Origin of the sequence: Paralcaligenes ureilyticus (assembly GCF_004346225.1) — a bacterium.
GTDB lineage: Bacteria > Pseudomonadota > Gammaproteobacteria > Burkholderiales > Burkholderiaceae_B > Paralcaligenes > Paralcaligenes ureilyticus.
Genome location: NZ_SMAJ01000003.1, coordinates 286,508 through 344,178, shown reverse-complemented (window position 1 = coordinate 344,178; position 57,671 = coordinate 286,508). Strand labels below are relative to the sequence as shown.

Here is a 57,671-nt window from a genome sequence, read left to right as displayed (position 1 = left end):
AACCCACGCTCCGCAAGGCGGCAAGCCCGATACGGCCGATTTGCCTGTCCCCGCGCTGCCCGCCATACACGGCACCTACGGCATCCTGGTGACCGGCATAGGCGGCACAGGCGTCGTCACCATAGGCGGGCTGCTGGGCATGGCCGCACACCTTGAAAACAAGGGAGTGACAATCCTCGACATGACCGGCCTGGCGCAAAAAGGCGGAGCCGTATTAAGCCACGTACAGATAGCCGCTACGCCCGACGACATTCACGCGACCCGGATCGCCACCGGCGAGGCCGAACTCATCATCGGGTGCGACTCTATCGTGTCGACCTCGGCCGAAGTGCTGGCGAGCGTTCAAAAAGGGGTGACACAAGCCGCCATCAATAGCGCCAATACGCCCACCGCCGAATTCATCAAAGACCCGAAATGGCAGTTCCCGGAAGCTTCGGCCGAACACAATCTGAAAGAAGCCATAGGCCAGGATTGCGAGTTCATCGACGCCCGGGCGCTCGCTGTCCAGTTATTGGGCGATGCCATCTACACGAACCCGTTGATGCTGGGTTATGTCTGGCAAAAAGGCTGGGTACCGCTTTCGCATGAAAGCCTCGTGCGCGCCATTGAGCTCAACGACGTCATGGTGGAAAAAAACCTGGCCGCCTTCGAGTGGGGCCGTGCCATTGCCAAACGCGGGCCAGAGGCGATTGCGCCGGAGTTGAAAGAATCCGAAACCCACGGGATGCCGGAAACCATGGCGCAGGTTATCGCCATGCCCGAAACGCTGGCCGCGCTCATTGAACGAAATGCTCAAATGCTTACGGCATATCAGAACGCCGCCTACGCGAAACGCTATGTCGACGCGGTGAAATCGATCCAGACAAGCCGGAACTCAATAAGCGATGGCCAGGCGCAAGAATTGACGCGCGCTATTGCACAGAACCTGGCCAAACTCATGGCCTACAAGGACGAGTACGAGGTGGCGCGGCTTTATGCCGACCCGGCCTTTACCGATAAACTGCGTGCGCAGTTTGAAGGAGAGCCGGGCAAGGACTACCAACTGAAGTTCTATCTGGCGCCCCCGCTGCTGGCCAAAAAAGATGACAAAGGCCATTTGATTAAAAAACAGTACGGCCCATGGATGATGCACGCGTTCAAACTGCTGGCGAAATTCAAGGGCTTGCGCGGCACGGCGCTGGATGTCTTTGGCAAAACCGCCGAGCGCCAGCAGGAACGCCAGTTGGTGGACGATTATCTGGCACTGGTGCGGGAATTGGCGCAAAGCGTCAACACACACAATATAGGGTTTGCCATCGACCTGGCCAAACTGCCTGACGATATACGGGGCTTTGGGCATATCAAGGACGCGAATCTGGCGGCCGCGCAAAAACGCAGGGAGATGTTGTTGCAGCGTTATCGTGGTGAGGCGGAGTTAAGCCGGGTGGCGTAGGGGTGGTCGGACGAGATGGCAGCCACGAGGGCTGCCGCCACATCACGTTCCGATCCGTTTTTAAATATCGTCAATACGTGCCCGTCGAATCCGTTTTTAAATATAGCCAATACATGCCCGTCGATCATGTAGCGGCAGCCCTTGTGGCTGCCATCCGTGCCTCAACCTGCCATCCCGCCAAAACCGCAGTCCCTCATATCGCCAGATAGCTCCGAATGACTTCGGGGCTTTGCCGCATCTCCTGCATCGTGCCGCTATATTGCACAACGCCTTTTTCCAGCACATACGTCCGGCCGGCGACGAGTTGCGCAAAATGGATGTTTTGCTCCGACAGCAAAACGCCGGTTCCTTGCTGCTTCAAGGCCAGAATCATGGCGGCCATTTGTTCCACAACCAGCGGGGCCACGCCTTCGGACGGTTCATCGAGCAGCAAGACACAAGGGTTTCCCATCAAGGTTCTGGCCACCGCCAGCATCTGCTGCTCACCGCCGCTCAAGGTACCCGCCTGCCGGTTTTCCAACGGCCGCAAAATCGGGAACAAATCGAACAGCGCCTCGATGGTCCAGGCCGAAACCGGCCGGCCATCAGGCCAATGCCGCGCCGGCTGATGCCCTAAATCCAGATTTTGACGGACACTGAGGTCGGTGAACAGGCGGCGGTCTTCAGGTACATAGCCCAAGCCCAGGCGGGCAATCTGGAAGGGCTTGCTCGCCGTAATCGAGTTTCCCATAAAGCGTATCTGCCCGGAACGCCTCAAACCCAGGTTCATGATCGCTTTGAGCGTCGTCGACTTACCGGCTCCGTTGCGCCCCATCAAGGCGACGACTTCGCCGCGCCTTACTTCCAGATCAATTCCGTACAGGACGCGCGCCGCGCCGTACCAGGCATCCAGGCCATGCACCGCCAGCACAACTGCCGCAGCAACACTCACGATGCCGCTCCCAAAACCGGCGCTTCGAAGGTCTTGCCACTGCCAAAGTAAACCTCCTGAACCTTCGGATGATTGCGCACATCCTGGGCACTGCCTTGCGCAATCAGCGTGCCGCGTGCAAGAACGATGATCCGGTCGGCGTAGGCAAACACCACGTCCATGCTGTGTTCCGTAAACAGCACCGCCATCCGGCGCTTTTCTGCCAGGCTTTTTATCAGGGAAAACAAAGCGTGGCGCTCCGCAGACGCCATGCCGGCCGTGGGCTCGTCCATTAACAATAACTTCGGATCATTGGCCAGCCCCATCGCCAGTTCAACGCGCTTTACATCGCCATAAGCCAGCTCGCGGCAAGGCTTGAAAGCGTGTTCCTGCATGCCAACCTGGGCCAGCAGCGCGAGCGCATCCGAACGATAGATTTCGTGCGCGGGATGCCAGAACGAATAGACCCTCCCGTGCCGCGCCACCAAAGCCGTCTGGACATTTTCCAGCACCGTCATCGACGAGAAGGTGGCCGCAATCTGAAACGTTCGCCCGACCCCCAGACGGGCGATCTTGCGCGAAGACAAGCCCCTCAACGCCATGTCACCCAGCATGATCGACCCCGAATCAGCGGCCAGCTGTCCGCCGATCATATTGAATATGGTTGATTTTCCGGCCCCATTGGGGCCGATCAGCGCAAGCAACTCTCCGGCCGCCAATTCGAAGCCGACGCCATCGACCGCGACGTTGCCCCCAAAGCTTTTCTTAAGGTCGGTGACCGCGAGCAAGCTCATGCTGAACCTCGCCGATCTTGAACCGGCCCGGGCGATTGCGTCTTGTACGAAGCCAGCAGCCGCTTGCAAGAACCTGCAATCCCTTGCGGAAACGCCAGAACCAGCAGCAGAATTACACCGCCCAACAAAGCGTGCCAATACTGCGTGAAGCCCGAAAAGTAATCTTGCAGCATTTTGAATGCGGCCGCACCGACTAGCGGCCCAGCCAGCGTCTGCACGCCCCCGAGCATCACCATAATCAGTCCGTCTACCGATTTTCCTATGGAAATGACATCGGGCGAGGCACTGCCTTTGGAAAACACATACAAGGCGCCCGCCAGCCCGGCCCATGCGCCGGCCACGACAAAGGCAGCCCATTGCACACCCTTGACATTGACCCCCAGCGCATCGGCGCGCAGGGCTGAATCGCGGCTTGCCCTGAGGGTCAGGCCAAAGGGAGAAAAGACGGCTCGCCGCAAGGCCAGCAAAGCAAGCACCACTACGGCAAGCACAAAATAATAATAGTTGCCGCCCGATAGCCAGTCAGGCGGCCAGATACCGATAATGCCGTTGGAGCCTCCGGTGAAAGCATCCCACTGATACGCCACCGACCATACAATTTGCGCAAAGGCCAATGTGAGCATGGCCAGATACACACCCGAGAGGCGCACGCAAAACCAGCCGAAAATCACGGCTCCGGCACCAGCCACAAGTGGGGCGCCGACCAAGGCGGCAACCATGTGCCAGCCGGCCATTTTCAAAAGCAGGGCCGCTGCGTAGGCACCCAAACCAAAATACGCCGCGTGCCCGAAAGAAGGCATGCCGCCCGGCCCCATCATGAAATGCAAACTGGCCGCAAACAAAACGGCCACGATAATATCCAGCGCCAACACCGGCGCATAAGGAAAGGCGTGGGCCAGCAGAGGCAAAGCCATCAAGGCCAGTACCAGCGCCAGCATGGCCATCTTGAACCCGCCTCGCGATCGCTCCAGAGGCGTTTCAGGCGCTTCGGTATTGCGTATGGCCGCCAAGGGCTTGCCCAGCAAGCCCCAGGGGCGAAACACCAGCACCAGCGCCATGAATATGAACTCGGCCACCAAAGTAAGTTTAGGAAAAGCAAACTCAAAGCCGCCGAAAGACACCACACCCAGCGCAATACAAAGCGCTTTGACCTGCGCAATGATCAACGCAGCCAGATAGGCGCCGGGAATCGACCCCATGCCCCCGACCACCACCACCACAAACGCATCGCCAATGACGCTCATGTCCAGGCCCAGACTCGCCGGCTGTCGCGGTATCTGCACGGCCCCGCCAAAGGCGGCGAGAAAAGCCCCCAGGGCAAACACGCCCGTAAACAGCCAGGCCTGATTAACTCCCAGGGCACCCAGCATTTCACGGTCCTGAGTCGCCGCGCGTATCAGCGTCCCCCAGCGCGTGCGGGTCAACAGCAGCCAAAGGCATGCCAGCACCGCCGGGCCAAGGGCAATCAGCGCCAGATCGTAAACGGGCAGATAGCGATCGAACACGGGAATCGCACCGCTCAGGCCCGGGGCCAACGGTCCCAGCAAATCCTCGGGGCCCCACAGCCAAAGCGTGGCATCGTTAATGACCAATACCAGCGCGAAGGTCGCCAGCAACTGGAACATTTCCGGCGCCCGGTAAATGCGCCGCAGCAACCCGATTTCCAGCGCAGCGCCCAGCGCTCCCACACACAGCGCGGCCGCCATCAGGCATAGCCAAAAACCCAACGGCCCCTGCCCCCAATGCTGCGTGAACGTATATGCAATGTATATGCCCAGCATGTACAGCGAGCCATGCGCGAAGTTGACAATACGCGTGACGCCGAAAATAAGCGACAAGCCCGCCGCCACTAAGAAGAGCGAGGACGCCTCTGCCAGGCCATTCAGAAACTGAACGAGAAAGCCGCTAAGATGCATGGGGTCGAGCGCTACCGCTACCGGTAGCGCGCTTTCTGAGAATCAATCGGCGCTGGCCGGCCGCCACTTCCTGACTTGCGCGTCGCTGGGCTGCACCTGGGCGCCATCCACATACGTGAAATTTTCCATGACCCCCTTGCCATCTTTGATCGCCAGGGTTCCGACATAAGCGCCCATCGTCGACTGATGGTCGATGCCGCGGTACACGATGGGACCAAACGGCGTATTGACTGGCAGGTTTTTGAAGGCCTTCACCAGTGCCTCGGTGTCCGTCGACCCAGCGCGGCCGATGCCGGCGGCCAACGACAGAATCGTGTTGTAGCCCACCACCGACCCCAAACGCGGGTAGTCATGAAACTTGGCCTGATACGCATCCAGAAATTTTTTGTGCTCGGGCGTGTCGATGGCGTACCAGGGATAGCCGGTGACCACCCAGCCCACCGGAGTCTCCTTGCCCAGCGGATCCAGGTACTCCGGCTCGCCGGTCAACATACTGACCACGGACAGGTTTTTGAAGAAGTTACGCTGTGTGCCGGCACGCACGAATTTGGCCAGATCGCCCGCAAACAAGACATTGAACATCGCCTCGGGCTTGGCATCCGATAGCGCCTGCACCACATTCCCCGCATCGATCTTGCCTAACGGGGTGGCCTGCTCGGCCACGAATTCGACGTCGGGTTGCGCGGCCTTGAGCAGCTTCTTGAACGTGGCAACGGCCGACTGCCCATACTCGTAATTGGGGTACACCACGGCCCAGCGCTTCTTGTTCATTTTGACTGCGGCCGGAATCAGCATGGCCACCTGCATATAGGTGGAATTTCTGAGGCGATAAGTGTAATGGTTACCATCGGCCCATACGATTTTATCGGTGAGCGGTTCGCTGGCAAGGAAGAAAACTTTTTTGTGCCTGGCAAAATCCGTGACCGCCAAACCGATATTGGACAGGAACGTGCCGCACAACACGTCGGCCTTGTCGCGGGTAAGCAGCTCTTCCGCGGCGCGGACCGCATCACCCGGATTGGAGTTATCGTCACGCGTGACCAGCGCAAGCTTCTTGCCATTAACGCCGCCGGCCGCATTGACCTGCTCGATTGCCAGCTCCATGCCGTGCTTGTACGGGCCCAAAAACGCCGGCTGGGTCTTATAGCTATTAAGCTCGCCGATGGTGATGGTCCCCTGGGCGGACGAAGAAAACGCAACAACGCTCAAGGTGAAGGCGCCAAGGAATCTGGCGTAATATCCTGTTCGGTACATTATGGGGGTTTCCTGTTTTTAGCGACTTAAGTTGGCTAACGTGAATAAATTGTACGCAATATAAACATATAAGACTCAACTGGCTAAATATATACATATACACTAAGGTAGTTAAACACCTTTTGCCCACACCATGCGCGCACAGATCTGGATTTTTATCGTCTCAAGCTTTTGTCTGCTGACGCTTAGCCGCTGCCTGCTGGCGGCATGGCAATGGCCGCGAGTGCGCCAGGCGGGCGGCCTGCTTCCCATATTGAAGGGAGGTTTGCGCATCGATGCCAACCAAATCGCCATTATCGCGGGCATCCCGGCTTTACTTGGCCCCTGGGTGGGCCACTGGCCGGCGGCCGTCGCGATCACCGGCATCTGGTTTCAGTTCGCCTGGCTTATGCTGGTGCTGCTGGAAGTCTCGACGCCGCAATTCATCTATGAATACGATACACGGCCGAACCGCCTGTATGTCGAGTATCTGAAGCACCCCCAGGAAGTATTCGGCATGCTCTGGAAAGGCTACAAGGCCGTGATCATCGGCGGCCTGCTGACCCTGGCGGTATTCTTGTGGATGGGCCATCGACTATTTGGTCTTGCACACCCGGACGCGGCCATGACGTGGTGGCTGCGCCCCCTATGGACTCTGGCCGCGGGCGCGATCACGTTTCTGGCCATACGCGGCACGCTGGGCCATCGCCCCATCAACCCCTCGACGGTTGCCTATTGCGGCGACAGCATGCTCAATACCCTGCCGCTCAATTCGCTGTACAACGTGGCCTACGCGATATACAGCATGAAGAACGAACGCTCGGCGGCCGACGTGTACGGCGACATGCCGCCCGCAGAGATGCACGGCATCGTCAATGCCTGCGCCGGGCTGGACACTGCCTCCGCCGACATCCCATCGCTCCACATGCAAACGCCCAGCGCCTCGCGCGACCGGCCGCTTAACCTGGTGATGATCGTGGAAGAAAGCCTGGGAGCGCAATACATCCGCAATCTGGGCGGCGCCGGCCTCACTCCCGAACTCGACAAACTGGCCGCGCAGGCCTGGAACTTCAGCCAGGCCTACGCCACGGGAACCCGCTCGGTGCGCGGGCTCGAAGCCGTCGTTGCCGGCTTCCCGCCCACCGTGTCCGATGCCGCCCTACGTTTATCGGGGGCGCAAAGCAATTTCTTCACCCTGGCCCAGGTACTTAAACAACAAGGCTACCGGTCACGCTTCATCTACGGCGGCGAAGCGCATTTCGACAACATGAAAAGCTTCTTTTTCGGCAATGGCTTCGACGACCTATACGATCGCCCCACATTCAAGAACCCGGCCTTTGTAGGCACCTGGGGCGCCAGCGACGAAGACATGTTCACGCAACTGGATCATCTGCTCTCCAACCCGCCCGGGCAACCTACTTTTACGCTGGCGTTTTCGGTTACGAACCATTCGCCCTGGGAATATCCCAGCGGGCGCATCGAAACCGATGGCGACCCGGCCACCGTTGAAAACAGTGTGCGCTACGCGGACTGGGCCATAGGCCAGTTCTTCGAAAAAGCCAGACAATCCGCCTATTGGGACAACACGGTTTTTTTGATTGTGGCCGACCACGATTCGCGAGTCTTCGGCGCCAACCTGGTGCCGCTACGGCATTTCCATATCCCGGCCCTGATCCTGGGCGCCGACGTACCGACCCGGCGCGACGACCGCCTGATCAGCCAGATCGACCTGCCGCCCACGCTGCTCTCGATTATGGGCTTGCGCACCGAACATCCCATGATCGGGCACGACTTGACTGTTGCGGGTGGTGGGCGAGCCATGATGCAATACAGCGACAACTACGGCTACCTGAAGGGTGATGCCCTGCTGGTGTTGGAGCCGCACCGGGAGCCCACGCAATACCGCTATACGGCGCCCGAAACCTACACGCCTATGGCCGTCGACCCGACCCTGGCGCGCGAAGCGCTGGCGCATGTGCTGTGGCCAGCGTGGATGTATCAGAACCAGCGTTATACCCTGCCGCATTTGCGAGCGAAGTCGTAGATCAAAAACGGATCGCCAGATGGCCGCGCACGCCGTGATCCTGAACGCCTCGCGCAATCTGCCCGCTGTAGGATACGCCCACGCTTACCTTGTCGGTCAACGCCACATCCACCCCAGCCTCCATCGCCAGCGCATCGCGCGCCATCGGCGTCCCAGCCACCGTAAAAGGCGATCCACCGCTGAACGCTACCGTAGAAAACGGCGTGACCTGGCCAAACGCATGGCGCCAGCCCAGCATGACTCGGGCCGCCACGTCCATGCCGTTGCGGGTCGCAAAATGCGTCGACGCATGCACGCCCAAAGTACTGAAAATGGCCGACATATTTCCAGCGCCGCTCGTCAGGGCCGCAGGGCCGCCCTGTTCGGCAAAGCCATCGGAATGCAGACTCACATAGGCAATACCGGCAAACGGCTCAAACTTGACTGATCCGGCCTTTATGCCATAACCCAACTCGCCAAAAAGCTGCGCCGTGCCGGCGTCACTCTGGCGCCTCACCTGGTCTCCAAACCCTTTAAACGCAATTGACCGCCCTATGTCGAGACGGTGCCAGGTATAGGCCGCCCCCAGCCGCAACGCCGCTGCGCCCCATTGTGCACCCCCATATAGGCCAACGTGATAATCATCGCTGTGCCCGGACGATAAACGATCCGTTTCATCGAAGCTCGTGCGGCTATAACCGGCCATCGCCCCAATACGCCAATGACGCGCAATTCGCGTATCAGCTCCGATAAGAAAGCCCCCTGTTGAACGACCAAGCGCCGCGGCGTTGCCATCGCTCACCGTGTGGCCCCATGAGCCAAACGTCTGGCTCCAGACCGTACGGACCGGATCGACTGGCACATGAATGGCGCCGGCCGAAGCCACTCTGACCGGCGTCCCGTAAGAACCTTCCGCATCGAAGGCCATACGCAAACGATTGTTGGCCGCATCACGCACGAAATGGCTCTCTTCAATCAAGGCTGATTTGGCCTGAGCGTGAATTTCGCCCGACAGCAGATCAAAAGCGGCACGCGCATCGCTCGCTCCAAGCGGCGCCACCGCCCCCCAGATCGGATTGCCCTCTCCCGTACTCTCGGCTCCAGCACCTGTGGCACGCTGATTGGGTGTCGAACCGACAGCCCCAAAGGGCAGATCATTGCGCACCAGCTTGAGCTCAACGGAGTTGGGCGTGTTGTAGATCAGCAGCGGATTGAGAAAAGCAAAGACCGACGCTACCGCGCCAAACCGGCCTTGCACCCCCTGATCGGCCGTCAGAATGGTATAGGTGGAAGACGGCTTATAGGTTCCGGTCAGGCCCGTATGCAAGACGGACCCCCCATTCAGGTAGGCCACGCCCGTCGCGTGAATCAGATCGCTGGTGTTGCCCGACGGATTGGTTTCCACGTCATAGGTCGAGCCCGACGCAAGAGTGATGCTGCCATTGACGGTCAAAGTTCCGATCGAGTTGCCCGGTGCCACCGTTCCACCCGAAGCGACCGTTGTGCTGCCTATCGAGCCCCGGCCCTGCAAACGGCCCCCGGACGCGACTGTCAGCGTGCCACCTAACTGGCCGTTGACCGACAAGGTGCCCGATGAAACGGTGGTCTGGCCGGTGAACCCCAGGCCATTGCCGGTGTACAGCAGCAGCCCTGTCCCTTCCTTGGCGAGCGAGCCCGCGCCCGAGATCGTCCCCGCATAACTGGCATTGGTTGCCTGATTGAAGATCACGCCGGCATTATCGGTAAGATTGCCGCTGATCGAACTGCTGTTGCCGATTAGCGTGCCCGCCTGAACCACCGTATTGCCGTATTGATTGCTGCCGGTCAGGACCAAGGTGCCTGCGCCGGTCTTGATCAGGTTGCCTGTTCCAATCAGGTTCTGGGCCAAGGTAAAACGATTGCCCGCATCAGCGATGTCGAAGCTGCCCCCGGCTGCGCCCCAAACAATCGGCCGACTGTTTGCCGTAAAGCTTGTACCGGTGACCTGCAACGCTCCACCGCCAAAGCTCAAGGTGCTGCCGGCCGTGCCCAGATTGACATCGGACGAGACCGACAGCGTGCCAGCGTCAAGCTGGGTGCCGCCCTGATAGGTATTAACCCCCGAAAGCACCAGCGTCCCCGCTCCCGCCTTGGACAAGGAGCCGGATCCGGAAACGACGCCGGAAGCCGTCAGCGTCGCGGCGCTGTCCGAGTTGAAAGTACTGGCGCCGGTGAGGCCGATAGGGCGGCTCATCGTCACGTTCGACGTCGCCCGCAGCGTAGCGCCGTTCATGGTCAGAGGCCCGCTCGCTGCACCCAGGCTGGCGTCCGACGCTATGGCCAAGGTGCCGGCGTTGAGCGTGGTGCCGCCCGAATAGGAGTTGGCGCCTGAAAGCGTCAACACGCCACCGCCCGTCTTCACCAGCGATCCGGTGCCCGAAATGGCACCCGCAAAACTGCTGTCGGTGGACTGGCTGAGCGTCAACGCAGCCGACCCCAAAGCCAGTTCTCCGCCCGTACCGCTCAGAGCTCCCATGGCAAGATTGTGGCCGTTCAAGTCCAGCACACCCCCATCAATGGTATATGCCATCCCCGCAGGCAAGGCCGTGCCGCTGTCCGCGCGCAACACGCCGGCCGACACCGTCGTGCCGCCCTGGTAGGCATTGATCCCCGAAAGCGCCAGCGTGCCATCGCCGGTTTTAATCAGCGCGCCGGTCCCGGTAATATTGCCCGAAGCGGTCAGTTGCGTAGTCGCGTCGGTTTGGAACGTACCCGAAGTATCCAGGCTTATCGCGCGCGTGGTGGAAAAGCTGCCGGTCGTATGCAAGATGCCCCGCCCAAAGCTCAGCGCCCCGGTCACGTCGCCCAGATTGTTATCCGCCGAGATTTGCAGCGTGCCCCCGCCTATCCGGGTGCCGCCTTGATAGGTGTTGATTCCTGACAGGATCAAGGTCCCTTGCTGGGTTTTATCCAGCCCACCCGTTCCACCGATAGGCGCGCCTATCGTGGCCGTTACACCGTCGAGCACGCGAATTTCAGGGACTACTCCGCTTGAGCTACCCAGTTGCAAAACGCCGGCGACGCCCGCCGCCAGATCAAACCCATCGGACACAAACTGCAGGCCCTTGAAGGACTGTGCGCCATCGATGGTGACCGTGCCCGGTGTCCCCAGAAAAACGCCATAATCACCTGCCCAGAGCGCCGGCGCTACTCCGCCCAGATTATTCCAGTTATGATTCGCACCATCCCAGGTGCCCGAACCCACATTCCATATCTGCAACTGATCTGTCCCATTGGGTAAAACCACCAGATCGACGGCATGGCTGACGCCCGAATATATCGAGAACAAGGTCGAATTGGTTCCTGGCGGCACGGTACCCACCTGTAGGCCCGAACCGCTGAGCGTTCCGCCATAAGTCAGCAGCCGATAGAAACCAATGGGCGCAAAACCGACCGACCCTTCCACGTTCACCGTGCCGCTTAACGCCGCATTGCCGGTCACCCGGATCAAATCAGCCTCGTCTGATCGAGCGAGGCCGGAAGAGGGATCAATCAACTGATAATCGAAGGCCGAACCGCTGGCCAGCGTCAAATTGCCGTCGACCGCGAGCGGGCCCAGTGGTGCGCCCGGAGCCACGCGGGCACCCGACTCGACCACCGTATCGCCTACCGAGCCATTGCCTTGCAGCGTGCCGCCGGCCGCAACATCCACCGTTCCGCCCAGGCTGCCTGTTACCGACAGAGTGCCGCCCGAAATCGTGGTCTGGCCGCCAAAACCCGAACTCGCGCCCGACAGCTGGGTCATGCCCGACAAGACATCTACCGTACCCCAGCCCGACAATACCGGTGCAAAGGTATAGTTACCACCCGTGTGATTGAAAATAAGGTTGGCGCTCGAGCCATAGGCCGGGTCATTGCTGAAATTGACCTGGGACGCGTTCAGCGCGCCAGGCGCTTGCGCACTGGAACCCGCCAAGGCGCCAATCGCCAGTGTTCCGGTACTGGCCCCATTGGATTGGCCCAGAAAAATCCCATTCGATCCCTGCGGAACATTGACCACGCCGCCATTGGCAATCGTCAAGGCGCCCGGCCCACCAGAACCCACAACCAGAGACTTCGAGCTGGACCAGACGGCTCCCGATCCGGACACCACAGCCGAGCCCAGAGAACCCTGAGACATGCCGATAATGTCCGTTCCGCCGGACAACTGCGTATTGCCGGCAACGGCCAAGGTGCCGCCTGCAACATGAATATCTCCAGAAAACGCGGTGGGCGTGCCCGATACCGTCCAGGTGCTTGTACCGCTTTTTTCAAAAAGGCCAAACCCCTGATACTGGTTGCCTATGCCTGACAGATCGAAGCTGCCATCCTGCGCACCACCCAAAATAAGACTGTTCTGCGCAGTGCCTGTTCCGACGCCGGCGGCGTTGACCGTGCCAACGATATTGGACCCCGCCCGCAGTTCCAGGCTATTTGCGCTGCCGCTCATTGATATGGCGGCGGCCATGAGACCATAGCCGTACCCGCCGCCCTGGATGGTGCCAGCGTTAACAATAGTATTGACTGGCCCCGTAGCGACTATGCCCGCGCCGGCCGTGCCCGCCTGCCCATCCTGCCCATAATTGCCTATGGAACCATCGTTGGCACCGTCCCAATGGTTAACGCCGGCGGCACCATAGCTGCCTGCGCTTCCGGGGCTCCCGCCGTTCCCGCCGCTGATGACGGTTCCCGCCCCCAGCGACAACGTCCCGCCCGACAGGACAATGCCTGCTGCTCCATTGCCGCCGTTACCGCCATTGCCACCGTTGCCACCGTTGCCCGCGTTGATAATGGAGTAGGTGTCAGAACCTTTGCCGCCGCTATTGCCGTTGCCGCCATTACCACCGTTGCCGCCCGTAATCGATACGCTCGCAATAACAGCCGAACCGCCTGATCCCAGCACGAGCCCTGCGCCACCGTTTCCGCCACTCCCACCGTTACCGCCATTGCCGCCATTGTAAGAGCCCAGATTGTTAATAGGCACCGAGCCTGCGGCACCCAGCCCTCCATTGTCGCCACCGCCCCCATTACCACCGACGATCAAGCCACTGGGTCCAGTCATCTGCAATTGTGGGGACTGGCCATACAAACCGACAGCGTCGCCGCCATTGCCGCCTGATCCACCTGCACCGGCCGCACCAGGCCATGAAGCCTCCCACGAGTCTCCCAGCACCGAAGCGCCATTCCCGCCCGGGCCTCCCAGGCCTCCGCCCCCTCCCATGACAGTCACGCCCGATCCCAGCATCAGGCTGGCGAGATTATTAGTCATAATCAAACCCGGCCCCCCGTCGCCCGCGGCGCCTCCGGGCGTTCCGGGATTGTAGGCCGCCGGATTGCTCTGATAGTCCCCTCCGGGATTAGCCCCGTCCGAAAAAGACGCCCCGTTGCCGCCACCGCCCCCCGCGCCTGCTCGAATCGTTACCTGCGTGGCAACAATGCTGCCCGCATTGGCAAAAATACCTGCGCCACCGCCTCCGCCGTTGCCCGCATACCCAGGGTAGCTCTGGTTTGCCGCACCATTGCCGCCATCTCCGCCCCGACCGCCTGAACCACCCATAACAGCCAGACCCGGCATAAACATTAGATTGCGATTGACCAGCAGACTAAAACCGGCGCCTCCGCCACCACCTCCGCCACCACCCCCACCATTGCCGCAACCGTTATAACAACTCCCCGCCTGACCGCTATTTCCTCCGCCAGCGCCATCGCCGCCCGCAATCTGCCGCGCCCCGCCCACCGATACCGAACCCGACCCCGCGTTAAGCAGGACGCCATTCGCCCCACCACCCCCGCCACCTCCGCTGCCCGCATCGCCTGTCGTAAAGTAGCCGCCGCCATCGTGTCCGATGGCTCCAGGGCCGCCGCCCTGACCAATGAGATTCCCACTCTGAGGGATATCGCCCCCGATATACCCTACCCCTCCCGGCCCCCCGCCCGGGCCGCCGCCTTTAGCCCTCACCCCACTACCGCCATGGCCTCCAAACCCACCCGCCGCGCTGGTATGATTAGTGCCTCCACCGCCGCCGCCGCCACCGCCGCTGCCATCTGCCAAGCTCGGCCCACTACCCAAACCACCGGAAGAATCCGAAAAACTTCCGTTAGCCCCAGCGTTGCCACCACCGCCTGCACCCATAGACTGCGCCCGCGCCGTCACTGGAAAGAGCAAGCCGCCCATCAAGATGGAGGCCACCGTGAGCGACAAAACCGCCGTCATCGCCCTTAAAGGAAATGGACGTAAGACCGAACATAGGGATATATGGCATCGGAACTTCCACCACTGCAGCATCATATAAACTCGAGTGACAAAATTCTGTGAGTCTTGTGCATGCATCGCGAATAAAAAATCACCGTCGTCCAATCCACAACTGAATGTATTCAGATATTATTTGAAATAAAGTTTCTCATATTCGGCGGTTAATTGCTCGTAAAAATTGCAAATATCAGTCAATTAAGTCTACGTAACGAATAGACACATAAGTGCATGAATGCATTCAAGTCTTGCATGCAAGCCTTGAAGAGCTGGATTTCCATCCGTGCTAGAATCTCGGTCTGCCCAGTTCGCCATAGGTGAACTGGGTCGTCGGGGCGTAGCGCAGCCTGGTAGCGCATCTGGTTTGGGACCAGAGGGTCGAAGGTTCGAATCCTTTCGCCCCGACCAATAAAATCAAAGGGGTTAGCTACTTTTAAGGGCTAACCTCTTTTCCATTCTGGCCCAGCCTTCAATTTTGCCCCACGTTTGCCCCACGCAAAAAAGGGCCTTGAGCATGCAGGTAAGCGCCACCCAGAGGTTCAGGCTGTAGCCGAGCGCCCTCACAGTCACTGAGCTCTTGGGAACGTCAATCGGCTGCGCCGTGGCGTGTTCACCAACATGCCCAAGTCGGTCACCGCCATCGATGAGTACGTCGCCCATCACAATGAAAACCCCAAGCCGTTTATCTGGATAGCGAAGGCCAACAACATCCTTCGAAAAATCGTTCGCGCCAACAATCGTTTAAATTCCAAAAAAACGAAGCACTACGCTAGCAGGTTCGAGGGTTAGCGCAAGCGAAAGTTTCTTGAATGAAACTTCCGCCTACCTCGTGAGGCGTGCGAATCACCCACCTGCCCCCTCGCTTTACGCCTTCCTCCATCGTCTTTTATCAAGGAACCCACCAATTCAACGATATATCTATAACACAATGAGCGTTATAGACAGACAAACCGTGAAAGAGGACTCGGGCCGCGCTACTAAGCTAATCCTCATATAAATCCGGAATTACCTTTTTTTGGGAACACACGGGGCGGCTAAAGCTTCATGTATGAAACCACCCAGACAGCGAGGGCGATATCAAAATCACTTTAAATGTCCTAAAAATGGCGCGGCATCAAGCAGCCCAGGTTTTGAGCGCCAACGGTACCGTCCCCCCACCCACACGGTGGTGCCAGGACGAACGCCCACCGCATACAACAGGCCCAGGACCGTGATGCCATCGCGAAAAGCCGTTTCATCCCCATAATTTGCGGCCGCCTGCACCATGAAGGCTCTGTCTGACCACTCGGACTGGGCGATGAAGTGATGCAGCGCTTGGTGCCGTGCGCTGGTGTGCAGGGGCTCGACGTTTTTGCGTGAAAGAGACAGCATCAAGCCCGTGCAATATCCGCTCAGACCCGCGTGACAGTCGGCCTAATCTCTACCCCAAGAGACCATTAAAAATAGGGGACTACCGTAGGTTCGTAGAGCGGAAATCTGCTACCTCTTTCTTATTCGTATTGACGTTACAAGATGGCCTGATAGATGGTTCACCACCATGGAGAAGGCCGCTATCTCCTGCGGCTTTCAGCACCAATGAACACGTCCTCCGCGAATCCAGAAATGACAACGACAACCCTTCTTTAGCCAGACTGACGGAGTAAGCATGGGCCTGCTCTTGGCATCCACCGACACGTCCCATCGCGGCTTCGCCTCGGCAACGACTAAAAGCTCAATCACATGACCACAACCGCATGGACAACGCATGCCCACACACCAGTTCTCACCATCATCTCGTGCGAGAACAAGATCTCGCCTGGGTAGTTGAGGTGGTAGACTATCACCCGCGATGATGCGCAGTCTCCGGCACGGGCCGAGCCGAGCCCATACGTCACGCCACCACTGTATTATTTTTTTCGATATCGTCATCGCGTAGGCGCCTTAAGTGCCGGCAAGCCCAGCAGTGGTTCGGCATCGCCTCGTGCGAGGAGTCGATTCGGCGCTCGATTGAATACATCCTCGGAGAAATGTTCTTCTTCACAGGCTGCCAGACTGAACTGCGTACGGGCATAGAGACGGTTGGATTCCAAGCGGAAGGGAAAAGCGCGAGATATAAACTCATTCACGCAGGCCGATGCCGCGCGCATATTGAGCGTAATCACCGCTGGTGCTTCTTCGACCAGCCCTTTGAGATAGCCGGCGTCGAGTTCTTGCTGGTGCGCATCAGGAGCCACCTTCCGAAGATATTCACCGCGCAGGCTCTCCGGCGTGTACACGCCGCGGTCCTGCAAGGTTGAGCCACCAGGCTGGACATAGTCGATACGACCGCATACATCGGCGATCGCGAATGCTCCGCCTTTCTTGCGCACGGGAATGACGACACCAACATCAAACAAGGGGAGAAGGAACGCTGCCCCGATCAGGTCTGCGATTTGTCGGGCTTCGAGGGTATCGACACAGCAGAAAACAACATCGGACTGAGCAGCCGCAAGCACTGCATCCCGTGTTGCGATTGATGCCGGCACGGGGATGGCCACGCCTTCGCCGCGATAGGCCGCCACGGCTTCGGCGAAAGCTTCAACCTTTAGCCGATTCGCGTCGGCGTCGGCGCGTTTCGAGTTGAGGATACGGTTGAGATTCTTCCATTCGAGACGGTCGAAATCGGCTACGAAAACACGGCCAAATCCGAGACGGGCGAGTTGCTCGCCCACGACCGAACCCGTCCCGGACGCGCCGATCACCGCAGCCGAAAGTCGGCCGAGTTCGGCAGTCATGCCACTGGTAAAGGCGACGGGCCGATCCTCGGAGCCGGTAAAGCTCGCCTCGTCTTCCCGCCAGTAGCACAGATCATCGCCGGCGACCGTCACAAGATCGACTGCACGCGCCTGGAAGCTCGGATCGTACAGTCGCGCGCGAATTGCACCGTCGGCCGTCATGATGGCCGAACCGTGCAGGCTCCCGAACGCGTGGAACAAGCTGGGGATGACCTTACGGTCGCTTTCGTCGTCTGCGTCGGAGAATCCAAACAGTCCGCCGGGGTGCGAATGAATGAGGATCATGACGGAGGCGGTCGACTCGGCCAAGTCAATAGCCTGTTCGAGGTATTCGCCCGGCCACGTGATGGCGTCGCGCTCCCGGCGCTTGCAAGCGGCATATGGAACACAAATGATTTCTCGAACCAGAAAACGCCGCCTCGGACCTGGTGTACGCGTGCAGATCAAGATCGCCGCCGCCTCCAAGCCGTCTCGCGGAAAAAGGTGCCGCTTCACCTGAGCATGCAGGGTACCGCTAAAGGCCAAAGTAGTTTCGGGGATCATTCGTCAACCTCCTTGGCGAGTGCAGCATCGACCAGCGCGAGCTGAGTCACCACGCTATCGGTATTGGCGTCCCAAGGCGCCGCTGGACCGCGGTTGCGAGACCAGCCGTGGTATTCGGCACCAAGTAGCACACCCCGAAGCTGGGTACTCGCGATCACTCTGCCGGATGACAATGCAAGCGGTGGGTAGGCATAGAAGCCATAGATCTGCGCGCCGGGATAGGTGGGTGGGATTTCCAACGCAACCTTGCTGTGGGAGACGGTGTAGCCGACCGGCAACGGATAGTCATGGAGGAGAAGCCAGCGGCGCTCGGCCTCGACGAGGGTTTCCCACTTCAGGCCAAGGCGGTTGAGATGCGCCTCGTCTATGTCGAGTAGAGCGAACGTGCGACGAGGCACCACCGGTGCCTCGCCGTTGTTAACGTCCTTCGGCGTGAGTCGCAGCTTCTCGATACCCGGCGTGCGCAGGTCAATCACGGTGGTGAGCTCGACTGGCTGTTTTTGCTGGCCGACGACCTTGAGAAAAATATGCCAGCCCTGGTCGGGGTTGAACCCGGCCTCAATCAGCGCTTCTCGCACCACAATGGTCGGTGCGAAAAGCTCCAGCATGACGCCCTGGACATTAAGTTTCCACGCGGGCTTGCGGCTGACAAAAGACTCGACACCAGCAGCGTCGAGGTCGACGAGATCTTGGTCGTCAACTTGGCGATCCAGCTGATCCTGCCGTTCGAAGTAGATCACCTTGTCAGCCGGTACTTGGCCAAGCTTGCGCAGCAATCCTCCAGAAACGATACGGCACGGCCAATCGAAACGCTGGTTGTCAATCGTCAGCCGGTAAGCGGGATCGCTCTCGACGATGACGAAGCGTCCCGCCTCCCTACGCAGATCCACCGTCTCGTTCGGGCGAACGTCTTCCAGATCGCCGGTTGCCAAGACTTGCAGCACGCTGACCCCATCGACCGACTTGAAGCCGGCGGCGATAGCGAGCTGTGCGCCGGTTGGGGTGAGGTCGTCGATACTCACCTGACGATAGGTCAAGGTCTGATCGGCGACGTTGATGGTATGGTGAATTGCCGCACCAACATCTTCGGTAGGAATCCGGTCATCGCCGGTAGAAGTAGTAGTTTGCATGTGATTACCTTTCTGTTGGCCCTGCGGAATTGCAGATTTCTGGCCTTCAGTTAATCAATCGCAGCGCATTTCAGAACCGGAAAGCTGTCTACAACTTTTTTATGATGACGGCACCGTCCGGCAGCTCACCACAGATGAAGAAGCTGGGGCAGCGCGGACAGGCTCGCGCCTCTGCCTTCAACGGGAAATCGCCCGAGCGGACACTCTGCACGATGTCCTGTACTTTCTGGCGTCGGGTCTCAAGCTTCTTTGCCGAGATCGACATCGGCTCTGTCGTCTCGCTGGTCAAATAGGTCACTTCAACCTGCGTCTGCCCGCCGTAGGCTTGCACGGCGGCGAGATGGAGAATCGTATATTCGATATCGTCAAAAGCATTCGATCGCGGCTTGCCGGTCTTGACACGCCCCACCACAACCTGCCCTTGATCACCTCGGGCCACGCTATCCGGCTTGACGAGGATATCGCCCTCGATCCAACCCAGCGAAAGCGGCGCGACCGGAGAGCGGATTCCATTGCTTCGGGTCTCGATAAGGTAGTCGACCAGGCGGCGACCGATGCGGCGGTAGTCTTCTGCATAGCCATGATCCACCGCGCTCTTGGCTTGCCACGCTTCTTCGAAGCGAAAACTAAGTTCGGATTCGCTTGGGGTTGTCGTCTCGTGAACGGTTTTTAGCCAATCGAACACGTCGCTGACTACGTTATGCATCTTCATGAAAGCTGTTTCTGTGCGGCGTCCGCCGAGCTTGAGCACATGCGTGTACAGAAACCGGCGAGGGCATCGCTCGAACAGGTTGACCTGGTTCTCGGTCCAGACCGGCTTTTCCTCCCAAGTAATTCCGACCGTGGTTGCCGGTCTCGCAGTTCCGTTCCGCTGTGCCGGATTGGCGGGACGGACAAGCAGATGATTGATCGCAGGAATAAATTTTGAAGGGTTGCGTACCTTGCCATCGGACTGAACTGAGGATGCATAGAGAAAAAGCCGATCCCGGGCACGTGACAGTGCGACAAAGAACAGGCATTCTTCTTCCTCGTCATGTCCTGCCTTGACCGCTTCCAGTCCGGTTAATCCCTGGGAACCGTGAATCAATCCATCCGGCGGTACGCAGCGTGGTGCCATGTTGTTGCGCGGCAAACCGGAGGTCACCATGCCGGGGATATGCACGATGTCGAATTCGAGACCTTTGCTGCCATGGATGGTCATCAGACGCACCGCATCAATGCCTTCTGCGATTCCCGGCAGTTGTCGAAGGCCGCGATCTTCTGACAGCAAAACAAGACGGCGAATGCGATCGAGCAGACGCACACTGGGAATGCCCGCTCCCGATGGCTGGCGGCGGCAGAAATTGAGGAACTGCCACAACGCCAGGCCCTTCATTCGGCTTTGCGGGTCGCGCGCCAGATGCAGAGTCTTCGCCAGTCCAAGCCCGTCAATCACCCACGTGGCCAGGATCGACCAGGGGTTGCCCATCGGGTTCAGCCCGGTAAAAAGGGCGGCTACGCGCGACAACGCAGCCTGGCTCTCTGTCGCAAGACTCGGCAGCTTCGCGCCAGCCTGCCTCCAGTCGAGGGCAGCAGCTTTGCTTTCCCTGAGATGTCCGATGATTTGCATGACCTCTTGCAACGGCATCTCGTGCGCCGGCATCGTGACGGCCCTCACCAGTCCGACCGCATGCGGGTCCGTCAACATCGAAAGTAAAGCAAGCAGGTTTTTAATCTCCGGACGCTCAAAGAGGCTGCCCAGGTGCAGCACCGGAATGCCTCTGGCCCCCAGGCCTTCGGCGATGTCACTCAAGCGGGCATTGGATGCACAAAGTAGCGCCTGCCTGCGGTATGGAATTCCTGCCTCCTGCTGTGCTTGGATCACGGCCGCAACTGCAGAAATCTCATCCTCGGTTGATCTGACCACCCGAAATTCCGGCCGGGCATTCAAGACACCGCGATCAGCCGTCAGTTGCAGCGGCAAGGCGCCCGTCGACGCCTTCATCGTGCTGGAGAACGCTGTAAAAACCTCGATGACTTCTCGCCCCGAACGATAGTTGACTCCCAACTGGCGCAACTGCGCGCCGGGGAAATCAACGGCGAACTGCGCCATGTTGGTGGCCGATGCCCCACGAAACCGATAGATGGACTGGCGCGCATCGCCCACAACCCAAAGATTCCGGCCATCACCCACGATGGCTCTCAGCAAACGCACCGAAGCGCGGTTGACATCCTGATACTCATCGACGAGAACATGCTGGTGTCGAGCCTTTAACGCCGCTCTCACCTCGGCGTCGGTTTCAACCAGGCGCACCGGTAGCGCAACCAGATCACCAAAATCGATCAAGTGCCCCGCTGCCAGTAGCCGTTCATAGGTTTCGAACAGCAGCGCGACCTCCAGACACTTCTCCGCACGCATGGCCGCTTCTTCATCATGACCGACGTTGTCTGCCATGGCCTGCGCCAACGTTCGATATCCCGCCGCATCGATGACCTCGTCCTTAGCGCGCGATATCGCATGGAGCATGTCACTAAGATCGAGTGCCGGGTCCCACAGGTTGCGATAGTGACGAAGCGGAAGTCGTGGCAGCTCATCTTCGAGCAGTTCGATCGCTTCCGACCGGTCGACTAGGCGTGGATCGGGCGGCAGTCCCAACTTGTCATGAAAGCGGCGAACGATATCCAAACCGAACGCGTGGAACGTGCCGATCCACATCGCTGCGGCAGCCGTGGGGTTGCTCGCGGCCAGCCGCTCGCTCAGCTCATTGGCTGCTTTGTTGGAGAAGGTGAGGACAAGGATGGACATGGGGTCCACACCTTCGGCAAGCAGGCTCTCGATACGACGCACAAGCGTTCGCGTTTTGCCAGTACCGGGTCCAGCTTGCAATTGGAACGCATTATTGCGATGTTCGGCCGCCGCAATCTGAGTTGGATCGGGGGTCAACGTCACGGCAGGAACCATGGATGATTCGATCGAGGAATCCTCTGGCAGCAACAGCGCATCCAGAAGCTGTTGCTGAACCACCTGCAGCGGCGCACCGAGGCGTGTGGCAATGTCCGTCGAAGAACGTCCATCGCTCACATGGAGATGTCGGACCAACGAACGTGGCAGGAGGAGTTCACGGGCAAAGAGATCCATCCGGATTTCCCGCCGCTCCCGCGCGCCATAATCGAGCACTTTTTCAATGCCGACCGGCACGTCCTCGACAGAGCGATCCGGTTCAACTTGCTCTGTAACAATGTCCTGCGTGCCACCCTCCAACACAACATGCCCGAGTTCATGGGCAATGAGAAAAGCACGGTCAAACTCGGACCCCGTGTCTTCGTACAGAATGATCCCGGCCTGACTATCGAAGGCCGCCCGCCCGCCTTTCAGTTGGGAGTCATCGGACGGCAAGGCATACACATCCAACTCTCTTCGAACCGCTTCCCGACGGACAAAATCGAGCAATCTCCACGGATCATCACCCGCTGCGACCGCCGCTCGATGAATGCGCTCTGCTTCTCGGCGAGCGGCCTCGGTCGCGTCCATGACCTAGTCCTGTAGTGCCTTGAGGGCATCCAACTGGGCCGGCGTGAGTTGAGACATCTCAATAGCCTCCGTAAAAGAAATCTGTTCGGTGACCGCCGGCTTCACGGTTGATCGGAAACTGTGGCCGGAAACCATCGCTGGCGGACTTTGCAGATAGTCCGTAATCGCTTCTGCGGTCGCGCCCAATTCGGTCGCGAGCCTCTGAACAAAGCGTCTCGGTATCGTTGCTGCGACAATCGCCCGATCACGTAGACGTATTAGCAGCAGATTAGTGATATCGAGTTTTTTTGCCAGCGACCTGAAAGCGGTTGGATTGAGTGTGGCAAACGGGTTTGTGACCAACACGTTGTCGGGCTGGTCAACGACAGTTTGAAACCGCTGCCAAGCCCGATCGACGGCACCTTCAGAGGTAACTACGGCGTCGTCATTGCGCGTTGCATCCACCATCAATTCAATCGAGCAGGTAACGAGTGCCTTCGCATGCTCTGGATACTCAATTAGGTATTGCTCCAACGTCTTGCGGTCATGCGTCGGCTCGACGGAAAAGGCCAGAAGAATCTCTTCTTCACTGGGCCTTGAGTGCTGTTCGGCAGTCATTGTGCACTCTCCTCTTGAAGAATGGCCTTGAGCGCCTTGCAGGCACGATCGCGGCGGTTGCGAACCGTCCTTTCGTCACACTGCAGAATGCGTGCAATGGTCATAATGTTTTTATCCTTGGAATCAATCTGAAAACCTTGAAGTAGTAGCCCGATGATCTGCTTTTGATCATCGGGCAGACAGTCAATCGCGGCAGTTAGCTCCAACCGGAAAGCCGGATCGTCAAATTTTTCGGGATCGCCACCTAGAAAGTCCGCGGCGGCGGCCTCCACCTCGGCTGAAATCTCCAAGCCATCGTCTTCATCCGTGCCCAAAGGCATCGTGTCCACTACCGTCGGGCCAATCTGGCGCAGAGCGGAGGTGCGAAAAGCCGCAAACGCTTTGTCGAAGCGGATTTCATAGAAGTCCAGCAGACCAGTTCGCCCCTTGCAGTCTTTGGCGATTCGTTCCGCGAATCGATCCATGATCTCTTCCCGGATGCCTCGGGCACCGGTCATGCGTGAATCAGAGATAGCTGAGCACAGCGACTGCTCGATCCGTTTCATAAGAATGCGGAATATTTTTTCAAAATCTCCCTGCATTCCGTCTGCCCAGGCTCTTCGCAGAAAGTAGACCAGTGCCTCCGACGGCACATACCCAATGCTCTTCCTGGACAGCGTCGCAAATTGTCGGAGCCGCTCTGCGACGTCAACCGTCTCCAGTTTCTTGAGCCACGCTTCAATCTCGGGAGGACGCTCATACGAGGTACCGTCCTTCTTTTTTCGTTTAAGGGGTTCCGGCATTCGTTGCCTCCGTTATAGATAGCTCAATCGATAGTGAAGAGTCAACATCGCGCCCACCGCTCTACCGGATACGGATCGGCAGCGACACTTGCGGCTGGATCGGCACCAGCGTTTTCGCATATGCACGCAATATGTCGTTGTAGATATCCGTGTGTTTCGGCGCCTCGATCGTGATGATTAGCGCGTAGCGAATTTTCTCGGCGCCGGTTGCCCGGCCGCCTGCTTCGCGGGCGTTGTAGTGAATATCGAAAACCGGGTTGTTGAGGCTGCTGCCGCGCATGCGCTTAGAGCCGTGCAGCACGGTTTCCCACTTACCCATGTCGGAGCGGCGTTCTTCCTCAGTCGCGTACTTCTTCATATCGAAGAAGCCCTTCGTATCAGCGTTGGCCTTACCGTCCTTGATTTTTTCGTCATTTGGCCTGAACACAGTTTCCAGCCCTGCGCGCGTATAAGCAGCTGCATCCTGCGGATCGGTTGGTGAGGCATAGCAAAACGTCGCCGACAGCCGGATGTTTCCGTTCAGGCCACCGGCGGGAAGCGGCAGCGTGGCACGAAGATATTTGCCGGGTTTCAGCTCGCCTTGGTAGACGACACGCGCCACCCCTACGGGGCAGGTGATGATGCTCATCAGGTCTTCTGGCACCTTGCCCCAACCTACCTCCAGCTTGTCGTGTGTGGAAGGATCAGCGGCATGGACCAGTAACGCCTTGATCGCCAGCGGTGTCAACTCCGCGCCCAGGATGGCTCGAATACCAACTGCGCTGCGCAGCAGGTAGGGGGACGCGAAACTGGTGCCCAACTGCGGCGTGAGCGCAGGCTTCTTACTTGGCGACAGAACATGAAAATACTTGGCGGCATCGCCGCCGAAGGCCATGAGGTCCGGCTTGACAACGCCAGGGCTGCGACCGGGGCCGACTGCGCTGTAAGGTGCTCTCGCCCAGCTTGCTTCGGTATCGTTGGCTGCGCCGACCGCCAGTGCGTTGACGCAATCCGAAGGAACCTGCACCCGAGCATTGCCCGAGAGTCGGTCCATCTCCCCGTTGTTGCCGATCGCCACCGTCATCAAGGTATCGCCGTCGCTCAACAGATCGTCGATGACCGAGGTCCAGGCGTGAACGTCGGCATCCTCAATGGGCAAGTCCGGCCCGAGACTGAGATTGATGAATTGGTACTGGCGCGACAGCAAGACTTCTTCGACAAAACCCAGCGTACGGTACAGCTCCAGCGGGTCCTCGGTATCGGCATCTTTGTCGAGCACACGCAGGTGATCGACGTAGGCAAAAGGGCGGTCAGCAGCACCATTCGGCTGGATCGGGCCGAACAGGAATGCCGAGGTGACAGCCAGACCATGCTCCAGTCCTTCGGGGTCGTCAGCCGCATCTTCGTCAAGCACGCGATACGAACGCAGCCACGGTCCGATCGCATGGTGCTTTGGCAAGCCGCCGTCAAGGATGGCAACCTTGGGTTCAAACGATAGCGGCTGCTCAGTCGGCAAACTGCAACCAACCGAGACTCCACCCGTGCGCGGTCCGGGCCGCATGCCGCGCAGCTTCGGCATCGGTCGGATGACACGCACGAATACGAACTCAGAAAGCCGCTCAATGTTGCTGTGTTTCCCCTCGACCGGCACGAACCACAGATTGCCCGCTGTGAACCCGAGATCGCTGTGGACCTTGAGCTCCAAGCCCTTGGCATATTTCGCAAAGGCCCGCTGAACGAACAAACGGTTTTCATCGGGCAACAGATGGATGCCTACTTCAAAAAACCGATCCTTCTTGCCGCCGTAGGGGGCAACGCGTTGCTCGGGGGCGAATGCTGAAAACCTCTCGATGTGCGCCAAGTCCAGCGCCTCGTCGGATTCGGGTTCGACCTGCTGGGTCCAGTCATTGAGATTACGGAATGCCTGACGCTTGCCGGCGACGAATAATTCGGTAGTCGTGCATTCCTGCGGTGCCCCCTTTTTGGTCCAGCCATCGGGCATCACCTTGACGGTGCGGCTGCCGACCGACTCCAAACCAACGGTGCGCAACATTGCTACCGGGAAGAACGATCGGGCAATATAACTGGGATTCATCGTCAACCGGGCGACGCCGAAGTCGCCAGGGCAGGCATCCGATGGCAATGTGTCGAGCGCTGCGGCCGTCTCCGAGAATTGGGGTGTCAGTCGCCGCGCAGCCTCTTGAAAGGTGTACACCTCGGCCTTGCCCGGTTTGCGTTTTGGCCCCTTGATATCGTTTGTCAGCAGTTCGCCGCGCCCGATCAGAAAATTAGTTTGACTCATGCGTCAGGTTTCCTTTTCGAGTTTTTTTTGCTGCGGACGGTTGCTCGTTTGTGTACTTTCGGATGGTGTCGCGGCTCACTCCGGTGATGTCGGAGATGGTGTGCTGAGACAGCCGGGTCTGCTTGGCCAGCAGCACCGCTAGGTCGATGCGGGCTTGTCGATCCAGAGAGAGCGCACGCGATTTGATGAACTCTTCGATCAGGTCAGCATCCGAGGCAGTACCCAGCGCCACCGCACGACGGAAACGCTGAAGCTCTCGCTCGATGTCGCTGAACGACTCGCCATTGAAGGCTAAGGTAAGGATGTCGATCCAGCGACCGAACAGCGCGTAGTCCGGCCCCAGAAAACGCTTGATCGCTGCCTTGACGGCCGGCATCTCCGGTGCTTTGAAATCGATCACCAGATCGAACCGGCGCCACAACGCCGGATCAATCAGTTCTGGATGGTTGGTAGCGGCAAGCAGCAGGCCGGTGGCTGGCCACTCATCGACTTCTTGCATGATGACGGTCACCAGGCGCTTCAATTCGCCGACATCAGTATCGTCACTGCGACGTTTGGCGATAGCATCGATTTCATCCAGCAGCAGCACGCAGGGAATGCGTTTCGCGAAATCAAGCGCGGTGCGCAGATTGCTGCCGCTGCGACCGAGCAGGCTGCTCATGACCGCCGTCAGGTCAAGCACGTACAACGGCACCCCGAGCTGTGCAGCGAGCCAGCGCGCGGTCAACGTCTTACCAACACCCGGTGGCCCGACGAAGATTGCGGAACGCGTCGGGCTCAGCCCCATCGACGCTAGGCGCTCCGTCTGGCGTCGCTCCTGAATCAATTGGCTCAACGTCTCTTCAAGGTCTACGGATAACAACGGCTGCTCCCTATCCGGCGCATCCTTGAAGACCTTCAGCAGCGAAAGCCGCGACTCGTCATCCACCGGCAATACCTGTTCGGGCATCGCCGGCTGTGCGGCCTTGCGCATAGGCGCGCTCGTTCGATGCATCTTCTTCGCGCGCAAGTAGAGATCCATCTGTTCAGCCAGCTCAGGATCAGTGTTGCGGTACTTGCGCACGAGCCTAGCCACGAACAGCCGAACGTCCTCGGTTTGCTCAGCGAGCGCCAGTCGGATTACCTGGGCTAAATCAGTTTGAAATTCATTCATTTCGTCCAACATACATATAACTCATTGATTTTAATTTACTTTATAAACTATAAAAATGGACGACTCTATTGTCTCATGTTTTCGTTAAATTGTGAAGGTGACAGTTGAGGACACCATGCGCGATGGCCGAAGCAGCAGAACGAGGTTGCTGTTTGCAGGCGGCCGGCTTCGGTGCTTCGTGGACAGATTGGCTTCACCGCGTTCCGGCTGTCGCCGTCGGGCTCGCAGGCGTTGCCCCGCGCCTCGTGCCGAGTCGCGGCCATCCGGATTTGATCCCTGATGCCTCTGGCCTTCTCTTCGTTCCCGGCCTGCGCACTACGTTTGCCCTCCCCAGGGGATCGGCCGGGCATGGGTTCCAGAACCACCAGATCAGTTTGGAAGGCGTCAGCCATATCCTGGATCTGGCACTCCGTGGTTTTGCCCGAGAGAAATTTATCCGCCACGCGCGATTTACCTGCGACACCCTCTTTTCTCAGACGGACGTTGGCCCGCGCCGCAAGGCTTTCGCCTTCGGCAACCATTGCCATCTCTCTGCTCTTTTATTGGGTATTTCAATTTACGGGCCTACCAATTCCTGGAATCCCGGGAATTTCCTAAATCCCCAAAACTACGGCGCGCGTCCAGCCCTATGGTCGCGGCCTGACATCTCCGCAGCTACCGGTTAAGGCCAATCGGCTACACCGCCCTATCAGCCGTCAAACGGCTCCGCTTCTATTAATACGTTCGCGAGTAATTGGGTTAGCTTAATGCCCTGGGTTCTCGAGTAGGCAAGCGCAAGGAGGGTAAGCGGATGAACATCCAATACGTCAGCCAAGGCATCAACCTTGTCGATCGTCGGCGATTTTAGTCCTCGCTCGAGCGTGCTCAGGTACGTTCGGCTCGATACGTTCGAGAAATCTTCCTGTGTTAGCTCTTTCTGTGTTCGAACTTGCCGTAAAGCCAGCCCAAATCCGGTACGTAAATCCATCATCGCCTCCCTGTTGGAGACAACGTGTACTCGAAACGACTACTTTAGAACTACAATCTATAGTATTCATGTAAGCGTCATTCGAAGGCCGTCTTGACGGCCGAATTATTCAGGCCCACTTGGCGCCAGGCTGATTCCACTCATCGACTCGCTCACCGCTGGCCTGTGCGGTGGCAATGGCCGCATCTAAACGTTTTAAGATCGAGGTCAGGGTTTCATCCGTCTGGCAACGCAGCATCGCCACGGCCTGGCGTCCATCATAGGCCACCGCCGCATTGCGAACCGGCTTGATGGCGCCGATCATGATATGGCCATCACCATTGACGAGCGCTTCGATATGAGGGTGATCAGAGACGGTTACGCCGCCTTTGGTAGTGTGTCGTTTTGCAGGTCCAGATGCCATGGCAATAGCTCGTCAATTTGATTGATGGGGTGGTCGGCGATGCGCTCGAACACCGCGCGCAGATAGGCGTAAGGTTCCACGTCATTGAGCCGCGCCGTACCGATCAAGCTATAGATTACCGCCGCGCTACGCCCGCCACCATCAGAGCCGGCAAATAAGTAATTGCGTCGACCAATGACCAAGGGGCGAATCGAGCGCTCGGCCGTATTGTTGTCGATTTCGATACGCCCGTCATCGCAATAACGGGTCAGTGCTGTCCAATGGCCTAATGCGTACTTGATGGCCTTGGCCAGCTCTGACTTGGCCGAGACTTTCATTAATATGCACTCCAGCCAGGCTTTCAGGCTGGTCAGCAACGGCGCCGCCTGCCGCTGGCGCACCGATTGGCGAAGCGGCACCGCACAACCCCGGATATCACGCTCGATGGCGTAGAGTGCGCCGATGCGGGCTAACGCCTCTTGAGCGGTAGGCGATTGCTCCAGCTTAAACAGGTCGTAGAATTTGCGTCGAGCGTGCGCCCAGCAGCCGGCCTCGACGATTTGACCCGCGCGGTACAGCGCACCATAGCCACTATAGGCGTCCGCTTGCAGAATGCCGCTAAAGCCTTGCAGATGTTTTTGTGGCCGCTCGCTTTTGCGATCCGGCGAGTACTGATACCAGACCGCAGGCGGAGCGCGACTGCCTGCCGGTCGATCATCACGCACATAGGTCCACAGCCGCCCCGTGCGAGTTTTGCCCCGCCCCGGATCAAGTACCGGCACGGGCGTATCGTCTGTGTGAATCTTGTCCGCTTGGCGCACATAACGGCCAAGCGCATCGCTCAAGGGCTCAAGCAGGCGGCTGGTTTCACGTACCCAAGCGGCCAGCGTCGCCCGCTCTAACTGAACGCCTGCACGACGATAAATGTGTTCTTGTCGGTACAGCGGCGTGTGATCGGCATACTTGGCCACGACCACCTGGGCAAGTAAGCCGGCATCGGCCATGCCACGTGTGATCGGGCGCGAAGGCGCCGGCGCCTGTGCGATGTGAGAGCAAGCTCGACAGGCCAGCCTGGGCCGTACATGTCGGTGTACCTTGAAGTAGCCCGGCACGTAATCGAGCGTTTCACTGATGTCCTCACCCAGCACGCGCAGCTGACCGCCACAGTGTGGGCACCCGCAGTTTGTGGGCGCATGGACAATCGTTTCTCGCGGCAGGTGCGTGGGGAAGGCACGTGGTGTGCGACGCAGGGCAGTGACATTATCTCTGAGCCGACCCGCGGTGGCGTCTGCGTCAGCCGACGCCACGATGGGAGCCACCTGTTCGTCAGCAACCTTGGGCAGATCACCCAGCGCCAGCTGCAACTGATTCATCAGCTCGCTCATGCGCTCCGAGGAGCGGCCGTATTGCCAGCGCTTCAGACGTGCAATTTCTGCCAGCAACTTCGCGATGGTCTCATCGCGCGAGACCAGCATGCGCTTGAGCGTATCGATGTCGTTAGGTAGGGCGTTGGCGGGCATGCGCGCCAGTATAAAGTAAGGCCGCTATCCTGCAAATAGTTTTTGCTGACCCTCGGTTTACGCCGCGCATGTCGGCTGCCAGGTGCGCTCGGGGCGGCGCCAGTCAATGCCTTCGAGCAGCATCGATAATTGTGCGCCGCTCAGATGCACGCTACCGTCTTGAGCCTGTGGCCAGACGAAGCGACCACGCTCCAAGCGCTTGGCGTATAGGTTCATCCCGTCACCGCTCCACCACAACAGTTTCACCAGATCACCCCGCCGACCACGGAAGATAAAGACATGGCCCGAGAACGGATCGTGCTCCAGCGTTGTTTGAATGAGCGCAGCCAAGCCATTCATGCCGCGACGCATGTCTGTTACCCCGGCGGCCAGCCAGATGCGTGTACCAGAAGGCGGCGCAATCATACCGGCATCAGGCAGCGCAATACCAGACGCAGCTGGATGGGATCGACCTTGCCGTGCAAACGCACACGTGCCCCATTCAGTTCGATCTCGATGCGCCCGCCCATCTCCAACGCTGTGTCGTCGGGTTCCGGCCTGGCCTGATCGGTGCCCGATAGCGCCGCTTGGATCGGTGGTGGCGTTACCGGCATCAGCGCGCAGCCTTCGGTGTCGCCGAACACTCCGGCACGAAGTTCCCGACGCCACTTGAACACCATATTGGTGTTCAGTCCATGGGCCAAGGCCACTTTGGCTACCGAGACATCAGGCGTACACGCAGCCATCGCCACTTCGCGTTTGTAAGCGCGCGGATAATTGGGCCGACCCTTGCGGTTTGAAACCCCCACTTCACTTGTAGACATAGTGATCCCCATTACTTTTGGTGGGCACCACTTTGAACTGTTTCAAACGCCGCGACTAGGCGGCCTTCACATGACGCTTACGTATTCATTTATAAGCTGACCGATCGCCTATCATGTTTACTACTCACGAACTCAATAGAATAAATAGCCACAATCATCCCTTGCTAACATCAGCGCACCAGGGGTGGAGCCTTGTTAGCCTGCACTTAAACTGTCCATATTTTTTGGTGAGTTATCAAGCGACAAATCTCCAGGGTGTGTCGAAACGAACGGATTTGGTCTGGACATTATCGGATTTGATGGAACTTTGCGACTATATAAAACAAGACACACATGGGAAGATCTTTCAAATCGCGATGTTGAAGGATGGTGGATTAAAAGCTGAATTGGGCTGGCAGCTTAGCAACCTTAGAGAAATTTGGACGGCCAACGATCCTGGCCAACAGCATTGTTTCGTGACCTATTTCACTGAAGATGGCACAACGTATTTGGATAAAGCTATCGACGTTGGAAAGGAGCCACTTGAGCCATGGGCCCAAGTCTTTAAAGCCGACCCGGTCTGAACTCACCTCAGAACGCGGTCGCGTTCGGTGTCGATGAGAAAACAACCATTCAGGCACACTGAACCGTTTAGGCCCGTTGCCACGGCTGTCGCCTATGTGTAGATACCGACGGCCGGGCGTGGACGCGCAAGCTCTGACAGCCTCAGTATCAGGCTTTCTGACTCGCTACCGGTGAGCCTCTACAGGATGAAAGGTGAGCTTTTACGGGATGAATAGTCCATCAATTCAAATACTTACACGTGTTTTTATACGACAGTTTCATTTTTTTCTACCGCCTTTGTCGATTTTCGCTTGCGCGCATGCTCCGCTCTTTGATAGGCTATAAGCATGCGTAGAGAAAGTGTTCTCAACGTCGCTTCACCCCTTCATCGAGACCCATCATGAATCGCTACTGGCTCAATCCACCTATCACCATGACGATCACCGCTATCGCGGTGATAGCGTCCGTGCGCGCGGGGATCTGACGCTACTATTTTTGGTAGGCCGTCAAGAAGCCCCGCTCCCAGCGGGGCTTCTTGCATTAGAAGCGTCGTCTCTATTAAAAATAATCGGAGTTTTTATGCGATCCACCTTCACCTCGTTACGTTGGCGAATGCCGCCTCAATAACGCTTTCCCAGGCCGCCTGATCACGGTCGCCTGTTTCTGTCCCTTTTCGTTTTCAAATCGGAGAACATCATGTCCGAGGCCCGTGCTCGTCTGGACGCTTTACCTACCACCTATCCACGCCTCTTTCCCAAGGGCCCTCTGCCCTGGGGCTTTGAGCTTGGCGATGGCTGGAGCCAGATTATCGCCATGCTTTGCGCGCGTCTGGACACGATCCTGCAAGACACTCCAGGCGCGTCGATCGAGGTTCGGCAAGTCAAAGAGAAGTTTGGCGGCTTGCGCTTTTATTACGAACTTCATGGCGCGGACGACGAAACGGCCGCCGAATTGCGAGAAGCGGTCGACTTGGCGGCGGCCACCTGTGCCCACGTCTGCGAACGGTGTGGACGCCGCAGCGCCGTAGAGGACAGCGGCGGTTGGTTAAGCACCCTCTGCTCCGCATGCCGTACCGACCCATAACGAAAGATGAATGGAAAGCATCATCATGAACCACGATGAATTTACGGCCCATTTGGCCCAATTTCTCGACCCCGAAACGTGCGCGCATATTTTGGGCGAAGACGCACCCGCGGCGAACCCGCCCGACGCGCCTTTGAAGAATTTCTTTGGCGATGATTTCTTGACGCTCCTCTACCGCAGCCAGGAGCCGTGCGCACCTCCTTTGATGGAGGTCAAACGGTCCCTCATGGTGGTGGCCGACCGGCACGAGGCGCGCCACGTTCGCGCAGCCGCCGCCGTGGCACTAGGACGGTTCGTGCAGGACCGCTTCCCCACCGCCCAGAGTGTGGCCGGCAGCAGCCAACCGCACGAATGGTTTCGCCTCGCGCGCCAGCTCAACAGCGTGGAGGGTGCCTTGGCGCTGGCTAATATGCTTTTGGCAAGGCAAGGTCAAAGGATCGCGTTCAACTTCAATGAGGATCCGCTCCCCCGGCTGGTGGAACCCGAGGGACCGGCGTCGCGCCTGTTCTGCGGGATCAGCCACGAGGTCGCCCACGCGTGGTACCTGGGCGCACGCGTGACGCTACGCCACGTACAACGCCGCTTTAGTGGCTGGGGACCCGAAACGTTTGGGTGCGCCTTGGCCTGCGTGGTCAATTACCTGACGCTTCTGCCCACCCGGCGTTTGTCCGAGTCCGTCTTGCCTATCGTCCAACGCCGCGAGGCGCTCGCCTGGATCAAACCCCTGTGGAATCGTCTCATCGAGGCCGCGCCCCAGCACGCGCGGGATCCGGAGGCCTATCGCACGGCGTTGGTCGAGCAGCAGCTCGCGGTCTACGTGCGCTTGGACGACCTGGAGCAGAATCGGGTCTCGTTCGGCACGACGCGGACGCCCGTACGCTGCGCCCCCCGGGGCCAGGATCAGGTGGTGATCGTGCCGGGCGTCATCCCCAGCTCCAGCGAACGGGGGGAGTCCGAGTACCTCAAACAGTACGAGGTCTTGCGCAAGCCCATGGCGTTCACCACGTTTCCCGCTCTGGCGAAGCTCTACGACCTGCGAGCGACGCTCACAGACGAATTCCCGTGGGCGGAGGAGGCGATCGCGGTGGTCATGAGCGATCTGATCGCCCGCCGGCGTTACGGCGTGGTACGTCTAGGCATGGCTCCGGTCCTGCTCGTAGGTCCCCCGGGGACGGGTAAGACGCGGTTCGCGCAGCGCTTGAGCGATTTACTCGGAACACCCAACACGGTCATCAACCTGGCGGGTGCGACCGACACCAAGGTCCTGAAAGGCGTGACCCGCGGGTGGGCGAGCAATCGTGCCTCGCGCATGGTCGAGTTTATCCAGCAAACAAAGATCGCCAACCCGCTCTTTATTCTGGATGAGGTGGATAAAGCGCATGCGGCGTACGGCAACGGAGGTGACCCCCAGGAGGCTCTGCTGGATTTGCTCGAACCCGGCAACGCCCGGAGGTATCAGGATATTTACCTGATGACCGAGTGCGATCTGTCGCATTGCCTGTATATCGCGACCAGCAATTCGCTAAGCGCCCTGGCCAAGCCTTTGTTGTCTCGACTGCGACCGGTGTTCTTCCCCGCGCCCGGTCCCGAGCATGCCGAGGGCATCGTGAAGGGCCTGCTGGGCGACCTGGAACGGTCCTGGGCTTTGCCGGCCGGTGTCCTGACCGTCACGCCGCGGCAATTAGGTTTGCTGCGGGGCCTGGCTCCACGCGAGATGCGTCGCGCTCTGCTGGACCTCTTTGGGCGCGACGCGGACGCAGCGCTGTACACGATGCATTAACCCGCACCGGCCTGTCTCGACAGAAGGTCTCTGTGAAGACAGGTCGGTGTACAACTCGAAAGAAGAATGCGTATGCCTACTTTTCACCAACGCCTGCCGGCCAATACGACCGGGCGCGACTTTATCGTCGGGGACCTGCACGGGTGCCTCGATCTGCTGCACGCGGAATTGGCCCGCGTGGGGTTCGACACGGCTAAAGATCGACTGCTTTCCGTGGGGGATCTGGCCGACCGGGGCCCGGACTCCATGGGGTGCCTGCGCCTGTTGCGCGAGCCGTGGTTTTACGCCGTGCGCGGCAACCACGAAGACATGCTGGTCGACTACCTGTATCGGGTCGTGATGCCCTATGCCTCCAATAGCGCCGCGACGCTGTTTTTTCAGAATGGCGGAGGCTGGGTCCATGATCTGGGTGTGGAGGCCGAACGGGAACTCACCCGTGACCTGCTGCCGCGCGTCGTGGCCCTGCCTTATGTGATCACGGTGGGTGAAGGGGAGACTCAATTCCATGTGGCGCATGCGGAGCTCATGACCGGCCGCCTGGACGAATCCAACACCTGGTACAACCGTCGGGTCGGAGGCGACAGTCCAGCGCCTAAGCGGGTTCTGACTGACGATGACCTGACCGACGACGTTCTATCGGCCATGACCGAGGCTCTTATCTGGGGCCGACGGCTGGTGGGGGAGGTCAAGTCGGCACAATCAACGGAACAGGACACCCCCGCGGGCAAGCTGCTGGTGAGCCATCAGCCCACGCATGCGGGGTTGTCCTTGACCTACGTGGGCCACACGCCGCTGAAAAAGTTGGTGCTACATGCCTCGCACCTGTTCATTGACCGTGGAGCTTATGCGCGCAAGCCCACCACCTGCTTGTTGGTGCTCTGCCACGAGGAGGTCCAACAGTGGCTTGAGCCATGGGGGCGTGATGATGAGCCTTGACGATCTGAACTTAAACGGTAACTTGGGTAAAACGACGAAAAGAGCGACGACATGATCTATTTCCTGGGTGATGTGCACGGGCGCATCGGCCATGTGCTGCCCGCTATCAAGCCACGAGGCGATGCGACGGCGACTGTGGTCTTTTTGGGTGACATCGAGGCGCAGCGCCCCTTTGAAGACGAGATTCGTCCGCTCACCGAGGCGGGCATCGGCGTGTGGTTCATCCATGGTAATCATGATACGAATCGTCAGCGCAGTTGGGACCATCTACAGGATTCTTGGCACCGCTGCCTGGACGGACGCGTGGTTCAGATCGAAGGGGTGCGGGTGGCCGGGCTGGGTGGCGTATTCCGAGGCGAGGTCTGGTATCCGGACGGCGTGGCCGCGACCCATCAAAAGCCGGCGGTGCGAAGCTACGGGGACTATCTTGCCAGGTTGAAAGCCTCAACACCGCCCCGGCTTCGCGACTCGGCCAACGTGACGGGGAAAGCCCTGAAGCATTTGTCCACGATCTTCCCCGAGGTCGTCGACCGGCTCGCTGATCAAGAGGCGGATATTCTTGTGGCCCATGAGGCGCCTTCCTGTCATCCTCACGGATTCAAGGCCATTGATTTGCTGGCACAAGTGATGGGGGTGAAAGCGGTATTTCATGGCCATCACCATGACAGTCGAGACTATAGCAACTGGGAGGCGAAAATGAGGTTTCGAACCTATGGCGTTGGTTTTAGAGGGGTCACGAGCATACAAGGAGAGCGGGTAATGGCGGGGGAATTTGATTGCACGCAACGTTATTGAAAACTTTGTTTGCATGAGTTGACGGGGATCGTCCGAGTCGAAAGTAAGGTTGTCAGGTTCATTCGCACCGGGGTCGATAAGAACTGAGTTTGGCGAGTGTATTGGCGTAGGCCGCATTGAGTCCTAATCGGATGATGAATTGATTACGCTCGCGCTGGGGTCTTTTACTGGTTTCGAGAGTGGACAGATAGGTATAGGTACCGATCTTTCCAGCGGCACTCGTGATCTTTCCCCCTAGTTTGGACAGTGTCCTTCGGGTTGAACCGTGGATTCGGAGGTGTTCTAGTGATTCAGATGAGCGAAGATACCTTCGATATTGGAGCGTGCATCAACCTCTCTGGCCCAAGCGATCGAAGACAGAGGCAGGCGAAAACTGTGGCTGACGAGATACCCTCCGCTATCAGAAGACTGGCATGCAGCTCTGCCATAAGGCTGGACGATTGAACCAATAAGGCTCCGAAAGCGGCCATTGCCAATGCACCACCTATTTGACGGCTGGTATTGAAGACGCCACCCGCTGTGCCAACTAGCACAGCCGGTACGCTGCTGAGCAGCACCGTCGTGATGGGGGGAGCAACCAATGGGCCGACCAGCCCCACCAGCAGCATCTGTATGGCGATGAGCCACACCGGCGTATTCGCAGACAGGGTTGTCACTGCGGTTAACCCAAGTGTCATCGAGGCAAGGCCGGTGACGATCAGAGCTCTGGCACCAAATCGTTCAACCAAGCGTGCGCTGAATGGCGTTAGAAAGAGGCCACTCGACATCATTGGCAGAAAAACCGTGCCAATATCCATGTCCGACAGACCGCGCTGCTGCTGCAAATACAAGCTCATGACAAAGGGCAAGCCAAAATAACCAACCATAAGGTGAAGCCCACGACCACGGAGGCGCGAGCGTAATACTGAAACTGGTTAATACGAGAAGGGGCTGCGCTTCTGCTTTTCAATGGGCGACACCAAGGTCAGGCGCGACTTGGCGCGCGTGGCGCCGATATAAAACAAGTTTTCTTCTTCCTTGCGAGGGTTCATGGCGCTCGGGAACTCCTCGTTTCCTAGAAACGGCAAAATCACGTGGTCGAATTCCCTTCCCTTGGAATTGGCGACACATTCCAGTACGACGAAACCTTTGCTTTTCCTCGTGGCGACAAAGGCATCGGCGGCACCTGTCCATTCAGAAAATTCCCGCAAATTCACGCCCGATTGTTTGGCTACGGCAATAAATCCATGCACCGATTTCGTGACAACTGATGCATCGTGGGGGTGGACGTAAATCCGTTTGGCAAGCGCTTCCAAGTCCATTTGTTGGCAAATTTCGCGCAGAACCACATACGCCGGCATTTCAGCATCTACGCTTTGCATATAGGTCGGGGATGCTTATCATTAAGTGGTCTCCAGGACGCAAATCTTACCCGATGGTGGAGCAGCCTCTGAGTTACTAATCGATACGGGCCTCCCATGACCATCTCAGTTTACAGCCACATCGTCATGATGTCGGTATGATGGCCGTGCGGCGAAACGGCACTCTCGTCCTATTTGACCCTGCAAGGCGGGCATCAATAACCATTCCGATCCTGGGTGTAGTGGTTTTTCTGGGCACACAACCCAAGAACGCCTTGACTGATGGCTTACTGGCTGAGGAGGCCTTTGGTGGATGGGGAGGCGGTCCACGGAAATCGTCATGCCTGCCGGAAAGCTACTCGTGAGTCAGCAGCCTATGCGCCAAGGGCTGCCTTTGGATCTACGTCGGCATATACCGATCAAGCATACGGTGCGACACAGCTTGCATCTTTTTATAGATCGCGGGGCGTTCAGGAGGACGACGAATACGTGCTTCCGAATACTTGACTGCATAGCGACCGCCCCGACTATAAGGCTGTAGGCGCCCAGTTGTCATCCGCTATCTTTGAAGTGTAGGTGCCCGGCCGGTTGCGCCGGCTCGCTGGCCGAGGGAGCGCCTTCCGTATTTTGAGATTCTTTTTCAACAGCCGCCTCAATGATCTCGGCTGCCTGCATTGCGGACGCATTGGCTTGCCCCGGAGAGTGTTCCAAAATCACTTTTAACGCCTCCCTTTCGCTAGTCAGAAACCTCTCCGCTTGCATATAAGCGTGCTCCAGATCGCTCCATCTGACATCCCACCAGCGTCCCCTAACCCTCGACAAAGCATCTTTTGCTTTTGCGACAAATCTAGCTACCGACTCGCGAAAATTGTTGCATGCCGCCGACAGAATTTTTTCGCACCGCTGCCTGATTTTCAGGTTCCTCTGGGCCAATTGCACCAGATCCTTTTGCTCAGAAGGCGTCAGCACCTCGTAAACCTCACGAAATCTTGATGACTCCTGTTCGACCCTACGCATCCGCCCTTCCGCATCCGCCAGACGGCGCTGGGCGAGCGTCACCAGGTCGCGAATTTCATCAGCCTTTTTTTTCTGAAACGCCAACACCTTCGCCCTGGCCAAAATCGGCTTGAGGAGTTTGTCTAAGGTCCTATTTAGCCGATCAGCCACCTCATCCGACGTCTCGATGATATCGGGCAACAAAGACCGTTTCTTTTTGATTCTTGGTTGAACAGCAAATGACGGGATTTTGATCGATCGTGTGGCCTGATTAACTAGGCCGTACCACTCTTTGATGCTCGTATGCTTGGCCGTGCTGCGTTCGATGCCTCGCTCCAAATGGTGGCGCTCTCCCACCTTTTTAGCGAAATCGGTCTGCATCTTGGATAGGACCTGGCGCCCGCCCAGAAAAGCCTTGGCATTCAATTTGCCGTCTTTGAGCGGCACCACATACCCGATCAAATGAGGCGTGGTCTCATCAAAATGAACGCTGGCTGCGACCACATTGTCTTTCCCGTGGCGCTCTTTGAGCCACCGCAATGCATCTTCCAAATAAGCCAGATACGCTTTGTCGCCTATTAGCGCGCCTTGGCTGCAGCTGATTAGGTACTCTATGCACAGAACTGCGTCTTTACGCCGCCTTTCGGGCAGGCGGGCTTTGATAGCCGCCATGACCTCATCGGGGCCACGCATCGAATTTTTATTCTTGTACGTGCGATGGGGGTCGGCATTGGGCGTCTCGCGAGCTCTGTAATTGTGTGACAAAGAGCCGCCAATGTTCCCAAAGCTTTTAAGTTTCTCGGCCCGAAGAATTGTATACGACGTCATAAAAAGCTCCCAGAGCTATAACCTATAGTAGATATTGTGCATAAATGTGTACTTACTACACTTTTATTATCGAGCCCTCAAGACATTTGTGCCCGACCACGTGCCGTGGCCTTCTTTGGTTCGCTGGCTACGACCGGCTTGCACACCCACGGGGCAGCCAGACTGATTCTTGGGTCAGATCGCGAGCCTGCGATAACACGACAAGCCCGACAAGTTTTTGTATTACAGTTGCGTTCATTATGTAATGCCATTGGTATCAAGATAGACATTACAAGTGTCAGCCAAAACCGTGATTATTTAAAGTAGTCGCGCACGTAAACTGCCGAGTTTGTCACCGCTATGGATGGGCCGAAAGGTTAAAGAAAGAAACAGTTTTGTGGCACCCTCATCGCCTCGGCATTGACATCTCATGGGGACATTGCCCGCACATAAATATAGCTTGTAACCCTCGCAGGCAAGGGATTTCCAGCGTTCTAGACTTGGCCTATAATTTTTTCAGGCGAATAAGAAGGACACATTCTGACCAAAAGAATGGCCTCCAATCAAATACCAGGAGGCAAAGAAAAAACCACTCAAAGTGGGTGGCCATGTGTTGATTTTTTACTGCTACATGCCGTTCAGGGTGGAAGCGTCCATCCCATTGTTTATGTTCTGTCAGCTTCGAAGAGGGCTAGGGTGGCTCACCTCGGCGTGTCTGGGAAGGAAAGGCACGATAACTTTAGTGTTTCTTAGAGATCCGAGTGGAATCGAACAGCTAACGCATAATGAATGGATTAGCGGGAGCGCTTTGTGCGTACGAGATCCATGTGCTTTTTGTTTCCAGAAACCCCCGAATCGATTCTATACCGCTTTCCCTTCCGATCCCCGAGTGTTTCATTCCACCGAAAGGCATCATATAACTGACGGCGCGATACGTGTTGACCCAGACTGTGCCGGCCTTAAGCGCAGATGACATGCGCATCGCACGGCCAATATCTTCAGTCCAGACGCCTGCCGCAAGGCCATAGGTCGTGTCGTTAGCCAGTTCAATTGCTTCAGTCTCGTCGTCAAAGCCTATAATGGACAGCACCGGGCCAAAAACCTCTTCGCGAGCAATGCGCATCCCGGGAGTGACATCCGTAAAAATCGTGGGTTCCACAAACTGACCACCAGACAGTTCTGGAGAGTTAGCAGACCCGCCGCCTAGGATGCACCGAGCACCTTCTGATTTTGCAATCTCAATATAGTCGAGAATTTTCTTGTATTGCACTGGGGTTGTTACCGGCCCGATATTGGTATCCGGTGACATCGGATTGCCTTTTCGGGCTGATGCGCCAAGTACAGTCACACGCTTGGTGAACTCCTCCTTGATGGAGTTTTGCACCAGCAGGCGAGAGCCGGCGATACAAGTTTGCCCGGTGGCGGCAAAAATGCCTGAGATCACGCCGGATGCGGCTTTATCGAGGTTACAATCCGCGAACACAATGTTCGGGGATTTGCCGCCAAGCTCAAGGGATACGCGCTTCATTGTCCTTGCTGCCTGAGCGTAAATAAGCGCCCCGGTTGCATCAGAACCGGTGAACGTAATTTTGGCGACATCCGGATGATCGACAAGCGCAGAGCCCGCTTCTGCGCCATAGCCTGTGACGACGTTGAACACGCCGTCCGGGAAGCCAGCTTCTTTTGTCAGTTCGGCAAATGCAAGCGTCGAAACAGAGGCATACTCAGACGGTTTGACAACGACAGCGCAGCCCGCAGCGATTGCCGCAGCACACTTCCAAGCGATGAACAGCAGCGGCGAATTCCAGGCCGTCAATGCGCCAACCACACCAATGGGCTCCGATCTAGTAAAAGCAAACATATCTGGCTTGTCGATAGGCATGACCGCCCCTTCAATCTTGTCGGCAAGCCCACCATAATAGCGCCACCATTCAGGGTGGTAATTCAGCTGTCCGCGCATCTCGGTGAGCAGTTTCCCGTTATCCCGTACCTCAAGCTCTGCCAGGCGCTCCGCATTCCGGGCGACCAGATCCGCCAGGCGCACCATGAGTTTCCCGCGTTCGGTAGCGGTCACTCTTGACCAGCGGCCCTGGCGCATTGCTGTCGAGGCGGCCTCAACAGCGCGATTCACGTCCTGCGCGCAGCCCTGCGGAATCTTTGCCCAAGGTTTTCCAAGAAAGGGATCAATGCTCTGAATCCATTTTCCCCCTACAGGTTCGACATATTTGCCACCGATAAAATGATTATAAGTTTTCATAAAAAATACCCATAAGTGTTGTTAGTGAATCGCCAGGAACTCGTCGACACTAAACACGACCGTGTTCTGAGGCGAGTTCAGATACAGCCCAATCACATTAGCGGTCTTGGTCTCAACGCCCCGATTGTTTGAGGTGACGTAACCTTCGAGCAAATGGGGCTTGATGCCATGCTTGACCCAAATCCAGACCATCGTCATATGCGACATACTACCCGCCAAGCCCAGCGGCCAACTTGCACAAGGACCAGTACGTGAAGCCATCGACAGGCTTGTGTTGGATCGTACGAGCCGGCATCTGCGCCTCACAAGGCGGTCCGCCACCTTGTAGCGCTCACGCCCAGCGTCGCGAGAAAACAGTCCAACCAAGCGTTCGCTTTCAAAGCGTTTTCTCCGGAGATCAATGAAGCTGTCGCTGCAGTCCAGTTTGGCTCAGATCTCAGCCCAAGTAGCCCACCAGCCAACAACAGAAACAGTCGAGCATGACGCTGAAGTTCCATGCGTTTTAGAACAGTGAGCAATACGCGACCCTGTCAGATTTTCTGCGTTACGACATAGAGTTTTCGAGCGGATTCCATCACATCCAATACGCCACGAAATCCCTGTGGTATCACACCCGTATCACCCGGTTTGAATTCAACCCGGTGACCATCTTTGGCCACCATTGCGATCTGGCCTTCAAGAATATGAAAGACTTCGACTTTATTCTCAGCCTGATTGATTTCGTAAGCACCTGGCTCGCACGTCCAGATCCCTGAGTACACCCCTAAATCGGAAACATCCAGATATTGCCAGGAACGCTTTAGTGGATTGCCTCGAACCAGCGTATTAGCCGGGGCACGCACCTCGCTGGGCGGAACGGTTTCATCACCGAAACGAATTCCATGTACATCCATCGCTGTATTTTCCATTTTTTAAATCCATTTCATTGGGAGCAAATTAAACAAATAATCTCGTTCCTAGCGCCCGCGTGCTGCGGCGCGATCACGTCTCAACAGCCACCACCCATACGGTTGTGGCCAAGTTTGATAATCGGGATCAAAGCCCAGCTCAACTGCTGCATGCAGCGGCCAATGCGGATTGATCAGTGACTCACGACCAATCGCTACATAATCGGCGCGGTCGGACGCCACAATGTCATTTGCAAAATCTGCTTTGGTGATCAACCCAACAGCCATTGTCGAAAGACCTGTATCTTTACGCACGCGTTCAGCAAATGGCACCTGGAATCCAGGCTCACGTCCAGGTGACAGTGTTCCGCGCTCTGCCAACCCTCTGGACGAGCAATCAATGACATCTATACCACGCGCCCCAAGCTCGCGCGACAGGACAACAGTGTCGTCAAGCGTCCAGCCGCCATCAAGATCGTCTATGCATGAAAGACGATAGAAAATGGGCAAGTTCGAGGGCCACTCGGCACGCACGGCCTCTGCAACTTCCAGGGGAAACCGCATTCTTCCCTGAATGTCACCACCATATTCGTCCGTTCGATGATTGGCCAGGGGTGACAAAAAACTATGTATCAGGTAACCATGAGCGCCATGGACGTTTAGGGCCTGAAAACCTGCCTGTGCTGCGCGTCGTGCCGCAATTCCATAGGCATCGCGAAGACGTCGGATCTCGTCAATCGTCAGGGCCTTGGGGACTTGCCAGCCTGGATTGGCAGGTATGGCCGAGGGCGCAACGGTGGGCCATGGTGCCAAGCCCCTTGCTGCATTTTCTGCATTGAGAGATTGATAGCCGTCCCACGGAACCTGAACACTGGCCTTGCGTCCCGCATGAATAAGCTGCGCGCCGGCCAGCGCGCCATGACGAGATATTGCTTCCGCAATCGGCTTCAGAGCTTCAACCTGTGCGTCGTTCCAGATGCCGAGATCCGCATGGGTCGCTCGGCCCTGCTCTTCAATCGCGAGCGCTTCGGTAAATACTATCCCGGCACCACCAATGGCAAGTTTTTCAAGGTGACTGAGATGCCAGCTTGTAGGTTTTCCATCGTTTCCTGCTGAATACTGCTGCATGGGTGAAATCACAATGCGATTCTTTGCCGTGACTCCACGGGATTTAATCGGTGTAAATAGCGGCACATCTTTCCTGGTGTCTGTCATTTTTTTGCCTGAGAATAGAGTTAAGCATTGATATGTCATTGATATATCTTGGGTAAATCAAGAAATTCGGTCAAGAACGCGGTAGTACGCAATCATCAGCCTTACACCGATCTGGTTGAGTCCGTGAAACCGAATTGGATTGAGTGCGGTCGTGGGGTAAGGCAACGTCTGCTTTCTGTTATCAAGACAGGCTGCAGCAAGGACCCGACCAAGAGTTGTGGCCATCCCAACACCGCGCCCGTTGAACCCGACCAACGCAGTGACCCCTGGGGCCAAATGATGAAGATGCGGCAAGTAGTCAGCAGTCATTGCAACCCGACCAGACCAGAGGAATGGAAAATCAACATTTTTCAGTTGTGGATATATCGTCCGGGCCTTGGCAATAATGTACCGGGCATCGCCTTGATTCAGGATATCTTTGAATGGACCGCGTGCACCGATGACAAATCTTCCCTGTGCGTCCCTTCTGAAATAATGGACAAGGCGCAGCGTATCCGTCATTGTTTGCCCGCCGGGAAGAATTTCTTCCCCGTCATCCAGAGCCAAGGGCTCCGTAGCAACTTGCATAGAATAGACAGGAACAGTGGATTGTTCGAGGCCTGGCCATAAATTCGTTGTGTACCCGTTGGTGGCAAGGACAACTCTATTGGCCAGAATTTCTCCGCCCGGCGTTGAAACACTCCATTTTTTGCCGCTCACCGACATGCGAATGGCAGGGGATTTCACATAGACTGAGCCACCAAGTCGTCGCACCACATCGGCAAGACCACGCGCATATTTCAGGGGCTGCACGCTGCCGCCTCCCTCCAAGAACCAGCCAAAATTGAAATAGCTGCTGCCAGACAACACCTTGATATCTTCAGTATCAAGCCAGCGGGCTGAAGCGCCAGCCCGTGCCCATATATCAGAGCGATTCAGCAGTGTCGTTTTGTTGGCGCTGCTGCGTCCGCCTTGAATCCAACCCGTCTGGACGGCATCACAGTCGATATTGTGACGACGAATCAGATCAAATACCGTATCAGCTGAACGGAGGGTCAGGTCGATGATGCTTCGCCCGACCTCGTCACCAAACATCGCCATCAGTGTTGCTGGATCATGTTTCATGAAGGGGATCACCTGGCCACCGTTGCGGCCCGACGCACCAAAGCCAGGTTCCTGCGCGTCGATCACGGCAACCTCAATGTTGCGCTCTAGTAATTCAATGGCAGCTGTGAGTCCTGTATAGCCGGCACCAATGACCAAGACGTCGATATTTACAGAGCTTTGTAACGATGGGAAGGGCTCAGGTAGAGGTGATGTATGTGACCATAACGAATGATCAAAGCTTCCTCGCAACCCGCTCAGCAGACAAGATGTGTTCGACACCCTAAATCCTCTATCTAAAAGTATTTTGAAACCAGAAATTCATCAGTACACAGCTGGGGTCACGGCCCAGATAATTTCACAATCCTCGCTTCCTGCGCACCAGAACCGAAAAGGCGCTCCGATTGCAAAGGAAAACGAATCGTTGCGATCAAGAAGGTATTTGCATCCGTTCAATTCAAGTCCGAATTGCCCCGCCAGCACCATTCCACCCTTGGCGCCGTTCAACTGCCGAATCGGACTGTCATGTATCTGGCCATCGGCATAAATGACAAAACGCATTAATTGAAAAGACGTGACACTATCAGATGAAAGTATTTCTTTAGTCATGCCCATAAAATCCAGTCTGCGCCTTGCGTCGGCACGAACAATGAATTCCTCCTCTGGGGGCGCAATCTTTCCGTCACGGCCAAAAAGCCAGCCGATCGGCATGTCCAGCGCGGCACAAATACTATCGAGCGTACGCAGAGAGGGAATCGACAGGTTGCGTTCAATCTGACTCAGAAACGCAATCGATACGTTCGCCTTTTCGGCGACGTCCTTGAGCGACATTTGCCTCACTTTACGACGCTGGCGAAGCTTCTGACCAATGCCACTGGACAACTTCTCGGCAATATCCATTTGAGTACTCAAAATCAAACATTCTCCAGGCTAAGGTGACGTGAAATGACATCTTCAGCGTTCGCAAGCGAGTCCGAGTCTCCGGTCCATACAATTTCGCCGCCGTCGATAATGAAATGACGATCTGCAACCGTGAGGCAAATTTCAAAATTGTGCTCCACAAGCACAACGGCAAGCCCTTCTGTCTTGAGATGGCTGAACAGCGAAACAAGTCGCTCCACAATGACTGGAGCCAGGCCCTCCGTGGGTTCATCCAGCAATAAAACCCGCGGGCCCGTCAGCAAAGCACGGGCAATTGTCAGCATCTGCTGCTCGCCGCCAGACAGTTTGCCGGCGGGGGTATTCAGGCGATGCTCCAGTTCCGGAAAAAATTCTCGCACGCGCGCCATTGTCCAAATTGAATGGCGACGTATCGCAATCGACAAATTTTCCTGCACGGTCAGACCGGCAAAAATCCCTCGATTTTCCGGGACAAGCGCAACGCCACTCCGAGCGATTACGTGTGGAGCGAGACCAATCAGTTCCTTGCCACCGTAACGGACGGCACCCTCCACCCGCGGGAGAAGACCAGTAATCGCACGGAGTGTCGTGGTTTTGCCCGCACCATTTCGACCCAGAAGCGTGACAAGTTCTCCCTCGCACACATCAAAATTCACGCCCTGCAGAATATGGCTTTTGCCATACCAGCCCTGCAAGGCTTCCACTGAAAGCAAGGGTTGTCTGGCACTCATCCTCTGCTCCCAAGGTATGCTTTTCGCACAGTTTCCTCGGCGCGGATCTGATCTGGTGTGCCTTCGGCAATCTTGCGGCCCTGTGCCATGACCGTAATGCAGTCCGAGATATCCATCACCACATTCATATTGTGCTCAATCAGGACAACAGTCATGTCGCGCGCGAGCGAGTGAATGAGCTGTTTGCTGCGATGAATGTCATCAATGCTCATGCCAGCAAGTGGCTCATCAAGAAAAACCAGCTTCGGCTTTGAGGCGACCGTCATCGCAATTTCAAGTGTGCGCTGAGCGCCATGCGAGAGATCCCCAGCGCGTTTACCGGCAGCACCCTGCAAGCCCGTCAGATCCAGCAACGCTTCAACACGATCCTGTATTGACGCACGGCTGGAAAGGCCGCGCCAAAAAACTGCCGGTTCGCTTTTTATTACGGCCTGGACAGCCAGCCGGACATTCTCGTGGACAGTGAACGACTGGAAAATATTGGTCACTTGAAATGACCGCGCCATCCCGCGATGTAACCGTTCATGGATCTGAAGCGGCGTAACCGGCTTGCCTTCAAATATCACTTCGCCGCTCGTCGGGCGCATGACACCCGAGAGAATATTGAAATATGTGGTCTTTCCGGCCCCATTGGGACCGATCAAGGCGTGCACGGTGCGCGGTCGCAGAGCAATGGACATATCCGAAAGGGCACGGAAATCTCCAAATCGCTTGCTGATATTTTTCGCTTCGAGGATAGGGCTGGTCACCGGGACGTCCTCTTGAGTAATTTTTTCTGAATTGTCTGGCCAATTTCCAGTAATCCACCGCGCAAAAATAGCACCACGGTGACGAGCAACAGTGCAATGATGATCATCCATCGGGGCCAGAAGCTGGCGATCACATTGCTCAGCACCACATAAAACATACTGCCCAGCAAGGCGCCAAACGGCGAGCCAGTCCCCCCGATAATGGCCATGACCAGCAATTGCTGGCTCATCTCCAGCTGGATCACGTTGGGAGGAACGAAACCGAGAAAGGTTGTGTGCAGACTACCCGCGAGACCCGCAATCGCACCGGCAAACGCAAATGCGAAGGCCTTGTACCGTCGAGCGTTATAGCCAAGCGCCTGGATCCGGCTCTCGTTTTCGCGTATTCCTGCCAAGACACTGCCGGCCGGAGAGTGCACCACACGCCAAACGGCCATCAGCGCAATCAGGTAAACGAAAGCTATAAAAACATAGATGGTGTATCCATCATGGAGCGGAAAGAGTCCACCCAGAAGCGGTGTTCTCGGGATATCGAGCAAGCCATTTTCACCACCCGTCACCGAACTGAACATGGTCATGATAAAAAACCCCATCTGGGCAAATGCCAGGGTCAGCATCACAAAACTCACACCCTTCCTGTGTGTGATCATGAAACCAACAACGCATCCGACCGCTGCGGCTACAAGCATTCCAACGAGAAGAGACCCACTAGTGCCTACGCTCAGCAGTTTGGCAAGCATGCCGGAGCCATATGCCCCGATGCCGAAAAACAGCCCCTGTCCAAATGACAGCAATCCGATCTGGCCGGCGAGAAAAGTGACGCTTAACGCACCAAGTGCAAAAACGAGTACCTCCGTGGCCAGCGAAGTGGACTGAAGCACAAGCGGCATCACGACAACTGCTACGGCAACCCACAGCATTGGACCGATAAAGCGCGGTGTTGTTGCGGCATGCATTATTCTCTCCCCATCAGGCCGGCAGGACGCACCAGCAGGACAAGCGCCATGGTGGCATAAATCATCAGTTGTGCACCGCCCGGCCAGAGAATACCCATGAGTGACTGCACAAGACCAATGATCAGGCCACCGATCAATGCACCGGTTAGCGTCCCCATGCCACCCAGCACTACCACCACAAAAGCAATGCCTAGCGCTTCATCGCCCATTCCGGGGCTTACTCCCCGCAGGGGCGCGACAAGAACGCCGGCCAGGCCTGCAAGTGCCGCGCCAAGTGCGAAGGCAGCCATGAATATACGATCCACATTCAGGCCAAGCAGCGCAACCATTTCCTGATTCTCCGACCCCGCCCGCACCACGGCGCCGAATCGTGTACGTTCAAGAAACAGCCACATCAGCACCGCAATCAGGACTGCGATCAAGACTATTGCAATGCGATACACCGGATAGATCACCGGCCCGATGAATACGATTCCGGACAATGCAGCGGGTACCGGGACATTCATTTCCATCGGCCCGAAAACAACGATCACCAACTCTTGAATAAGTAATGTCAGTGCAAAGGTAATGAGAATCTGCGCCTCATGTTGCAGCTTGTAAGTGTGACGCAACAATAGCCTTTCGGTGACAACCGCGAGCACGGCGGTCAACAATGGGCCAAGCAACAATGCCCAGCCCAGGTTACCCCCTGCAGCGGTGACCGCATAGCTACAATATGCCGCCACGGCATAAAAAGCTCCGTGCGCAAAATTTACGAAACGCATCAAACCAAAAATAATCGTCAATCCTGCCGCAAGCAGGAAATAGATCATTCCCAGCCCCAAGCCATTCAGGACCTGGGTCATAACCAATTGAACTGACATGAACGTCCTCAGCCTTTTGGCATTACGCAGCCAGTTTCTTCAACCGCGGCAAATGCTTTATCCGACGCGACAATTTCGGCAAAGTCATATTTGTCCTTCATTGCAGCGCGCGCCTTGCCCTTCATCAGAATGTAAGGTTTGATGACCTGGTGATCACCCGGCCGAATGGTTTCCTCGCCTGTGACACCCTCGTACTTCAACCCTTCCATTGCGGGTATGACCAGCTCCGGATTCGAGGATTTCGCCGCGCGCATACCCTCGAGCATCATCTGCACGGCGCCATAGCCCGCAGCCTCCATGTAGGAGGGTACGCCACCCGTTTTTTTCTGAACCAGGTCTCTGAGCACACGGTTGCCTGGCGCATCGATCGTGTGCCAGTAGTTGGCACCAAAATAGACGCCTTCGCAGACATCGGGGCCAAGCGCCTGGTACTGGTCCAGGCCGGTTGACCATGGGACCAGGATCTGCATGCTACGTTTTGCGCCGAAACTGACCGCCTGCCTGACCACGTCGACCGTCTGCGTACCGAAGTTGCATATGACTAGCACATCGGGCTTGGCTGCAATGGCCCCGGCAATCATGGCCGAAAATTCGCGGTCTGCAAGCGAGTGGTAACTGTTACCGACATGCTCCAGTCCCTTTTCCTTGAGTACGCTCTTCACGTTGTTCAGCAGGCTATCGCCAAAGGTGTACTGCCCAGTGATGGTGTACCAGCGCTTTGCCTTGGGATTGACCTCGATCAGTGGCAGCATCGTTGCATGGATCGCACTATATGTGCTGGCAGGCCAGCGAAACATGGAACGGTTGCAGTCTTTTCCGGTAATCTCGTCAGCCCCGCCTACGGTTGAGTAGACGGCCTTCCTGGAATAGGCCTCTTTACCAACTGCCAGCGCAATCGACGAACTCGTACTTCCCGCAAAATACTTGACTCCGCGCTTAGCAATCAGCTCTTGCATCTGACGAATAGCCTGGCCGGGATCACTGCGGTCGTCTGCCAGCACGTATTCCAATTTCCGGCCAAAGATCGAACGATATGCCTCGATTGCATACCTGCTGCCGCTATCGAGTGGCGTCCCAATATTGGTCGCAAAACCGGACATGGACCAGATCCCGCCGATGATCACGTTATCTTCCGCCGCGCGGGCCGAATTTAAAATAGCGGGAGCAGTCAACGCGAACGGAGCAGTGGCCGCAAACTTAAGAATGTCTCTACGTTTAATCATTATTAATTCCTTGCATAAGTAAGGTCGTCGCAACGTAAACATCACGCTGATTGGTGGAATACTTCAAGTGGAAAATCCGTACGCTTTTTGGGCAGTTTCAGGGCTAAGATAACCATGCTTCACGTCGTACGCGACAGCAGAAGGATTGCGTTCGTTCGCAGATCCATATCCACCGCCACCCGCGGTGTATATGGTCAGAATGTCGCCTTTTTGCAAAGTCACGTTATCTTTGCTCTTGATCTTGATCACTTCGTTGTTACGCAGCACTTCACAGTCACCTGTATGCCCGTCCGATCCACCAAACAATCCATAGGGCTTGATGCGGAAACGGTCGGCATAAATCGCGAAATTCACGTCATCACACAACACTTCAAATCTGCGGAAAAATCCAAGGCCACCACGATTTTTGCCATGCCCGCATGAATCGGGAATCAGGCCATAGCCCGTGATTCTGAAATGAGTGAAATCCATATCTGTCGCTTCAATTGGCGTATTGGTGCAGTTGGACAAGGGCGAGTCGACTGCATCACAACCGCTCTTGTGCGCCGAGGCGCCATATCCACCGCCGTACACCTCAAGGTAAACCTGATACTTTCCAGACTTGATGGTCGAGATGGACGTGACCATCGTGGAGTCATTGCCACCTGCAATGACCCGCTCAGGAACAACCTGGGCTAAAGCCTTGAGTACAGCATTAAAGCTGCGATAGGCGGCTTCCATCCTGGCACGCACAGGAGCAGGATAACTGGGATTGACAATGGTGCCCTTCGGGGCGCGGACGGTAATCGGTTTTTTCAGCCCTTCATTGAACGGAATGTCAGACGGTGTCAGGGATGCTTTGACTGCGGTCAACGCTGCAGCAATCGTCGAGGACCAGGGGCAATTCAGGTTCCTGGAGACTTGTGCACATGTGCCTTCGAAGTCAATGTCGATCGTATCTCCAGCGATGGTTACTTTTGCTTTGACCTTTAATGGCTCCTCGGTGATACCGTCATCATCAACGTAGTCCTCGCCATAAAACACGCCATCGGGCAGCGCGGCGATCACTGAACGCATGCGTGTCTCTGAATAGTCAATCAGCTTGGCCATCGCCTGTCGAATCATCGGCGTGCCATATTTTCGACATAGTTGTTTCAGGCGTTCCCCGCCGACCATCTGGGCAGCAAACTGCGCATCAAAATCACCAATGGTCTGCCCTGGCACACGAATATTCGCGGCGAGAAACTGTTTGAGCCTGCCGGCACCTTCCCAGTCACGGGTATGGTTGTAGCACTGCGCAGGAAAGATGATCCCTTCGGCATGCACATCGACAGCCTCGGTGGTCAATCCGGGATTGCCTCCCCCCAGGTCAAGATGGTGGGCAACTGTCCCGGCAAAACCGATCAATTCGCCATCCAGGAAAATCGGCGAAAAAATAAAAACGTCCTGCAAATGCTGACCGCCAGAGTATGGATCATTGCTGATGTAGAAGTCACCGTCTTTCAGCGTGCTGATGGGGTATTTGGCGGAGCAAGCCCGAAAAATCTCGGACATAGGCCCGAGTTGCATGGGGATCAGTTCAGACTGCGCCACGACATTTCCCAGATGGTCAAAGAGAACTGCGGATGCGTCGGACGCCTCGCGAATAATTGTCGAATACGCTGAGCGAATCAGCTTGACGCCCATCTCTCGGGCTGCGGCAATAAGCGACTGGCTGATCACGGCCTGATCCACTGGATCCAGGTTGTTCTCTTTTGCGGTAATTGTTTGTGCGATGCATGTCATTTCAGCGCACCTCCTTGTAGGTCAGAGCCATGTTGTCGGCACTATCGCGCGTGGCCTCCCACCCTGCGGGTACGATGAGTGTGCAAGTTGGATCATCCAGCAATGCCGGCCCCGCAATGCTTTTCCCAGGCTTGATATCGCTTCGACTCTGGAATATGGCCTGATGCCAGGCACGGCCGTCATAAATATCGATCTTTCTCGGCTCAATGGCTTGCCCTTCTGACTCCTTGAGCAAAGGCAAATTCTCGATAGGTGCAGTCAGGCCAAGGCGAAATGAAACAAACTCAATGGGCTTACTGTCCTCAGCCCCGAAATAGAAGAGTTTTTGGTGCATGTCACCAAACAGCTGGCGCAATCTTGCCGCGTTCAGCCCCTCCATCTCGGATTCGGCCAGATCAACCGACACTTCAAACGCCTGCCCGACGAAACGCATTTCTGCGACAAAGCTGATTTTCAGCTCACCCCCAAGATTCATATCTTGGGCGCGGGCAATGGCACGCTGACGCATCTCGACGAAGATTTCACGGACCCAGGGACCTGCGTTGTTGTCCAGCATCCCCCTGCGCGTTAGCGACTCAAACTGTATAAAATCGCTTGCCACCAGACCATAGGCAGAGATGACGCCTGCGTTGGGCGGGATCACGACCGTATGAATGCCGAGATCCAGGGCAACCTGCGGGGCATGCAGAGGGCCTGCTCCGCCGTAGGCGACCAGCACGCTGTCTCTCGGATCCGTTCCCCGCTCAGTCGATATCACCTGAATGGCTCGAACAATGTTTGAATTGGCGATCTGGATGGCACTGTCTGCCGCTTCCTCCACCGTCATGCCGAAATGCGCCGCAATGGGCTCAAGCACCTTGCGCGCCAGCGTTGCATCAATACGCATGCGTCCACCCAGGAAATTCTCTGGCTGGATGGTCCCGCGCACCACGTGTGCATCAGTAATGGTTGGGCGCACGCCACCACGCATATAGCAGGCTGGCCCAGGCGATGCACCCGCAGACTCAGGCCCGACACGCAACATACCGCCATCATCAATCCAGATGACGCTGCCACCACCTGCACCCACAGTATTTATGTCAAGCAGTGGAATCCGTACAGGCAATCCATCTATGGAAAACTCATTTGTAAGTTGCGGTTTGCCGTCTATAACCACGGCGACGTCTGTTGAAGTCCCACCCATATCGAGGGTGATGACATTTATGTAGCCCGAACGCGCAGCCTGCCGAGCAGCACCCGTCACGCCTGCCGCGGGTCCAGATAACAAGGCGGTAACGGCATTTGCTCGCATTGCATCGGCCGGAAGCCTTCCGCCGTTTGATTGCATGACGCTGAATCGACCCTTGAATCCTGCTTCTTTCAGTTTTTCAGCAAAACGTGAAACATATCGATCCATGACCGGTTGGACATAGGCAGAGAGCGCCGTCGTAGATGCACGCTCGTACTCACGAAACTCACGCGTAATGTCTGAAGACAATGTAATGCTCAGATCAGGAAGGTGGGCCTGAATACAGGCGCGCAACAACCGCTCATTTTCAGGATTTACGTAAGAATTGAGTAGACAAATCGCTACTGCCCGGTACGCTCTATCTTTCAGTGCGGGAATTAGCATTGATTCGATTTCTTCGATATTAAGTCTGAAGAGAATTGAACCATCGCTCAGCGTGCGCTCAGAGACTTCAAAACTATCCGCACGTTCTACAACAGGTACAGGTTTCTGGTACGCAAGGTCGTAAATGCTGGAACGTCCGTGCCGCTGCAGTAATAGGATGTCATGGAACCCGGCTGTAGTGACAAACGCAGTCAGAAAACCCTTGCGCTCAAGCACGGCATTTGTCGCCACTGTTGAGCCGTGCGACAGGTCTTCAACCGTATCAAGGGGAATGCCACTTGCAACTAAGGCGGCAAAAGCGCCTTCATCCGGACTGTGTGGAGTACTAGGCACTTTCAGGACCCGTATACCATGCTCGTCCAGAGCCACAAGGTCGGTAAACGTACCTCCCACTTCAACACCAATTCGCATTTCCACCACTCCAGTTATCGGTTCAATCAAACAAAATTCATTTCCCGCCGCAAGTCTGAGGGACGGCACCGTCTGTCTCAGACTATGTCTTGATTTCGATATTTTTTATTTAATTTATTTAATTTATTTGATTTATTTGATTTGTGAGTGAACTTTATATTGATTTTTATTAATGGTAAATAATTTTCTTATATTTATTTCACAAATACGGGTAAGCACCTACATGAGAACCGTCACGTGGCGACGCAGCGTAAGATTTCGATAGTGATGGGGGATGCGGTTGCCCTGCTGACGTCTGCCATGAGTCGAATTGTGGGTTCCTGGAACTCCAGGGCCTTGGACTGCCCCGAGAATCCCAAGCATTTCTCGCCTATGCCTTTAAATCTAGGGCGAAGACACGGAATGGTTGCGCCAGTATCGGGGTTTGTCGATGCCAGCAATACCAGCTTTCCGCGCTGCCATACAGCAACACGACCGGATCGCTGGCCCCGCTCTACCCAATGCCAATGCAGTCGATTGATCTCGCGGTTATCGGCCTATTCACGCCACCCTTCGGACTCGGCTACTACGCCGCTTACACCATGGGCCGCGTTGACCCGAACGCCGGCTTGCGGTGTATCTGGCCTTATCTCGGCGCGTTGAGCATAGGCCTGATGCTGGTCGCTGCGGTGCCATGGTTGTCGGTGAGATTCTTGGGCGTAAAAAGCTTATCGATAAGATAGACATATGGATTAAGGAATCCAGCTGCTGAAAAAAAACGATCACATTGACCTTTCGCTAGAATTCCGAATGATGGAAGCTCCTTCTTCGAAATGAAGAATGGCGGTGACAGTTTGTGTGAACAAGTATTTATCGGTCTTAGCTAACTTTACGAGCATCACTACCGTTATCGAGAAGTGATATTTGGGTTCGGGACACAGCCTCATCGGCAGAACCGTGTCTTGTGCCAGTTTTAGTCCAGCCCGAAAGGGTCACAGGCTCGCGCCATGCAGGAATGTGACGCTTGCACCGGCCGAAGGCCATGAACGCCGCGCCCTCCAGTTGCAGCACCGAAGCCGGGCGCAAGTGGCATCCCGACAATTTTGATTTCGTCTTTGTTAGTCTATACGTGTTTATACAGCTCCACGCGCAGCCTCCCACTCCATATCCGCATTCATCACCTGCACGACTAGGCCGTTTAGAGACAAAAGTTTCGTGCGGCCCCACCAATCGTTTGAATCAGCACCCTGCCCTTTACCCACGATGGCTAAGCGTTTCCACGTCGCCGATTTCATACGTGCAGCACGACACAGCGCGTCGCCGGGGAACAGTAAGCTCAATGGGCAGCCGAATCGAACCAATCCGGCTCCGTACTCGAACGTATCCAGCATGGATAGCGTGCGTAACGTACGAGGAGCGACTTACAAGAACAAACTGCTATCGGTATTCACTCTGCAGTACACAGTAGGCAAATTGACGATCAACACAAACTGCTTGAACACAAAAATCCTGACACTCCCCAGTAGGGGGACTCCCGAGTCATCTCTCCATCTGCCGCTTGCTCACCAACACCAGCGCGATACCGCCAAGCACCGCTATGCATGCCAATACAACACGCAGCGTTAACGCTTCACCGAGAAACACAGCCCCAATGAGCGCAGTAAGAATGGGCACGCATAGTTGCACCGAGCTGGCCTTGAGCACGGAAAGTTGCCTTATAACGCCATACCAGATTGCATACCCCAGGCCCGAGGCGAACGCACCCGATAATACGGCGCAAAGCACGCCTAACCCGTCCCCTTTAAGGGAGGCAAAGAAGCCAAAGGGAATTGTCCGAGCGAAATTACCGGCGGTCGTGGCGAGCGGACTGGTGGCTCCCTTGCCTAGCAAGGAATACCAACCCCAGGCGGCACCAGCGACGGTCATGAGCAACGCGCCCCCCAATGGCGGCGCGCTACTGCCGGGCAGCAACAGGTATATAAGGCCGGCGATGCTGACCAATAGGCCCAGCATGGACAGCGGCGTCAGCCGCTCACCCATGAAAACGCCATACAGGAGCATGGTGAGTTGTACGGCACCGAAAAGAATCAGCGCTGCCGCGGTCATGACCTTGATCCAGTCGGCCAAGCTCAACGGCCATGATCCGTACGCCTACTTGAAAGACGTGCTCACGCGCCTTCCCACGCAGCCGGCCAGCCGAATCGACGAGCTGCTGCCGCATAACTGGAAACTAGTCTGTTGAGTTAACGCCATTAGCTCAAGTGATCCATCAAGACGGTTTCCCCGGACGCTTACAGATCAAATACTGGAACACACGCGGCACCTGGAAGGTGCCGGCCCACACCCAAAGGCACTACCTGTAGTGTGTGCAGGAATGGCCGGCTCATCCCCAAACACTACCCATGGTGTACTTGGGTGTTAACCGGATAGGCAAGGATCGTTCCAATCATGATTTGGCCGCTACCGTGCACCGGCGCGTCAATACGAGATCGGTGGCGTTACTGCTCAAGGCCTCTTAGCGACCTTTCGAAGGTTTTCGCTTTGTATATCCAGATTCCATGGCAACAGTTCATCGATTTTATTAATGGGATGCTCAGCAATGCGCTCGAACACCGAGTGTAGATATCGATGCTTCAATAGCGTTATCAAGCAAATTATTAAATCAACAGCTAACGAACCATCCTCGCTCCTCGGATTTTGGGTCACGACGGATCAACTGGTCACCACAGTTTTACGGAAGGAACACCCTAAGGTCCGCCTCCCACAGATAAGAAAATGCATAGCATCACGGAACTTTTACCAGATCCGGTCTGACCGACCTTAATACGGTGGAGTCAAACAAATCCACAATCCGAACTGGGTGCGTAATACCTTTAGTCGTCAGCAGGAATTTCACCAACTTCTCCATATCACTCGTCAATTGGTCATTGAGCTGTAATGTGTAGCGGTTGACATCAAGAATCCCGCCTACCTCGTCCGGTTGTAGACCATACACCTTTGCCATGATTTGAATCGTCTCTGCCCTGTTGTTTTGAATAAAATCGTTTGCCTTTTGAAGGGCAGCAATCACCAAACGCGCTACAGCCGGTTGTTTCTTGAGAGTGCTCTCATTTGCAAACAATAAGGCATGATCGCCATATATCCTCTTCTCGACAGCCGCGCCGCCCAAATATCCATATGTGCCGCTAATGAGTGTCTTGCCATTGCCTAGCTTGCGCGCGTGGGTGCTATGGGGCTCCCATAATGCGACTGCATCGACATCTCCATGAACGAAAGCTGTAATCATATCGGTCGGACCCATATTTATCAGCGTCGCCGAGCCCGAATTGAATTTATAAGCACTGACTATCGAGTCATAGAGGGCTTCCGACGCCGTGCCGCGCAATAAGCCAATCTTCTTCCCACGGAGTTCGTCCAGGTTGCTTACCGTCTTCTTGACGATCAACTGCTGGGCACCGGAAATATCCGACATCTGTGCGATGACCTTGAGAGGAAAAGGGCGCGATCGTATCGTCAGTACCGGTATGGTGCCCGCGCTGCCATACTGAATGCTGCCACCGACAAACGCACTCATCAAGTCACCACCCGATGGAAAATATTTAACGGTCACGTCCAGGCCAACATCACGAAAGAAGCCTTTTTGTTCTGCAATGAGAATCTGAGCACCATTGTTAGGATCACGCGAAGTGCCGATCGTAACTTTCGTCTGCCCGTAAGCCGAAACCGTCGCTACAATGGCGGCGATACCCAACGACATCGATAC

At 56.6% G+C, this 57,671-nt stretch carries 46 protein-coding genes, 1 tRNA gene and 2 pseudogenes (2 of these 49 running past the window's edge); 10 read left to right on the top strand and 39 right to left on the bottom strand.

Translation table 11 applies throughout. The annotated features are described in order from the left end of the window. Window positions 1–1,432 carry the 3' portion of an indolepyruvate ferredoxin oxidoreductase family protein gene (locus tag EDC26_RS06215; protein WP_132580513.1) on the top strand. Its footprint begins 2,150 nt before the window's first position, so only the last 1,432 of its 3,582 coding nucleotides appear in the window; the start codon falls outside the window, past its left edge; the stop codon is at window positions 1,430–1,432. Window positions 1,433–1,625: 193 nt separating this feature from the next. Here the strand turns inward: EDC26_RS06215 and EDC26_RS06210 are convergent, their stop codons facing one another. The 4 genes from EDC26_RS06210 to EDC26_RS06195 are packed head-to-tail and all read right to left on the bottom strand — an operon-like array spanning window position 1,626 to window position 6,306. Then, window positions 1,626–2,363: an ABC transporter ATP-binding protein gene (locus EDC26_RS06210; RefSeq protein WP_243700805.1), complete on the bottom strand. Its 738-nt coding sequence runs from the start codon at window positions 2,361–2,363 to the stop codon at window positions 1,626–1,628. Continuing rightward, the gene (locus tag EDC26_RS06205; protein ID WP_132580509.1) at window positions 2,360–3,136 is read right to left on the bottom strand and encodes an ABC transporter ATP-binding protein; all 777 of its coding nucleotides are present in this window, start codon (window positions 3,134–3,136) and stop codon (window positions 2,360–2,362) included. The genes EDC26_RS06210 and EDC26_RS06205 overlap by 4 nt, the downstream gene beginning before the upstream one ends. Then, on the bottom strand, window positions 3,133–5,052 hold the full coding sequence (locus tag EDC26_RS06200) for an ABC transporter permease (RefSeq protein WP_132580507.1): 1,920 nt from the start codon (window positions 5,050–5,052) through the stop codon (window positions 3,133–3,135). Before EDC26_RS06200 ends, EDC26_RS06205 begins: the two co-directional genes overlap by 4 nt. Window positions 5,053–5,094: 42 nt before the next feature. After that, window positions 5,095–6,306 (bottom strand): ABC transporter substrate-binding protein, encoded by a 1,212-nt coding sequence (locus EDC26_RS06195; RefSeq protein ID WP_132580505.1) that lies wholly within the window; start codon window positions 6,304–6,306, stop codon window positions 5,095–5,097. Between the two features lie 133 nt (window positions 6,307–6,439). On the opposite strand from EDC26_RS06195, the gene EDC26_RS06190 reads away from it, so the two are divergent. Next, a complete protein-coding gene (locus EDC26_RS06190; protein ID WP_132580503.1) occupies window positions 6,440–8,329 on the top strand; it encodes an LTA synthase family protein in 1,890 nt (629 codons plus the stop codon). Window position 8,330: 1 nt separating this feature from the next. Here the strand turns inward: EDC26_RS06190 and EDC26_RS06185 are convergent, their stop codons facing one another. Then, entirely contained in the window at window positions 8,331–14,540 is a 6,210-nt protein-coding gene (locus EDC26_RS06185; RefSeq protein WP_165930935.1) for an autotransporter domain-containing protein, read from the bottom strand. A gap of 367 nt (window positions 14,541–14,907) precedes the next feature. Between EDC26_RS06185 and EDC26_RS06170 the strand changes: the two genes are divergently transcribed. Next, a tRNA-Pro gene (locus EDC26_RS06170) sits at window positions 14,908–14,984 on the top strand. Between the two features lie 849 nt (window positions 14,985–15,833). Here EDC26_RS06170 and EDC26_RS20565 read toward each other — a convergent pair. The 15 genes and pseudogenes from EDC26_RS20565 to tnpA form a co-directional block, all read right to left on the bottom strand. Beyond that, window positions 15,834–15,989 (bottom strand): annotated as a pseudogene (locus EDC26_RS20565) (transposase); the annotation flags it as partial. A 153-nt stretch (window positions 15,990–16,142) separates the two neighbouring features. Continuing rightward, window positions 16,143–16,484: a ubiquitination-like system serine protease family protein gene (locus tag EDC26_RS20625; protein WP_132580499.1), complete on the bottom strand. Its 342-nt coding sequence runs from the start codon at window positions 16,482–16,484 to the stop codon at window positions 16,143–16,145. Next, window positions 16,481–17,872: a ThiF family adenylyltransferase gene (locus tag EDC26_RS06155; RefSeq protein ID WP_132580497.1), complete on the bottom strand. Its 1,392-nt coding sequence runs from the start codon at window positions 17,870–17,872 to the stop codon at window positions 16,481–16,483. The genes EDC26_RS20625 and EDC26_RS06155 overlap by 4 nt, the downstream gene beginning before the upstream one ends. After that, on the bottom strand, window positions 17,869–19,002 hold the full coding sequence (locus EDC26_RS06150; protein ID WP_132580495.1) for a multiubiquitin domain-containing protein: 1,134 nt from the start codon (window positions 19,000–19,002) through the stop codon (window positions 17,869–17,871). Before EDC26_RS06150 ends, EDC26_RS06155 begins: the two co-directional genes overlap by 4 nt. Window positions 19,003–19,090: 88 nt before the next feature. Further along, window positions 19,091–22,513 carry a UvrD-helicase domain-containing protein gene (locus tag EDC26_RS06145; protein ID WP_132580493.1) on the bottom strand — a complete coding sequence of 1,141 codons (3,423 nt, stop codon included), beginning with the start codon at window positions 22,511–22,513 and terminating at the stop codon, window positions 19,091–19,093. A 3-nt stretch (window positions 22,514–22,516) separates the two neighbouring features. After that, window positions 22,517–23,110 (bottom strand): hypothetical protein, encoded by a 594-nt coding sequence (locus EDC26_RS06140; RefSeq protein ID WP_132580491.1) that lies wholly within the window; start codon window positions 23,108–23,110, stop codon window positions 22,517–22,519. Then, window positions 23,107–23,892 carry an RNA polymerase sigma factor gene (locus EDC26_RS06135; protein ID WP_132580489.1) on the bottom strand — a complete coding sequence of 262 codons (786 nt, stop codon included), beginning with the start codon at window positions 23,890–23,892 and terminating at the stop codon, window positions 23,107–23,109. The genes EDC26_RS06140 and EDC26_RS06135 overlap by 4 nt, the downstream gene beginning before the upstream one ends. A gap of 61 nt (window positions 23,893–23,953) precedes the next feature. Further along, on the bottom strand, window positions 23,954–26,173 hold the full coding sequence (locus tag EDC26_RS06130; RefSeq protein ID WP_132580487.1) for a S8 family peptidase: 2,220 nt from the start codon (window positions 26,171–26,173) through the stop codon (window positions 23,954–23,956). After that, entirely contained in the window at window positions 26,160–27,338 is a 1,179-nt protein-coding gene (locus EDC26_RS06125; protein WP_132580485.1) for an AAA family ATPase, read from the bottom strand. Before EDC26_RS06125 ends, EDC26_RS06130 begins: the two co-directional genes overlap by 14 nt. Window positions 27,339–27,391: 53 nt before the next feature. Beyond that, complete coding sequence (locus EDC26_RS06120; RefSeq protein WP_132580483.1) at window positions 27,392–27,853, bottom strand: hypothetical protein; 462 nt, start codon at window positions 27,851–27,853, stop codon at window positions 27,392–27,394. Between the two features lie 161 nt (window positions 27,854–28,014). Beyond that, window positions 28,015–28,293: a helix-turn-helix domain-containing protein gene (locus tag EDC26_RS06115; RefSeq protein ID WP_132580798.1), complete on the bottom strand. Its 279-nt coding sequence runs from the start codon at window positions 28,291–28,293 to the stop codon at window positions 28,015–28,017. A gap of 109 nt (window positions 28,294–28,402) precedes the next feature. Beyond that, the gene (locus EDC26_RS06110; protein ID WP_132580481.1) at window positions 28,403–28,696 is read right to left on the bottom strand and encodes a hypothetical protein; all 294 of its coding nucleotides are present in this window, start codon (window positions 28,694–28,696) and stop codon (window positions 28,403–28,405) included. Then, the gene (gene tnpC / locus EDC26_RS06105; RefSeq protein WP_132580479.1) at window positions 28,651–30,195 is read right to left on the bottom strand and encodes an IS66 family transposase; all 1,545 of its coding nucleotides are present in this window, start codon (window positions 30,193–30,195) and stop codon (window positions 28,651–28,653) included. The genes EDC26_RS06110 and tnpC overlap by 46 nt, the downstream gene beginning before the upstream one ends. A gap of 57 nt (window positions 30,196–30,252) precedes the next feature. Beyond that, window positions 30,253–30,600, bottom strand: coding sequence for an IS66 family insertion sequence element accessory protein TnpB (gene tnpB, locus EDC26_RS06100; protein WP_132580477.1), 348 nt, complete (start codon window positions 30,598–30,600; stop codon window positions 30,253–30,255). After that, complete coding sequence (gene tnpA, locus EDC26_RS06095; RefSeq protein ID WP_165930934.1) at window positions 30,597–30,998, bottom strand: IS66-like element accessory protein TnpA; 402 nt, start codon at window positions 30,996–30,998, stop codon at window positions 30,597–30,599. Before tnpA ends, tnpB begins: the two co-directional genes overlap by 4 nt. 113 nt (window positions 30,999–31,111) lie before the next feature. On the opposite strand from tnpA, the gene EDC26_RS06090 reads away from it, so the two are divergent. The 5 genes from EDC26_RS06090 (at window position 31,112) to EDC26_RS06070 (ending at window position 36,135) form a co-directional block, all read left to right on the top strand. Further along, window positions 31,112–31,561, top strand: a complete 450-nt coding sequence (locus EDC26_RS06090) for a hypothetical protein (RefSeq protein WP_132580473.1) — start codon at window positions 31,112–31,114, stop codon at window positions 31,559–31,561. Between the two features lie 676 nt (window positions 31,562–32,237). Continuing rightward, the gene (locus EDC26_RS06085; RefSeq protein ID WP_132580471.1) at window positions 32,238–32,624 is read left to right on the top strand and encodes a hypothetical protein; all 387 of its coding nucleotides are present in this window, start codon (window positions 32,238–32,240) and stop codon (window positions 32,622–32,624) included. 10 nt (window positions 32,625–32,634) lie between these two features. Next, window positions 32,635–34,404, top strand: coding sequence for an AAA family ATPase (locus tag EDC26_RS06080; RefSeq protein ID WP_132580469.1), 1,770 nt, complete (start codon window positions 32,635–32,637; stop codon window positions 34,402–34,404). A 72-nt stretch (window positions 34,405–34,476) separates the two neighbouring features. Then, window positions 34,477–35,340, top strand: a complete 864-nt coding sequence (locus tag EDC26_RS06075; RefSeq protein ID WP_165930933.1) for a metallophosphoesterase — start codon at window positions 34,477–34,479, stop codon at window positions 35,338–35,340. Between the two features lie 51 nt (window positions 35,341–35,391). After that, window positions 35,392–36,135 (top strand): metallophosphoesterase family protein, encoded by a 744-nt coding sequence (locus tag EDC26_RS06070; protein WP_132580465.1) that lies wholly within the window; start codon window positions 35,392–35,394, stop codon window positions 36,133–36,135. A 290-nt stretch (window positions 36,136–36,425) separates the two neighbouring features. Here EDC26_RS06070 and EDC26_RS06065 read toward each other — a convergent pair whose 3' ends face one another. From EDC26_RS06065 to EDC26_RS05990, 16 genes are all read right to left on the bottom strand, one after another. Next, window positions 36,426–37,001 (bottom strand): MFS transporter, encoded by a 576-nt coding sequence (locus tag EDC26_RS06065; RefSeq protein ID WP_132580463.1) that lies wholly within the window; start codon window positions 36,999–37,001, stop codon window positions 36,426–36,428. 48 nt (window positions 37,002–37,049) lie between these two features. Beyond that, window positions 37,050–37,463 (bottom strand): 3'-5' exonuclease, encoded by a 414-nt coding sequence (locus tag EDC26_RS06060; RefSeq protein ID WP_165930932.1) that lies wholly within the window; start codon window positions 37,461–37,463, stop codon window positions 37,050–37,052. 564 nt (window positions 37,464–38,027) lie between these two features. Beyond that, on the bottom strand, window positions 38,028–39,299 hold the full coding sequence (gene mobV, locus EDC26_RS06055; protein WP_132580459.1) for a MobV family relaxase: 1,272 nt from the start codon (window positions 39,297–39,299) through the stop codon (window positions 38,028–38,030). 754 nt (window positions 39,300–40,053) lie between these two features. After that, entirely contained in the window at window positions 40,054–41,535 is a 1,482-nt protein-coding gene (locus EDC26_RS06050) for an aldehyde dehydrogenase (protein ID WP_132580457.1), read from the bottom strand. Between the two features lie 21 nt (window positions 41,536–41,556). Further along, window positions 41,557–41,742 (bottom strand): hypothetical protein, encoded by a 186-nt coding sequence (locus tag EDC26_RS20210; RefSeq protein WP_207915073.1) that lies wholly within the window; start codon window positions 41,740–41,742, stop codon window positions 41,557–41,559. 323 nt (window positions 41,743–42,065) lie between these two features. Next, window positions 42,066–42,443, bottom strand: a complete 378-nt coding sequence (locus EDC26_RS06040; RefSeq protein WP_132580455.1) for a cupin domain-containing protein — start codon at window positions 42,441–42,443, stop codon at window positions 42,066–42,068. 48 nt (window positions 42,444–42,491) lie between these two features. Continuing rightward, window positions 42,492–43,637 carry an NADH:flavin oxidoreductase/NADH oxidase gene (locus tag EDC26_RS06035; RefSeq protein WP_132580453.1) on the bottom strand — a complete coding sequence of 382 codons (1,146 nt, stop codon included), beginning with the start codon at window positions 43,635–43,637 and terminating at the stop codon, window positions 42,492–42,494. 57 nt (window positions 43,638–43,694) lie between these two features. Further along, a complete protein-coding gene (locus tag EDC26_RS06030) occupies window positions 43,695–45,002 on the bottom strand; it encodes an NAD(P)/FAD-dependent oxidoreductase (RefSeq protein WP_165930931.1) in 1,308 nt (435 codons plus the stop codon). Between the two features lie 42 nt (window positions 45,003–45,044). Next, window positions 45,045–45,620 carry a helix-turn-helix domain-containing protein gene (locus tag EDC26_RS06025; RefSeq protein ID WP_132580449.1) on the bottom strand — a complete coding sequence of 192 codons (576 nt, stop codon included), beginning with the start codon at window positions 45,618–45,620 and terminating at the stop codon, window positions 45,045–45,047. A 14-nt stretch (window positions 45,621–45,634) separates the two neighbouring features. Beyond that, window positions 45,635–46,351 (bottom strand): ABC transporter ATP-binding protein, encoded by a 717-nt coding sequence (locus EDC26_RS06020; RefSeq protein ID WP_132580447.1) that lies wholly within the window; start codon window positions 46,349–46,351, stop codon window positions 45,635–45,637. Then, complete coding sequence (locus EDC26_RS06015) at window positions 46,348–47,100, bottom strand: ABC transporter ATP-binding protein (RefSeq protein WP_207915072.1); 753 nt, start codon at window positions 47,098–47,100, stop codon at window positions 46,348–46,350. The genes EDC26_RS06020 and EDC26_RS06015 overlap by 4 nt, the downstream gene beginning before the upstream one ends. Next, window positions 47,097–48,056, bottom strand: a complete 960-nt coding sequence (locus EDC26_RS06010; protein ID WP_132580443.1) for a branched-chain amino acid ABC transporter permease — start codon at window positions 48,054–48,056, stop codon at window positions 47,097–47,099. Before EDC26_RS06010 ends, EDC26_RS06015 begins: the two co-directional genes overlap by 4 nt. Beyond that, complete coding sequence (locus EDC26_RS06005; RefSeq protein WP_132580441.1) at window positions 48,056–48,919, bottom strand: branched-chain amino acid ABC transporter permease; 864 nt, start codon at window positions 48,917–48,919, stop codon at window positions 48,056–48,058. The genes EDC26_RS06010 and EDC26_RS06005 overlap by 1 nt, the downstream gene beginning before the upstream one ends. An 8-nt stretch (window positions 48,920–48,927) precedes the next feature. Further along, a complete protein-coding gene (locus tag EDC26_RS06000) occupies window positions 48,928–50,139 on the bottom strand; it encodes an ABC transporter substrate-binding protein (RefSeq protein WP_132580795.1) in 1,212 nt (403 codons plus the stop codon). A gap of 66 nt (window positions 50,140–50,205) precedes the next feature. Continuing rightward, on the bottom strand, window positions 50,206–51,906 hold the full coding sequence (locus tag EDC26_RS05995; RefSeq protein WP_132580439.1) for a hydantoinase B/oxoprolinase family protein: 1,701 nt from the start codon (window positions 51,904–51,906) through the stop codon (window positions 50,206–50,208). 1 nt (window position 51,907) lies between these two features. Next, on the bottom strand, window positions 51,908–53,959 hold the full coding sequence (locus EDC26_RS05990; RefSeq protein ID WP_243700803.1) for a hydantoinase/oxoprolinase family protein: 2,052 nt from the start codon (window positions 53,957–53,959) through the stop codon (window positions 51,908–51,910). A 470-nt stretch (window positions 53,960–54,429) separates the two neighbouring features. Here EDC26_RS05990 and EDC26_RS20340 point away from each other — a divergent pair, with 470 nt between their 5' ends. Next, window positions 54,430–54,651, top strand: coding sequence for a TRAP transporter large permease subunit (locus EDC26_RS20340; protein ID WP_132580437.1), 222 nt, complete (start codon window positions 54,430–54,432; stop codon window positions 54,649–54,651). A 796-nt stretch (window positions 54,652–55,447) separates the two neighbouring features. On the opposite strand, the gene EDC26_RS05980 is transcribed toward EDC26_RS20340, so the two are convergent. After that, the gene (locus EDC26_RS05980; RefSeq protein ID WP_243700814.1) at window positions 55,448–55,834 is read right to left on the bottom strand and encodes a DMT family transporter; all 387 of its coding nucleotides are present in this window, start codon (window positions 55,832–55,834) and stop codon (window positions 55,448–55,450) included. Window positions 55,835–56,000: 166 nt separating this feature from the next. Here EDC26_RS05980 and EDC26_RS05975 point away from each other — a divergent pair. After that, a pseudogene (locus EDC26_RS05975) lies at window positions 56,001–56,150 on the top strand (transposase domain-containing protein); the annotation flags it as partial. Window positions 56,151–56,413: 263 nt separating this feature from the next. Here the strand turns inward: EDC26_RS05975 and EDC26_RS20560 are convergent. Together EDC26_RS20560 and EDC26_RS05965 are read right to left on the bottom strand one after the other, a co-directional pair. After that, on the bottom strand, window positions 56,414–56,614 hold the full coding sequence (locus tag EDC26_RS20560; RefSeq protein ID WP_132580433.1) for a transposase domain-containing protein: 201 nt from the start codon (window positions 56,612–56,614) through the stop codon (window positions 56,414–56,416). 79 nt (window positions 56,615–56,693) lie between these two features. Next, window positions 56,694–57,671, bottom strand: the 3' portion of a protein-coding gene (locus tag EDC26_RS05965) for an ABC transporter substrate-binding protein (protein WP_132580431.1). 15 nt of this gene lie beyond the right edge of the window; 978 of the gene's 993 nt are visible here — the last part of the coding sequence; its start codon lies beyond the right edge, outside the window; its stop codon occupies window positions 56,694–56,696.

Bases quoted from the DNA above. Each gene is read 5' to 3' on its own strand.
- EDC26_RS06070 (WP_132580465.1), top strand. From the start codon at position 35,392: ATGATCTATTTCCTGGGTGATGTGCACGGGCGCATCGGCCATGTGCTG.
- EDC26_RS06050 (WP_132580457.1), bottom strand. From the start codon at position 41,535: ATGAAAACTTATAATCATTTTATCGGTGGCAAATATGTCGAACCTGTA.
- EDC26_RS06025 (WP_132580449.1), bottom strand. From the start codon at position 45,620: ATGGATATTGCCGAGAAGTTGTCCAGTGGCATTGGTCAGAAGCTTCGC.
- EDC26_RS06115 (WP_132580798.1), bottom strand. From the start codon at position 28,293: ATGGATTTACGTACCGGATTTGGGCTGGCTTTACGGCAAGTTCGAACA.
- EDC26_RS06185 (WP_165930935.1), bottom strand. From the start codon at position 14,540: ATGACGGCGGTTTTGTCGCTCACGGTGGCCTCCATCTTGATGGGCGGC.
- EDC26_RS06200 (WP_132580507.1), bottom strand. From the start codon at position 5,052: ATGCATCTTAGCGGCTTTCTCGTTCAGTTTCTGAATGGCCTGGCAGAG.
- EDC26_RS05995 (WP_132580439.1), bottom strand. From the start codon at position 51,906: ATGACATGCATCGCACAAACAATTACCGCAAAAGAGAACAACCTGGAT.
- EDC26_RS06135 (WP_132580489.1), bottom strand. From the start codon at position 23,892: ATGCCGGAACCCCTTAAACGAAAAAAGAAGGACGGTACCTCGTATGAG.
- EDC26_RS20340 (WP_132580437.1), top strand. From the start codon at position 54,430: ATGCCAATGCAGTCGATTGATCTCGCGGTTATCGGCCTATTCACGCCA.
- EDC26_RS06020 (WP_132580447.1), bottom strand. From the start codon at position 46,351: ATGAGTGCCAGACAACCCTTGCTTTCAGTGGAAGCCTTGCAGGGCTGG.
- EDC26_RS06205 (WP_132580509.1), bottom strand. From the start codon at position 3,136: ATGAGCTTGCTCGCGGTCACCGACCTTAAGAAAAGCTTTGGGGGCAAC.
- EDC26_RS06040 (WP_132580455.1), bottom strand. From the start codon at position 42,443: ATGGAAAATACAGCGATGGATGTACATGGAATTCGTTTCGGTGATGAA.
- EDC26_RS06150 (WP_132580495.1), bottom strand. From the start codon at position 19,002: ATGCAAACTACTACTTCTACCGGCGATGACCGGATTCCTACCGAAGAT.
- EDC26_RS06145 (WP_132580493.1), bottom strand. From the start codon at position 22,513: ATGGACGCGACCGAGGCCGCTCGCCGAGAAGCAGAGCGCATTCATCGA.
- EDC26_RS06085 (WP_132580471.1), top strand. From the start codon at position 32,238: ATGTCCGAGGCCCGTGCTCGTCTGGACGCTTTACCTACCACCTATCCA.
- EDC26_RS06120 (WP_132580483.1), bottom strand. From the start codon at position 27,853: ATGGCAATGGTTGCCGAAGGCGAAAGCCTTGCGGCGCGGGCCAACGTC.
- EDC26_RS06065 (WP_132580463.1), bottom strand. From the start codon at position 37,001: ATGGTTGGTTATTTTGGCTTGCCCTTTGTCATGAGCTTGTATTTGCAG.
- EDC26_RS06130 (WP_132580487.1), bottom strand. From the start codon at position 26,173: ATGAGTCAAACTAATTTTCTGATCGGGCGCGGCGAACTGCTGACAAAC.
- EDC26_RS06090 (WP_132580473.1), top strand. From the start codon at position 31,112: ATGTTTACTACTCACGAACTCAATAGAATAAATAGCCACAATCATCCC.
- EDC26_RS06155 (WP_132580497.1), bottom strand. From the start codon at position 17,872: ATGATCCCCGAAACTACTTTGGCCTTTAGCGGTACCCTGCATGCTCAG.
- EDC26_RS20625 (WP_132580499.1), bottom strand. From the start codon at position 16,484: ATGACGATATCGAAAAAAATAATACAGTGGTGGCGTGACGTATGGGCT.
- EDC26_RS20210 (WP_207915073.1), bottom strand. From the start codon at position 41,742: ATGTCGCATATGACGATGGTCTGGATTTGGGTCAAGCATGGCATCAAG.
- EDC26_RS06125 (WP_132580485.1), bottom strand. From the start codon at position 27,338: ATGTTGGACGAAATGAATGAATTTCAAACTGATTTAGCCCAGGTAATC.
- EDC26_RS06140 (WP_132580491.1), bottom strand. From the start codon at position 23,110: ATGACTGCCGAACAGCACTCAAGGCCCAGTGAAGAAGAGATTCTTCTG.
- tnpC (WP_132580479.1), bottom strand. From the start codon at position 30,195: ATGCCCGCCAACGCCCTACCTAACGACATCGATACGCTCAAGCGCATG.
- EDC26_RS06010 (WP_132580443.1), bottom strand. From the start codon at position 48,056: ATGCATGCCGCAACAACACCGCGCTTTATCGGTCCAATGCTGTGGGTT.
- tnpB (WP_132580477.1), bottom strand. From the start codon at position 30,600: ATGATTGCGCCGCCTTCTGGTACACGCATCTGGCTGGCCGCCGGGGTA.
- EDC26_RS06195 (WP_132580505.1), bottom strand. From the start codon at position 6,306: ATGTACCGAACAGGATATTACGCCAGATTCCTTGGCGCCTTCACCTTG.
- mobV (WP_132580459.1), bottom strand. From the start codon at position 39,299: ATGACGTCGTATACAATTCTTCGGGCCGAGAAACTTAAAAGCTTTGGG.
- EDC26_RS06075 (WP_165930933.1), top strand. From the start codon at position 34,477: ATGCCTACTTTTCACCAACGCCTGCCGGCCAATACGACCGGGCGCGAC.
- EDC26_RS06080 (WP_132580469.1), top strand. From the start codon at position 32,635: ATGGAAAGCATCATCATGAACCACGATGAATTTACGGCCCATTTGGCC.
- tnpA (WP_165930934.1), bottom strand. From the start codon at position 30,998: ATGTCTACAAGTGAAGTGGGGGTTTCAAACCGCAAGGGTCGGCCCAAT.
- EDC26_RS06005 (WP_132580441.1), bottom strand. From the start codon at position 48,919: ATGTCAGTTCAATTGGTTATGACCCAGGTCCTGAATGGCTTGGGGCTG.
- EDC26_RS06035 (WP_132580453.1), bottom strand. From the start codon at position 43,637: ATGACAGACACCAGGAAAGATGTGCCGCTATTTACACCGATTAAATCC.
- EDC26_RS05980 (WP_243700814.1), bottom strand. From the start codon at position 55,834: ATGACCGTCGCTGGTGCCGCCTGGGGTTGGTATTCCTTGCTAGGCAAG.
- EDC26_RS06190 (WP_132580503.1), top strand. From the start codon at position 6,440: ATGCGCGCACAGATCTGGATTTTTATCGTCTCAAGCTTTTGTCTGCTG.
- EDC26_RS06110 (WP_132580481.1), bottom strand. From the start codon at position 28,696: ATGGCATCTGGACCTGCAAAACGACACACTACCAAAGGCGGCGTAACC.